Origin of the sequence: Paenibacillus tarimensis (assembly GCF_021532315.1) — a bacterium.
GTDB classification, from domain to species: domain Bacteria; phylum Bacillota; class Bacilli; order Paenibacillales; family Paenibacillaceae; genus Paenibacillus_I; species Paenibacillus_I tarimensis.
The window spans coordinates 1-57,671 of record NZ_JAKGAO010000020.1; the positions used below are offsets into that span (position 1 = coordinate 1).

A 57,671-nucleotide genomic window follows, 5' to 3' on the forward strand; every position below is an offset into this window, starting at 1 on the left:
GACCGAGGTCGATGTCGAATGTGCACAGATGAAAAAGTTATCATGATTATTGCTCAATAAAACGTTGACTAATCGTTCGTTGTTCAGTTTTCAAGGAACAATCTCAATAGCTTGTCCGCCGCCTTGCTCGCGGCTGGAGTAACAATATAACACGGTCTGGCTCTTCAAGCAAAGCTTAATGTTTTCCATTCCGCTTTCCGCGTTCTAAGCTGCAAGCCAGCTCAATCAGCTGCTCACGGGCTCGGTGGCGGATCTATAGAATACATCTTTATGAAGCAGCGGACAAGTCTTAAATTGTTCCTGTCCTGCCATAAGACAGACATTAGCATGCTGCGAGTGACAGATCGCTGGTGTGCACGGCAGGGCGGGAAAACGGCCGGTCAGGATTAGCTACTAGCTCCTGGCCGGCCGCTGCCATATACTTAGAGTTCATGGTGTATCTTTAATAGAAGAACAGTATATTTTTCAAACAATTGCTTAAGGCTGCTTCCCCCAAACAACTTTCCCATTATGATGAAGCGTAGCACGGCTCCAGTCAACAAAAGACGTTTGGCTTCCGTCGAAGGAATAATCATTCGCTTCATTCATATTGCTCCAGTCTTGATTGTGAATCCGGATCTGTAGTTCACCAGAATCAGCTTTCGCTGCAATTTTACCTGCGTCTGCCTTGAAGCTAATCTCAATATATGAATCAGCACCGTTCTTGGCCGAACTCATCTTAACAGATGACAAGGTGATATTGCTGCAGCCGACTGTTGCATAATCGCAGAAGATCTGCTGGCTCTTGTCGTCGCTTGTATAGTAGTACCTAATCTTATATTCGCTCAAATTGATCGCCTGGGTTCCCTTGTTCACAATCTTGAGCAGAGGCCGAATCTGATTGTCGGTTGCATTGGTATCGCCAGCCTTATATTGAACCACTACGCCGGAAGCTCCGGTGGAGCCTGCTTTTGGCGTGGCGCTCACTTTAGCCGAGTCGGGTCCTTGTCCCAGGCTGTTCACAGCACTAATCATATAATAATAGGTCTTATTATTGGTTAACCCGGTGTTTGTGAAGGACGTTCCGGTGACACGTGAAGCAACTCTTACATACGGACCATTATATGCTTCAGACCGTTTAACAATGTAACTGGCTGCTCCGTTTACTGCATTCCAGCTTAACGATACAGAGCCGCTGCCAGCAGCCGCTGTCAAGCCTGTGGGCTTGGCCGGCAGTGATGGCTCCTTCACTCCTCCCCCTGTGCTGCCGCTGCGAATCTGTTCGCGGACGAATTTGCCCGAGGCTGTCAGCTGTGACTCCGTCCAGCCGCCCGTCGTGCTCGCACCCGGCATCAGGGCTGCTGACGATTCGGATTTATCCGTCAGCGACCAGTTGGCCCAGCTTATCTTCTTACTGGCCATGAAGTCTGTCCATTCCTTGGCTTGTGACAGGTAAGGACCGCCATTGCCTGAGGCATCGCTTGTCCCCCACTCGGATACGAACACGGCCACGCCGCTGTTCATCGCATTCGTAATCCGGTCTCTAAGCCACTGCCCGTGTGTTCCGGCATAGAAGTGGACGGCATACATGATATTACCCGCTTTAAGCGGATTTGCTGCCGCATCGTGCACATCCTGGCTCCAGGTTCCTGTACCGACAATAATAATATTGTCCGGGTCAATAGCACGGATCGCTGATGTGATTTCCTCGGCATACGGCTTAATATGCGAGTTCCAGTTCACATTGCCGTTCGGCTCGTTGGCGATTTCGTAGATAACATTCGGATGCTTGCCATACAGCCTTGCCATCTCCTGGAAGAACGCCTTGGACTGTGATTTGTACGTATTCGGATCTCCATCGTACAAGATATGCCAGTCGATAATCACATATATACCGAGGTCAATGGCAGCCTCTACCGCTTCCTTCACCTTGGCCTTCATCGACTCTGGATTGGAAATATATCCATTCTCCGAGGTATACATTGCCGCACGAAATACGGTAATCCCCCAGTCATCTCTCAGCCAGCGGATGCTGTCCTTATTGACATAGTGGCCGAACCACTGCAGCCCATGAGAGCTCATACCCTTCAATTGAACGGGATTTCCAGACTGGTCTGTTAGCTGGCTGCCGACGATCTTCAACTGTCCGTACTGGTCAACGATACGTCCTGCTTCCGCGGCCACGGCCGGAGAAGCTGCCGCTGGCAGCACCAAAGTGAATGCCAAGGCTAACACTAATCCTGCTTTCAACAATTTACGCATGAAATACCTCCTAGAGTGAATCAAGATATAAGACAAGCTGTTACGGCAGATTCACCTCCTGAGAGCCTATTTATCACTTTTTGTCCAATTTTTGATAATCTTAGCTGCATACTAGATTTAATCATAGGCCTTTAGGGATTACAATAGTTCCCAGGCTCTTATTTGCCAGTCCTATCCAGTCCAACATCAGCTTCTTTCGGCCTAATTGCATATACTTGGAAAACAAAAAGGCATTACCCATTCACCTTGGGCAACGCCGTTAACATTCACTATTCACTTCCAGCTGCATAGCGCTCCCGTAGGCTCCTCACCAGTGTCTGCAGCTCGCTCTCGGGAGCAGCTGGCGGAGCAGACACCGTACCACCCAGCGTGATTAACCTTTGCTTCAGCCCATGTACGAAGGCACCAACCGTCATGTCTGAGTCGGCTGCGAGCTCGCTGAGGCTTGCTGTCTTGGCTCGCTCGATCTTAGGGTAGTCCAGCTCAGAGCTGCCGCCGCTGGCAGTTTCATAAAACCTCTGAGCGATTCCCGCGAGCCTTTCCCCGCTGCCTTCAACATTAATGAATGCCTGTACAGCACTTGCACGCAGCTGGCGTCTCTGGGCGATGCCGCAGAATTTGCGGCCGCGTACAGCAACGTCATACTCGCCGGGACAGTATGCGCCGTTAATCTCTCCAGCTTCAGCCGGCAAGCCCCAGACCAAGAGCGTATTCTTCAGCAGCTGGACCATCCGCTGGAAATCTGCCAAATGCTCCATCCTGCCTTCCGGATTCGGAAGCAGCAGCGACACGTTAACAACGCCCTCATCAAGCGGTACGAAAGCGCCCCCGGATATGCGCACCGCAACAGACCAGCCCTGGTCAGCCAGCTCCCGCATTGCGGCTCCGGCCTGCGGCAGACGGAAGTCCCTCTGACCAAGCACAGCACCTTGTCTATGCCGCCATATGTGTACGCCTTGATTTATGCTGCCCTTGCCGATTTCCCGGCACAGCCACTCCTCATAAGCAAACGGGACTATAACATCCCCCTCCATCGGTTCGGATGTATGGTCCCAAATCTCAAATTCATATTCACCTGTTAAAGGGGCGACACTTTCCATCAAGCGGTTATCTTTGACCATTGAATCAGCATTCCTTCCCTGCAGCCCGAACTAAAAAGAAGCAACCCATATGAGAGGGCTGCTTCCATTTTATAATATTATGAATTCGCTTGCACCACTTCATTGACCTCAGCTGTAATCTGTTCTCCGCCAAGCTTCTTCCAATTCGTCACGAATTGATCGAACGCATCGATCGGAAGCTCACCATAGATAATCTTCAGGAATGTCTCCAAACGAAGCTTTTCCAGCGTTGCTGATTTGCTGCTCATGGTTTTGGTAGGCGCGTATATAAATTCATTCATTACAATTAGATCGTTGTCGCGATAATGCTTGATGACCGCCTGCGAGCTGACTGGTCCGAAGATGCGCTCCATATGCCATTTATCAAGATTGCCGCTGCGGTAGTCCTTAATATCCTCATAGAACAGCTTGGCTTCAAGGCCCAGCTTGGATGTGTCCTCTGTCTCCAGTGCTTCAACCACTTCCTCCATTGCCTTCACGTTCTTGTTCGCCGGCAGATTGAATACCGCCGCGTTCTGGAATCCAAGACCGGTCATACCATTCAGATACTTGGCACGCTCGGCTTCTGCAGATTCGCCGAACATCTTCTCTGCCTGGAAGTTAAGCAGCTTGATCAGGGCTTCCGGATGCTCATAGCCTTTGCGGACTGCGAAGACTCCGCCCAGTACGAGGTGATTCTGGGTTTTGGCAGGCTCGCTGTCGATGGACTGCACCGGATACGGTAACCAGTTCACATTAGGATCCTTCTTGACCATCTGCATAACCTGGAATGGTGCCCACTGCGGCGCGAACCACATGCCCGCCTTGCCAGCGTTCAGCTCCTCCATCGCCTTGTTAAAATCCTTGACGCCAAACTCAGGGTCAATAACTCCCTCTTTGTACAGACGCTGCAGCTCCGCGAGACCCTGCTTCACCTCAGGCTGAATCGTGCCGTTCACGATTTGACCATTTTCATCCTTGATCCAGGTTTCCAGATAGCCATGATAGCCGAGCAGGAAGCTGTTAATAGGAAGGTCCTTGTTCATGGAGATGCCATACGTATCCTGCTTGCCGTTGCCATCCGGATCGTCAAAGGTAAAGGCTTCGGCAATAGCGATAACGTCCTGAAGCGATTTGGGCTCCTCAAGTCCCAGCTTATCCAGCCAATCTTTGCGAATCCATATCATATCGGATGAATCAAGCGACCCGGGATAGTCCACCAGCGCATAGATTTTACCGTCCTTCGTAACCGGTTTCAGAGCAGCGCCGTCTTCCGCACTGTAAAATTCCTTCACCAGATCGGACGCATATTTCTCGTACACATCTGTCAGATCCTCCAGCATGCCAGCCTGATGAAGCTGCTCGAACTGCACCGGAGTTACCTTCAGGATATCGGGCAGATCGCCGCTGGCAAGTGTAACGTTCATCTTGTCATTGTAGTTGGCGCTAGGCACGATCCAGTCGTATTTCATCTTGATGCCGAGCTCTTCCTCATACCCTCGTGTCCAGACATTGTTGGTATACGTATCGCCTTCAGCGAGCGTTTCCTTGCCCGTCTCAGACATCGTTGTCCGCACTGTGATGGCCGGCTCATATTTGCCAAGCGGCTCAGCAGCAGCTTCATTCACGCTCGAAGCCGTATTGCCAGATGATGTGTCTGCAGCTGTGCTGCCGTTACCGTTTTGATTACCGGTGTTCGAAGAGCAGGCAGCAAGCGAAACAGACAAGATGACGGTCAGCAGTAATGCAGGAAGACGCTTTCTCTTATTTACCATGCGAATAACCCTCCTTTAATATTTACACTTTCAATTGTAAAGGGCAGTGAACTGGCCTATCGAGTGGAACACGTTTACATCGGGTATCTTCTCTTTACATCTTGGTCTCCGCTGCACCCTTGCGCTGATCACGGTACTCCTGAGGCGTACAGCCAACAGCCTTCTTGAAGAACCGGAAGAAGTAATGCTGGTCGCTGAATCCAAGCTGACCGGAGATATCCTGCATACGCAGTGTTGTACCGAGCAGCAGCTCTTTGCTCTTCTCTACTCTGCGCTCCAGAATATAGTCGGAAATGCCCCTGCCGGTAACCTTCTTGTACCAGCGCGATAAGTACGAGGGGTTAAGCGAAACCTCCTGCGCAATTCTGGTAAGCGACAAGTCGCCATCAAGATGCTGCTTGATATAATGGTGGATGTTCATCAGAATATGAGATTCATCATGCCGGCAGCTGTCCCTTCGCCTTAAGACAATCCACTGGCAGGTTTCCCGGTAGAAGGCGATGATGTCGGACCAGCGGGTATGAATGTTAAAATGCAGCATGGGCGCCAGATCGTGTTCTCTGCCAGCCTCTTCAGACAAGCCTGCTTCCTGGACTGTGCGCAAGCTCATATCCGCTATGCCGTGCAGCAGTCTGAGCCGCAGGAACGGATCATCCGGTCCGCCTTCGCCTGTAATCTCGACCCACTGGCGAAAGGAGCACATCCAATCATCGGAGCCTTCCAGCAGCCGCTGCTTCATATGCTCCAGCAGAAGCTCGGCTGCGGCGAGCTTGTCCTGGCGCAAGCTTAGTCCCGCTGTCTCCCCCGTAATATCCAGGCGCATTAGCTTCTCCATTCCATAACCCGGACTATCAAATACCGCTAGTCCGAGCCGGTTAACCGATTGCTGCAGGCCGCCCCACTGCACAGCTTGATTCGCGGCTATGATAGAGACGGAGAGCCGCAGACAATCCCGGCAGGACTGCTGAATCGATTCCAGTGTGCCCATGACAAAACGGATCGTCCGCTCCCAGCCCTGCTCCAGCCCGTGCTGCTGCAGCTGTCCGGCATGCGGCTGTATGTAACAGACCAGTGAGCGGCTGTCCAGTTCTGCGACTTTGACTGCTGCTTTATCGCCGAGCAGCTCCTCCGCAATGTTGGCTGCCGCATAGCACAGCAGCCGCTGATCGGATTGCGATTCATAGCTGCCCCATTCCTCTATGCGAAGCAGCATAGGCAGGACGGCAAGCTCAGCGCGAAACGGAAGCCGGATGGCATCAAATTCCTCCTGCAGGTTCATCCACGCCTTGGCTCCCCTGCGCTTCAGCAGATCTAGCAGCAGCTGCCTCTGAAGCTGCGGAAGGGCTTTTGGCATTTTCTCCTGAAACCACTCGGCCTGGTACCGGAAATCATTTTCCCTGGCAATCTGCTTAAGTGTTTGCTCCACTGTCTCACGAATCTTCTCCATTCCTTCCGTCTTGAGGAGATAGTCAGCGACACAAGGGTTTCGGATAGCCTGATGGGCATATTCAAATTCATTATGACCGGTCAGCAGAATGACCTTGCAGCGCGGCCAGCGGTCTACAATTTCCTGGATCAGCTGCATACCGTCCATCCCGGGCATACAGATATCACTTAGTACAATATCAACCTTTACTGTATCCAGCCATTCCAGTGCCTGCTTGGCAGAGTATACCTTCAATATTTCCATATCCTCTATATCTGCCTTGGCAAAATAGGTATAGAGACCATCTGCGATGAGCGGTTCATCATCGACAATCAGCATACGTCTCATAGGTCATTCCCCTCTCCGGTCGGAATTGTCACCAGGACACATAGTCCGCCAAGCGGGCTTCGTTCAACCTGCAGGCCGGAGCCCGGCCCGAATTTGAATCTCAGCCTCTGATGTACATTCATCATCCCTGTAATTTCCCCTCTGTCACCATCCGTCGATGCCAGCTGTGCCCGCAGCAGCTTAAGCTTCTCCTCAGTCAGGTCTTCTCCATTATCCTCAATCCGGATAATAAGCCGCTGCTCATCACGTATGACTGTTAGCATCAGCAAACCACCGCCGGCTTTTTGCCCAAGTCCGTGCTCGAATACATTCTCGATCATGGGCTGCAGCAGCACACGCGGAACGCGAATTGACCGGCAATCCACCGGAATTTCTCCAATCTCCGAACGCATTCGTGTCCCGAAGCGAATCTCCTGTATAGCCAGATAGACAAGCGCGTGGTCCAGCTCCTCGCCAAGCGAGGCCTCCTGGGCGGCATCCCGGGTCATATAGCGGAAATATTGACCGAGATAATCGCTGAACTCCTTGATCAGCTCAACGTTCTCAAGCTCTGCCATCTGCTTGATGCTGAACAGGCTGTTGTATAGAAAGTGAGGGGTGATCTGCGACTGCAGATGCTTAAGCTCTGCTTCCCCTGTCCGTATGCGCTGAACGTAATTTTCCTCAATCAGCGTATGAAGGTGCTTCATCATTTCATTAAACCGGTCATACAGATAGCCGAATTCATCCTTTCGGGTATCCGTAATTTGAACGGCTGTATCTCCCTGCTCCGCACGACTGAACCCCCTTACCAGTCTGGCGAGCGGCCGGTGAATCATCCGGTAGGTCCACAGCGAGAATAGGATGACGACCACCAGTGACAGTACCAGCAGCAGAATCAGCCACTGTGAATAAATCTGGATCGGCTTCAGGACAACATCATTAGGGATGCTTGCTGTCAGCCGAAAGTGATTGTCATGGTCATAGATCGAATAATAGTAATAATCGCTGCTCCGCAGGCGTTCGACGCTTCCTTCGGGTGTCCTTCCATCCTGGATCTGTTCAAAATCCTTCAGCGTCTCCCCGCTATCGGACGTAGAGATCATATAATCGCTGCGGCTGCCGAATGCGAGCACAATATCGCTTTCACCCGTGCCTGCAAACTCCTGCAGTCTTACCCTTAATTCTTCGGAGGACAGCCTTATTCCAAGCAGGAAGTTAGGCGGTGTGACTCGGTCCAGATTGAACGGATTGCTGCGAAGCAGATACAGCTCGCCATTGTAACGGGACAGCGCCCCCTGCAGGTTTCCCATACTTCCAAGCAGGCCCTGCCATTCTTTCGCAGGAACATTCGAAACACCGCCAGTTGCGCTAACCTTCTTCCCGATTCCCGGCACATAATAGACCACGTCACTGATATACGGGCTTGTCTCTTTCATCTGCCGCAGCTTGATGTGAATCTGGTTCAGTGTGTAAGCTTTTCATAAGCAGTCATAATAGGCGTTCGGGCACTAAAGGAGGACAACGTTTCATCAAACGAGTACTCCGTCACAAGCGAGGTAATCCGGTTCAGCTCAAATTCGAGGTGGCTGTAGTAAAAGTGAAGCTTCGATTCATTGGCCCGCTCGATCTCAGTCTTCATCTGATTCGAGCTGCTGCTCGTTATAATGAAGCCGGCGGCACACAATGGAAATACAACCAGCACAAAAGCAGCCATCAGCTTGGTGACGATGGATCTCGGCATCCATATCTGTTGAATACGTTCCAGCATACGCAGGTATCTCCTCTCTGGCAGCAAGAAAAGAGCCGCACCCGGCTCCTTCAAGTAGTACTATCCAGTTTAACCCTTAACGCTTCCTACGACCAGCCCATGCACGAAATACCGCTGAAGGAATGGATATACCGCCAGTATGGGCAGGACAGACAAGAAGATTTGTGACGCCTGCGTCGTGCGGTTCGATACCTGTGTGAGCAGCTCCGCCTGTTCCAGCGAGACTGTGGCGGTCTGCAGCGACATCTGCTGAAGCATGGACTGCAGGTACGTTGCCAGCGGATATTCATCCGGGCTCTTCATATAGATCATCCCGTCAAACCATGCATTCCAATGGCCAACGACTGTGAACAGCGTAACGGTCGCGATACTCGGCAGCGATACGGGCAAATACACACTCCACAGCGTACGCAGATGCCCAGCGCCATCCATCCAGGCTGCTTCTTCAAGCTCCCGCGGCAGGCCGCGGAAGAAGTTCAGCATGAGCAGCACGTTGAATACCGGTACCGCTCCTGGCAGGATAAGCGCCCAGATCGAGTCCAGTATCCCGGTTTCCTTCACGACCAGATATCCGGGGATCAGACCGCCGCTGAACAGCATCGTGAAGACGAAGAACCAGGCATACACCGTCCGGGAGCGGAATGTGGACGCCTCCTTCGAGAGCGGGTATGCCACCAGTATCGTAAGGATCAGATTAACCGACAGGCCAAGTACAACCCGCAGCATACTTGTTCCGAAGGAACCTAGGAACTGGTTATTCTCCAGGATGTAGGTATAGGATGACAAGGTGAAATCCACGGGCCAGAAGGTTACGCTGCCTGAGCTGACCGCGCTGCTGGAGCTGAACGATATCGCAAGCAGGTTAACGATTGGAAACAGACAGAGCAGCGCCAGTATGGTCAGTACAGCGTAGTTAATGGTAAGGAAGACGCGGTATGAAGCCGAGATGTGATGCAAGCGAGCCACCCCCTATTAGAAAATCCGGTAATTCGCAACCCGGTATGCGAGAAAATATCCGACGCCGATCAGAATCAGCGATACGATTGATTTAATGAGACCAAGTGCGGTTGACACCGAATACTGAGCATCCTGCAGGCCGATCCGGTAAATCATCGTATCCAGAATATCGCCCGATTCATAGACGAGCGGGTTATACAGGTTAAACACCTGGTCGAAACCGCCGTTCAGCACGTTGCCGAGGCTCAGTGTCAGCATCAGAATCATGATGGGACGTATGCCCGGTAGCGTAATATGCCAGGTCTGCCTCCATCTTGATGCCCCGTCGATTACTGCTGCCTCATACAGCGAACGGTCGATGCTCGTAAGTGCGGCAAGATAGATGATCGTTCCGAATCCGAATTCCTTCCATTGATCTGTGATGACGAGAATATACGGAAACCAGTCGTTGCTGGCCAGGAATTGAATCGGCTGAACACCAATCCATTTCAGGAACAGGTTGACGATCCCTCCGCCCGGCGACAGCACATCGACAATAATGCCCCCGAGGATAACCCAGGAGAAGAAATGCGGCATATAGATGATGGTCTGGACCGTTCGTTTGAACAGCATGCCGCGAACCTCGTTCAGCAGCAGTGCGACGATAACGGGTACCGTCAAGCCAGCGGTTATTTTCATAACGGATATGAAGACGGTGTTCCACACGACCTGATAGAAGCCGGGAAGCTCAAACAGATAGCGGAAATTATCAAGTCCGTTCCACGTCATATTCCTGAACCCCGCAATTGGGGAAAAGTCCTGGAATGCAATGATCAGCCCCGCCATTGGAATATAACTGTAGATGAGTACAATAATGATGCCGGGAATGATCATAAGGTGAAGCGGAATGTTGCGGTAGAACTGCCTAATGGTCCCCTTCATGGCTGACTCCTCCTCTTTCTTCGATTATATAGGGGCCCCTCTTGCCGCTGACAGTGGAGCTTCTTTACTTCCGGTATCTTTTATTTACTTCCCTTATGTACAAGAAAACCCGCCTCCGCCTTCACGGCAGAAACGGGCTAGTGAATGAGTTTATACGCTTAACAGATCATAGCACGACAACAATCTTGCCGCGCACATGGCGCTGCGATAGACGTGTCAGTGCTGCGGGAACCGCATCGAGCTTGATCGTCTCGCTGATCATCGGGTCGATTTGCTTCTCAAGCATGAGCGACGTAAATTCATCGGCCATCCGCGCCAAGTCTTCCTGTGCATGGATGTCTCCAGAGGCATGAGCACCACCTAGCATCAGCTTGTGCAGGGTGATTGATTTCCAGCTTGGCTGAAAATCCGCAACGACCTCGGGCGAACCCGCAATACAAGTGAGCTGCCCGCCAAAGGCCAGTGCAGACAAATCTGCCTGCGCAGTCGCACGATTGACCGTGTTCAGGATGCAGTCGACACCTCGGCCGTTAGTCAGCTCCATGATTCGTTCATGGACATTATCTGTATTGTAGTCGATCACAACGTCAGCACCCAGATTAGTCACATAATCAAAATTATGGCGTGAAGCACTTGCCATGATCTGCCCAGCGCCTAACGTGCGGGCCAGCTGTATCGCATAACCGCCGACACCGCCTGCACCTGCATGAATGAAGATAGTCTGTCCGGCCTCGAACCCCATTTTGCGTACGAGCGCTTGATAAGCTGTAAGTCCGGCACACGGGAAAGCAGCTGCCGCTTCATAAGTTAAGCCTTCCGGTATAGCAGCCGCAGTGTGTGCCGTCGTAACGGCATATTCCGCGAAGGCTCCCGATTTCGCAACATCGCCGTGAAAGACGACACGGTCACCAGCCTTCCAGCGGGTAACGCCTTCACCGACGGCATCGACAGTGCCTGCGGCATCAATACCTGGTATAACCGGATAATTCCAACTCGGATGGCCGCCTGAGGCAACCTTATAGTCGACCGGATTAAGCGATGCGGCCTTGACGCGAACGCGAATGCTGCCTGGTCCAGGCTCTGGGATGGCGACATCTGTCAGACGCATCGTTTCCGGTGTTCCCGGTTTTTCAAGAATAATTGCTTTCATCATGTAATTTATTTCCTCCTTCTGCTTGCTATTCGCATAAATTGGTCTCTCCTTATTGTGCCCTGGGCTTCCCTGCTGTTGTTAAAGCCGGATACCATCCGCAGATATATGCCTGTTGCCTTGTTCATGACGATTATCCATACCATAACATACCAGGCAGCTTATCATTATAATTGGTGGAATGAGTCCAAGTCCAGTCTATTCGGGCGGGACAGGATCCTTCCTGTTCCATGGGGGCATGGTGCATATCTCGTCGTGGTGATCAGGGTATTCAAATTTACCTACGGACAATTCTGGCTGTATCTGTCCGTTAATTTGGTCCTAGACGGCTTATTTATGTACATTGGCTATCCCTACCTGGGCAAAATCGGTTACGTATCTCCTGAGTCGTCTATACCCACAATAGCTATTTACGATAAGCTCGCCACTGTCCAACGCAGCCGTGTACCATTTCGACTTGGGTCCCGTAAGGGGCTTTTCTGCATGAAGGCTTCCCATAGAGGGTTTTGTCGTTTAATGTCGAATTAGATGACTTACAAAACTCTGTTCTATGAGGTGAAGAACTTGTTTCCTGCGCTCTTTCAGCAAATCTCGTTGAACTTCATGACCATGTTTATACTGTTCCAATTGTACTTTCATTATAAAGAGCGCATCACATCCAAGCTCCTCAGACAGATTATCATTGGCATTGGCTTCGGCATTATTCAATATATCTGCCTGAGGTTTCCGTTAACGCTTCCAGACAGCTCAATGCCCATCTTCATTGGCAGTAACATCTTTATCCTGGCGGCTGTCTATGGCGGTCCAGTCGGTATGTTCATCGCGCTAATGATCGGGCAAATCATTATGAAGCCTGGCCGTCCGTCCCAAGATCAGGCTGCTAACGATCCTAACATGATTATGCCTTCAGGCGGGCCAGTAGAGATCAGCAGTTTCCAGTCTATTGGCGGTATGTTAGCAGACCCCGATCTGTTCATCATTTTATTTGGAATTGTGGCTGTGCTGGCTTTTCGGTTTCTGCCATTGAAGAACTGGCAGATATGGCTGTGCCTCAATATTTTATTCCAGATAAAGCTGTACTTGATGTTAGGAGATACGCTAACTACGAGCCTGATTCGTTGTTCAATTGAAATTATTAGCGGCGCCCTAATCTACTATTATGTAGACTATATGCACAGGGCATATCAGTCCAAGAAGCAGCTCGAACAACTGGCTACGAAGGACAGTTTAACGGGCGCCTACAACGCCGGTTATTATGCAATGGCCTCCGAACGGCTCTTCGCAGAAGCGAAGCGCGGCAAGAGTAATTTCGCCCTTCTCATCATGGACGTCGATCATTTCAAGCACATCAATGATACCTACGGGCATCCGGTTGGAGACCAGGTGTTGAAGGAGATGGCCGGACTTCTGAAGAACGCTTTCTCAGGACGTCACGATATCGTTTGCCGCAACGGAGGAGAAGAGTTTTCCGTTCTTATTCCTCATCGGGATGCCACAGAGGTAACAAGAGCTGCTGAACAATTTCAGGAAAACGTCCGCAGTCATGTATTTGCAGCAGATCGTGAGGACCTCTCCCTTCGTCTGACGGTTTCCGTAGGCATCTGCTTCTATTCCAAAGACTGCACAACGCATCAGGACATTTATGAACGGGCGGATCGTGCCCTCTATCAAGCGAAGCATAATGGAAGAAACCAAATATGTTATGCCGATAGTCATCTCGCCATTTCCTCATAAAAAAGCTTCAAGAGACACTTTATCAGGTTTGCCAATCGGTGCAATGGAAAAGAGAGCCTGGAACCTCCATGAAGGACGGCTCCAGGCTCTCGGTCGATCGAGCTACTGCCTGCTTGCGATTTCTTTCACTGCCTTTACTTCATACATATTTACGGAAACGCTGATGATGTGTTCAGGCTTTGGTTTGCCATTGTTCTGGCGGTGGCCTTGAATATGTACATCACTCTTCTCCCAGTTCTTCCAGTCTTCGACCGATCTCCAGCGATTCATAATAACGACTTCCTCCTGATCCTCCTGCTTCTTGCGGTTTACCATGATCGTCTTATCAATAAGGCCTTCCATCGCATCCATTGGACCATCCTGCTTGAAACGTTCAAGGACTAAATCGGTCTTGCCTTTTTGCACTACAATCGTTCTGGTTTGAATTAACATCGAAATTCCTCCTATTAGATGACCAACGGTTATTGGCGGATACGCTTCAGATGCATGTCGATAAAATCCAGTACTTTACAGATATTATCTTCCGTCTCAAACTCTGGTCCGCTGTGACCTGCTCCTTCAAGCAGTTCAAGCTGAACATCGTCTTCCCCAATAGCCTTCTTAAGCTTCTCATACAAAATAACAGACTGCATGGCGGGGATTATCGCGTCCCGGGTACCGTGCTGGATGAAGAACGGCGGGGTATGCCTGGAGATATAGGTTTCCGGATTGGCTGCTCTGACTTTCTCCGGCTCCTCTGTAATCTTATTTCCGATGAGAAGGGACTCCGGTGAATCAGCAGCAAGATGTACCAGCGCCGGTTCGACATCACTCTCAGCGAAGAGTTCATCCATCGTCAGGAAGTCGGTAGGGCCAAACCAGTCCACCACCGCCTGCACATGGCAGGAATGCTCGAAGCTGCCGGCAGCTGCGTCTTCCAGCTCCGTTATATGTGCAGAAGTCCCCGCCAGAGCTGCCAGATGACCGCCCGCAGAGCCGCCCCAAAGGGCGATTTTCTCTCCATCCAGCCGGTAATTCGTCCCACTAGCTTTCACCCAGCGAATAGCGGCTTTGATATCGTGAATCTGTGCCGGGAAAATCGCTTCACCACTCAGACGGTAATTAATCGAGACAACTGCGTATTGTCTGCTAAGACCTTCCAGCATCGGCTTCAACTGGACATCAGCCTTGTCACCGCCCTTGAAAGCCCCGCCGTGAATCGCCATGATAACCGGGAATGGACCGTCACCGCTTTCCGGCAGATAGATATCGAGCTGCTGCGCTGGTAAATGGGTACCGTAAGGGAGATTAAGCCATTTGCGGTTGATGTGATTCGTATTCAACATGGGGATTTTGTTATCCCTGTGACGCCGGTTTAGTTCCTGTTCGGGCATCTCTTCCACTCCCTTATTCGTCCGCTTCAGCTGGCGATTCAGCCGGGTCCCCTTTGCCGGGAGCGAGCATTGTCTCCAGCTTGGTCTGCAGATCTGCCATTAACTCCTGAAAATCCTTCGCTTGCTTGGATGAGGGGTCCGCTTGTGCTTCACACGCCGCACCTGCCAGCAGATAAACAACCTCAGACCACTCCTGCATCAAGCCGTGCAGTTCGCGTCTACCGTGCTTGCCGCCATGCGGCCGGTGATGCTTCCGATGGCGGTCCCAACGCTCATCCGGACGCTCTGCTTCCTGCTCTCTGCGTTCACTGAGATGTGCGATTCCTTCATCGGTAATCCGGTACAGCTTCTTGCCTTCCGCTTCCTCGCTGCTGATCAGGCTCATTTCTTCCAGCAGCTGCAGATTAGGGTACACGGACCCGGCGCTAGGTGTATATAAACCGCCAGTCTTCTCTTCCATAGCCTTAATCAGCTGGTATCCGTGCATGGGCTCTGCAGCCAGCAGCTCCAGCAGCGCAAATTTAAACTCGCCGCGCTCGAAGAACCTGCGCTTGCCTTCTCCCCGGCCACCCCGGCCGCCCTGCCAGCCGCCATGACGATGTCTAGCGAATCGTTCTTGGCCGCCGCTTCCCCTATGGAAACCCCGGGATTCGAACTGTCTGTCGATTCGCATATGTTGATCATAAAATCTCATGTATTTCACTCCTTAATTTAAACTGCAACAGAAAATATATCGTTAACGATATATCGCCATAATATTACGATATATCGTTATTGTCAATCATTGCTATGAAAATAATAAAAGACAGCGTCGAAACGCTGTCTTCGTCTTCATTAAGTTATCGCCTTCATCAACTCAACTTGACTACTGGATACGTTATAAAGGCCCACCTATATTCTATTAATTATTCCGTAACAATGTCTTCCTTTTGCCCCCGATACCGTAACCCGGAAGCAGCGAATAAGATATATACGCTCCCCATAATATAGAACAAGCTGGGAAGAGAAACATGCTGAATCAGCCAACCGCCTGCATTCGGACCGATTAAACTGGCAATGGAAAAGTGTATAGACGCAATAACATTGGCCGTGGGCAGTATTGCTCTCGGAAGAAGATCGGCGGCGTACGCTAGTCCTAGCGAATAGAAAGACCCTATCGATCCGCCCGCCACCAAGAACAAGGCCCCTATTCCCCAGCTGTTCGAACCCGCAAGCGGAACAGCAAGGAAGGCGGCTGCCCCTGCTATACCGCACAGCATAAGTATCGGTTTCCTGCCGATTCTGTCACTCCAAACACCAAGCGGAAGCTGTAGGATTAAACTGCCAAAACCGATCAAAGGCAGCAGGTAAGCGATCTCGTCAGAGGTTATGCCCATTCGCAGACCGTAAATCGGAAAGTTGCCATTCATTGAAGCTTCCATGTATCCATAGAGAAACGCTGGAATTAGAGGGAACCACGCTAAGCGATAAACTCGAAGAAAACGATTCTCTGGTTTAGCTGTATTGCTGCCTCTTGCTCCATCAGCCTCCGGAGGCTGTTCATTGCGTAATCGCAGCACCATGATGAGAACGGCGATAAACAGCACATTCATCGTTATAATAGGTATGATATCTCCGTAGCGGGTTAGCTTGATAGCAAGAGGCCCAATAGAGAAGCCTACCCCGTACGCCATGCCGTATAAGGAGATATATCTACCACGGCGATCCGCTGGAGCATTGGATACAATCCAGAGCTGTGATGCATAATGAAGGGCGCTATCCCCTATCCCTACAATGAGCCTCAGCATAAACCAAACAGCAAGGCTCTGGGTAAATGTGAACGATATAGTTGCCGCAATAACCATAACAATACCTGTAAGTATGACCGGCTGGAATCCGTATTTCCTAACTGGGCGCTCAATAACGAACATAGTACCGAAGACACCAAGGTACAATGCTGCTGAATTAAGGGCATTAACCTGGGCGGATACACCTCTCTGCTCCAGCCAGATAGACAACAGTGGAAGAAGGAGACCTTGGCTGGCCCCGGCGACAATGACTACCAGAATTAGTGTAACAAAAGTAAACATGCCAAAGCCTTGTTGCGCTGGCTTCATGGGTACTTCCCTCTCCTATCTATGTACAGTGCAAAAAATGGCAAACCGGATATTATCATAGCACTCACACTTCACTGTTGGCAATGAAAATTACAAGCTGCCATGCACGTATAAATGGACAACAGAAAACGCTGGTTCGCGGTTGAGGTACAAATTAAAGAGCAGAACCCTCGCCTCTGACGAGCGGTTCTGCTCTCCTGCTAATAATGGGTTATTGGACGGAACTAGACTGTCTAAGTACAAGATGAACCGGAAGATGCTTTAGACCCAGCAGGTTAAAGCTAGGCAGCGGTTCCAGTTCATAGCCTAGGGGGATATTAAACTGGGCAACCCTCTGCGCAATTGTTTTAAGTGCCAATGTCATTTCCATACGGGCAAGCGGAGCTCCTAGACAGAAATGAATGCCATGTCCGAAGGTTAGATGGGCTCCCGGCTGACGGGTAATATCAAAGACGTCGGGATGGCTGTATTTCGCTGGGTCCCGGTTCGCTGCGCCCAGGAAAACGATAACCCGTTCTCCCGATTTCATGCGAAGATCCCCGATCTGCGCTTCTCTAGTTGTCACACGAAACATCATTTGAACAGAGGAGCGGTATCGCATCACTTCCTCGACAGCCTGTGGTACTAAGGACGGGTTGTGGATAAGCAGATCCCACTGCTCCGGAAATTCAGCGAAGGTTCGGACAGCGTTGGTCAACAGATTGGTAGTGGTCTCATTGCCGGCTACCAGCAAGAGAGAGCATAAATTGCTGGCTTCCGTATCCGAGAGCCGCTGTCCATCGACTTCTGCAGCAGCTAGACGAGAAAGCAAATCTTGTTGGGGATGCTTTCTTCTTTCTGTAAGGAGCCTTACAAAATAATTCATCATGTCATTATATGCGGAGGCATGCTGTGGCAGTGTTTCAGTCTTGCCAGTTAACAAGCGCTCCGAGATTTCCACCATGATGTCCGACCAGTACTTAAACTGCCCGCGGTCCTCTTCAGGAATCCCAAGCAGTTCGGCAATAACAGTGATGGGGAATGGAATTGCGAACTCCTTCACAAAATCAACAGGCTGCTGCTCCAGCATACGATCAAGATATCTGTCCACAATAGCCTGTATGCGCGGTTCCAACTCCTGTACAGCCTTTGGAGTAAAAGCATGCGTTGCGAGGGCGCGAAGCTGTGTGTGCCGAGGGGGATCCATCCCTGTAAGCTGATTCTCAAAGGGCAGATCGGAAGATAAACCATTAAACACAGTTGATGAGAAAGTCTGATAATCCGCCATGACCTTCCGTACATCATCTGCCCGAAATACGAGATAAGCTCCCAATTCGGGGCTAAAAACGGGTGTGTTCATCTCAAACATTTGGGCGTACCAGGGATACGGATCAAGTCTCCTATCCAGTTCCACAGACATTGCCAACCGTCCTTTCATAATATACTAGGGAGACGGCAGCGCAGTCTTCATCTTCAGGTGTCTCCCCTCATATCATAAGGAGAGGGACTTCCCGTCCGGTAGGGAAGATATCCTGGCATTACGGGAAAATCGGCCGGGAATCTTAGGAGTATGCAGCTATACCTCCATCTCTTTTACCTTGGCAATGGCTTCGGCCCGGTCTGCAACTTGCAGCTTATTATAGATGTTAGTTAAATAGTTGGAGACCGTCTTGGGACTCAATTCCAGACGTTTAGAAATATCTGAATTGGAACACCCCTCAACAACCAAGCCCAGAACTTCCTTTTCGCGGTAGGTTAAATCGGAGAAAGCATCCAGCCTGCTAACAGGTCTGGTGGCATAGTCAATCATTCTCGCTGCTACATCTCCACTGAAAATCGCTTCCCCTGAGGCAACCGCCCAAATGGCGCGTATGATATCCTCCCGCTCCGAATCTTTCAGGATATATCCCCTTGCACCGGCTTTCATTGCCGTAATAACAGAAGCGTCATCTCTGAACATGGTTAGAATAAGGACATGAATGGCTGGATTGGATGCCTTGATTCTCGTCGTTGCTTCGATACCGTTTAAGCCAGGCATCCGGATGTCCATCAGCACAACGTCGGGCTGCAGCTCCAATGCCAAACGAACAACCTCATCACCGTTGGAGGCCTCTCCAACCAATGTCATTCCTTCAGCGCTATCGAGCACGCTCCTTACCCCTTCTCTAAACATAGGATGATCATCAGCAAGCATAATACGAAGCATGTTATTGTCCCCTCCCTGTATCTGTACCCGTTCGCAGCGGCAGCCTCGCATAGATATGAGAGCCGCCGGACTCTGGCTGCGAGATTCTGCAACTGCCGCCGAGCTCTTCCGCACGTTCGCGGATAGACAGTAAACCAAGACCACTCTTGGCCTCCGTCGAGGGCTGGCTTCCGGTTAGCCCGACGCCGTTATCAGCCACCTCAAGACACAAACAATCTCCTTCTTCTTCCAGTGTAATGTGAATCAAGCAATAATCCGCCTTGGCATGCTTGGCCACATTTAACAGGGCTTCTGTTACAATACGATAGGCGCCTACTTCCACAGCTGCAGGTAATATAGGGAGGTATTCCGGGATCTTCAGCTCGACTTCCAGCGGAGCATCAAGAAGGACATTTCTCACCTGATGAATATGCTGAATTTGTTCAATCCGCTGCTGTATGGCTCCTCGTAATCCCAATTCATCTAGAGCCTGTGGACGCAAATCATAGACGATTCCTCTAATCTCGTCTACTGTATCCCCGATATCCTGTTTGAACCGGTTCATAATTTGAGCCGCTCTATCGGGATCCTTACGGATCCAATCCACAACTAACGAGGACGTCAGCCGCATAGCGGCCAGCCTGGGAGCGATATCATCATGAAGATTCTTGCGGATGGTACGGCGCTCTTCTTCCCTGGCGAATATCAACTTCTCACGCGTTTCCTGCAGATCTTCTGCCAGCAGCTGAATGTCCATTGCCTGCTTTACACTCTGCACAACCGTGCTGGCCTGCCTCGCTAGCGAATGAAGCAGCTTCCAATCTGCTTCACTAAATCCCTCACCGGCCGAACGGCTGCATACATGCAACGATCCTATATGATAACCGGATACAATCAAGGGGATAGACGTCTTGTCTTCCCGTTCCACCCCGGATGACGCAGCAAGCAGCTGTGCTCCATGATGATTCAGCTGGATCGCAGCATAAGGTAAACGAAGCGAGTCTCTGACGGTACGTACCACAATATCAAGAACAGCTTCAGGGGAAGAAGGTTCTCTTAGCCGTGTACTCAGCTGGTCAAGAACAAGGAACGGATCATTATGTACGCCATATATCATTCGATTAACAAGCTTCTGCAGCCGCTCTTTAAGCGGCGCGAACAGGACAGCGACCAGTGCAGCACCGGCGATTGAGAACAGCTTATTAGGACCGGTCTGAAAAATGACGGACAAATACCATACCGTAAATGAATACAGCGCAATAATTGCTGTGCTCAGACAGCCATACAATATGGTACGTTTCATGATCGGATCAATATCCCAAAGACGTTTCCTAAGCAAGGAAATACAGAGGGTTACAGGTATAGGCAGCATAAGAAGCTGTACCGCCATATCAAGCACAAACATTCCAGGAGATTGTGGTGTCTGATAGAATTCAGTATCAAAGAATACGGGGAGCGCAGATACAAGGACCAGACCCACAATGGAGAAGAGGAAACCAAATAATACCCATTTGGTCTGCTGCTTCTCTATTGCATCAGCATGGTTGCGGTAGTGGGAGAGCTGGTACCATGCAATTGAACCATATAAGACAAGCATCCACAATAGAGTTATTCCAATTGGCCATCTTGCCGCACCCCATGGCTCTTCGGGAAAATACCATGACACATTCCGGACCGTGACTATAATGACTGCAAACCAAAAAATTCTCCTGTCAACGACCCTTCCGTTAGGAAACAGCAGCAGAAAGAGAACAAAGGTTATACTGGAGAGATCCCCGAGTATACTTGTCAACAGCGAAAGACTTTCCCACTGAGTCCATATAAAGCTGCTGGTATGGAAGGATATGAGCGCCATACCGGCTATCCACGATAAAGGCTCCGCTGGCCGCTTCCGAATTATCAGTACAGCGACGGATAGATAAACGCTGAATAGGACGAGCAGAACCGTCGTATGGAAGCCTGCAAATGAACTTGCGGAAAGTCCATAGTGGGCGATTATCTCCGCAGGCAAGGGAGTCAGCACGCTTTTACTACAACTGGTTTGCAGGCAGCTGTCCCGCATATATACAAAGTAGGAAGGGATCTTCCCGAGAAAAAGAAACGTATAAACTGCACAGATAATCAGTGCTCCTAGACGGAAGGCAGACCACCACCTCGGGAGATGGCGGCCTTCGGGTATTTGAGTATGAACTTTCCAACCATGTGCTGCATTCATCAGCTGCTCCTATCCGGCTCGTACCTGCTCCAATTGCAAGGAATGCCGAGCATGCTCTCTAAACACGATAACGGGGTACAAAATGCCAAAGATAATGGCCGCCGTTCCCCCCCACAGTCCCCAGCTGCCTGGATACTGCGGGAGTGTGAGCGATGCAGCTCCCATGTACACATAAGTTAGGCCTTGAATAACGCCAAGTGTCCGGGTCCCTGTTCTGGCTGTTGCTGTCAGATATGCAGCGTACACAAGCGTAATGGCAAGTGCAGAGCCTTCTCCCCAGCGAAACTGCTGCTCCGGATCTTGTAATTGCCCTGAAATGCCGCCAATAATTACAGGCAGAAGTGCAAGCAGAACGCCGCCAGTGAGCAGCAGAAGCGTTCGGTTAACAACACGCGGCTCTGTTGAACGCCAGATTTCTCGTCGATTCGGATACGTGGCATACAGAGTAGCCAATACAATGGCAAACATAATAAACACAAAGAACGTCTGCTTGGCCAGCACCGGATCTGTGACAGCAAGTACAGCCAGGAATATCAAATGGCCTACTATATAAAACTGCAGCAGAACAGGCTTGGAAAGTGGGTCTCGCAGCATAGCCAGCAGACTGAAGCTGAACAAAATGCCTATTAATGCCCCGTGTGAAGCGGCATGAAATCTCAGCTCATCCGGAAGAGGTGAAGTAGCTAGGAAAGATTGCACCCAAGGCTCCAAGCCTTCCGATAGACCTTGAAGCATTATCAGACTCGCTGCCGCAAACACCACTACAAATAAACGGAAAATGACACCCCATACCATTTCGCTTTTCTTTCTCATTTTACTCCTCCATATGGTTTTTTTGTAGTCTTTCTTACTTAATGGTAACGAAACACAGCTCCCCTTTCACAGAGACTCCTTCCCGAAAACTGGGGAAATAGAACCAGGAAACATGGCAATAAAAGAAGGACAGGGCTGAGAACCGAAGTTCATTCCCTGTCCTTTAAAACTTCCACCTTGTGTCATCTAGTCACTTTCGTTGAATCAGTCCAAGACTATCCATAACCCGCAGCAGCATAACGGATGCCTCGGCGCGAGTCGACGTTCGGAAGAGACCAAGCTTCCTGTCCTTCGTACCTTGCAGCCATCCCGACTGAATCGATTGCTGTACGGCCGCTTCTGCCCAGTTCGGAATATCCTTTGCGTCTTGGAAGCCTTCAAGTACAGAACCATCCTGCTTGGCGGATACCTGGAAACCCACTTGCCCAGCCAGCCGGTAGAGCATCACAACCATCTCTTGACGTGTAACCTTGTCATGGGGTCTGAACCGCCCGCCAGATCCTTTGATTAGACCGTAAGTCACAGCTTCGTCGACATAGGGGGCGTACCAAGCGTCTGGCGGTACATCACGGAAAGACATGCCCTCCAGGCCAGCGTCTGTTCCTGTCCGCTGCTGTCTCAGGACCACGACAAGCAGTTTAACCATTTCGGCACGGGTCACATGCCGATTAGGCTTGAACAAGGTGGAGGAGAATCCGCTGACAATATGGCGGCTGCTCAAAATATCAACTTCGGCGCGCGCCCAATGCTTCTTCATATCCTGATACTGGCGGTCATAGAGGAGCACTGCGTATTCTCCCCATGACGTTAACCTGGCATGTACAGTATCATTAGGTGAATCGGATAAACCTCCGACATAGGACCAACCAGCCTCTGCCTCTTTCTTATAGATTCCAAACCTTCGAATATCCATGCCCTTCGCCAGATCGGTGATAAACTGTACTGACAACTCAATCGGTTGAGCAGGGATAGACTGATCCGAGCTCACGCGGTAGGTCGGTGACAGCTTAACATACCCGCCGCTTAGATTGCCCGTAGACCTATCAGTCCGTGCATAATCGATCGTTGCCGTCTGTTGTAAGACTCCCGCCTTAACCTTAATCCCCAGACTATTGTCAAATGCTGTGAAACTCCCGCCTCTTACGGGGACAGACCAACGACCGGCTTCACCGCCGGGATTATCTACTCCATCATCTGGTTCTTGCGGTTCAGGACCTGGGCTCCCGCCCTCTCCGCCTGTTGGCGGACCTCCGGGTCCGGAACTGCCGGTTCTTGTCTTAACCGTAATGAAAGACGTGACAGACTCGTTTCCATGCTTATCAATCGCTGTCACGCTAATCGTATAGCTGGAGTCTGGCAATAGATTGCCTACCTCATAAGATGTACTGGAACCATCCAGTTCATGACGGTCGCTGTCATCTTCATGACCTGCCCTTGACCAGTGCACACGTAATTTATCCAGGTCAGGGTCGTAGGGATTCGTCCAGGTTACATTAAGCTTGCCCGCTTGAGTCTCGACTGCTTGTAGACGAGTCACGGCTGAAGGTGCTTTTCTGTCAATGGAGCGGTCTCTGGGGACCCAAGCCCAGCTAACGCCAGTAGCTTCATTGCCATACTGGTCAACCGAGGCGATCACAAATTCATAGCTTTTCCTATCGTCCAAGCCTTCAATTACAGCCCACTGCCGATCCTTCGCTACCCTTACCGGATCACTGAAATTAGCTGCTCCAGCTTCCTTCCATCGCAGGAGTGTACCTGCAAAGTCGTGATCGGCAGGATTATTCCACATGAAGGACGCAGTCTGCTGGGCCAGCCCGCCTTCCAACCCAGAAATATTAGAAGGCGGTTTGCTGTCTATTTCTTCAATCCGAACGGTTACCGGAGCAGCTTCCAGTAAGGGTACTCCTGCATAACTGACAATTGAAGATGTGGTCAATACCGAGTAAGTGTCCCCTGCCGCAAGGGGTGAAGCAGGTTTAAACTCTGCCGTCATGGTCAACATTTCCCCCTCGGCTCCAGCTTCAGCCTCAACCGGTTGAATGATTCCATCTGCGTAAATTCCATCCTTGGAGATGAGGATAGAAGAATCCGTCAATGAGTCAGCCAGTACCGGCTTCGTGAAGTGAACCATTATGCCGGACCCGCCGGGAACAGCCATAATGCTGCTCACCTCTGGAGCTTCCAGTGATGTCATGGGGATGTTGATTTCGAGCTGTGGTGGCGGAACATCCAGGTCATCACTGTAGGCTGTCTTATAACCATGTTTCTCAAATTTTACTTTCCAGCGTCCCGCAGGCACATCCCACGCATACCTGCCCTCCGGATCTGTCAGGAGCGGGTTCTGCTGCTCATACCACTCCGAATCCCACTGTTCCCATGCCTTCTTATCCGGATTCCACTGCAGAGCGGTAGCAAGAACGCCTTCAATCCGGTTTGTCGCCATACCCTCGTAGACATATCCGCTCGGATCAATGATGAAGCCCGGTTTAGCCACTGGGGGTTTCGCCGGCTTGACCTTTGGCGGTTCACACTCCCAAAATTGTTTCAAGTAATGCTCAATTTCATCTAATTCCTTGTTAACAATATTATCCAGTACCTTTCCAGCCCATGTGGACTCCGCCCAGAAGAGCAATCCCGGGGCTCCGGATAATTGAGTTGCACCAACCCAATTAAGACCGTTCTTAATGACCTCCGAGAATGCAATGTCCAGCTGTATTTGCTCTGCCCACCTCGTATAGTAATCGCGTGCTCTTTCATCGCAGATCTTAAGTGCTTTGGCATAGGCACGATTAGCTCTGTTCAATGCCTCCGGATTGGCCACGCTTTCGACAGTATTGTGCAGATCATACAAGGCGGCGCCTTTGCTTCCCAGATCTACAATAATTTCAAAAGCATTCCCGGCTACTCCTCCCGCCTTCCTCCTCGCTTTGGCCCCAGAAGGGGACTGCTCCGGCAGAAATCCTTTCATAATAGCTGTAGCTTTCGAATCACTGATGGATTTAGAGATCGATATGCCATACAGCGGTATCCCTGACTCTGCAGCCTGACTTAAATCCTGAGAGGTCGGTGTATAGCTTGCCACGGGTCTGCTCCTCACCGTTACTTCCAAATCCAGGTCTTCCGTCAGCTTTATTTTGGAAGTAAACGAGTTGCTCTGTCCTGGCTCCTTAATAACCGACAGCACTTCTAAGTCCCGCAGCAGATGCGGCATTGTATCTCGGAGTTCCTGCTCGGTATACTGCTGCGGCAGTTCGGCCGGATCTGATTTCTTCTGATACGTTACTACTATCGGACCGGGATCTGATTTCAAGGTTACAGCCGCCTTAAAAATGCCATCTACAAGCTGCGCTTCTGCCATAGTCTCTCCCGTCCATACTTCCACATTCGAAATACGCGCCGGATCCCGGAATGTCAGTTCATAGAGTATGGGCTTGCCGGGAACAAAAACGAATGGAAACACAGCAACTCCGTTAGCCGTTTTAAAGGTGTGCCCCCTTCCGTCAGGCTGCCGCATCGACACCTCTTCGAGTCCCGGATCGTTCGGATCATACGTAATAATTGCCTCTTCCCCGGCTTGTGTGACCCCCTGAACTTCTACCTGAGTACGTATAGAATGGCGATAACGCGATGGATCTGCCAGTGTCACATTCGCCTGCCAAGTGCCTTCCGGAGAAACAGGCGCAGTACCGATTAGAACACTGCCGTCATAAATGGTTACCGTTGAGTTGCCGGGAGCCACGCCGCTTACACGGAAGTCAGGGGAGACAATTGTCTCTGGTACCCTTAGTGTTGCTTGTGCAACCTGAACAATCGCGATGCCTATTGATTCCTCATGTGTCTTCCCCTCGGCAGTATATCGCACGGAAGCCGGCAGTGTAATACGGCTTTGTATTAATTCGTCACCTACCTGTAGAGTGAAGCGAATACTGCCTTCCGCAGAAGCTTTAATTGAACCCACCGGAATAATGAGCTGCCCGTCAACAGCAGCGGCATCATGCGGCTTGCCGTTAACGATCAGAGTTCCTGACCGATAGCTTACAGATCCGGGAATCTGTATGATAAACTCCGCATCCTCGACTTCTGCCCAGGTATTACGATACATGAGCTGGGCAGTAATTTTTCCGTTCTTGATCGCAATATCATTCGTAGTTGAGAAGCTGTTACCAAGCATGCCGCCAAACCGCCCGGGAGGATGCAGCTCGATGATTCCTAAATCCACAGGCAGGCCGGCTGACGCCTCAAATTCTAGGCTGGCCGTTGACCCGCCGTTAGCTTTAGCTTCAAGTCGGTAACGGCCTGGCTGAGAAAGTATGATTTCATGAATGTTATTGTCCGTCTTCTTAACGGTTGCCTTGTGAAAAATCAAGTCTGTCCCCTCGTACCGGAACATCTGAACATTGACGTAAGCTGGCTTTGATCCGTCCGCTTGCTTGAAATCTGCATAGACCTTTGTTCCAAAGCCCTCCAGCCTAAGCTCAACGCTCGCCTTATTATCTTCGCCTATTACCACTTCCTTGCAGACCTTCGGCAGCTGTGCCCGATACCCGTCAGCACATATGTTGAAAGTGTCACCCGCAACAGCAGCTACTCTCATGGGTGGTCCATAGCTGACTATTTGATGAGAGGTCTGAAGTGAGAACCCCCACCCAACCCGTCTATCGACTTCCAGTGGTCCTTGCCATGCCCCGTCTGCTTGCTTGGTATATAAACCTACGTCTATAAGGGCATGATCGTATAGCTGCAAGTCGGTATCGGCGCTTGGCGAATCTTTTATAAGGACACGAAGGACTTTCGATAGTTTGCCATTCGTTCGATGGCTGGAGGCCCGTATCTTATAGGTGCCCTGCGGAACAGAGAGCGAGTACTTTCCATTCGAATCCGAAACCGTCTGAAACACCTTGTTTGTTCCCTCATAAGCAGCGGTTATGGCTGCGCCCTCCACCGCTTTCCCATCGACACCTCGCACAATTCCCTGAATGACAAAATGCTTCTTCTTGTTTATGATGGCCGGCTCGTTCTGCTCGAGCGCATCTGCCGTGACCGGGATTTCCAGCTTCGTGAATACTGGATCACTCGGTGTCAGAACTAACCGGTACTGCTCTCCGTAATACGTGTCGAACCGGATGGCATAACGTCCGTGGGATTTCCCTTTCGCTTGGACAATTCCATTCCCATCCAGCAATTCATAAGAAGCTTCGGTACTCTTGCCATCCTCACCATGAATAGCCCCGGACAGCTGTACCCGATACCTTGGTTTTAAGGTGATTTCTTTCGTTTCGGCATACCGGACCGCAGGCACAACTTGCTCGTACGGCACAACGTTAGGGTTGGATGATCGAATAACAACCTGGTATGGAACACGCTCGTAAGGGACGTCAAACGTATAAGTCTGCTTGCCAATCACTACACCCTGTCGGCTGGAATAGTTAGTCTTCCATTCAGTATTAACCAGCGTAACGCCAGCCTGCTCGAAGACTTTCTCCCATTCGTCCCCTTCGGGATATGCCAGATGAACCTGGATACGACCTGCGACTGGTACATCGATCGGGAATGATGACTTCGCTTGCTGTCCATCTGCAACTGGCGTGACAGCATCTAAGCCGATTATCCCATCTTCGACTGTAAAGGAACCTCTATAATTGCCGCTGGATGTTTCCGTCATGTCTACTTGTTTCTGCATTGTTTCGACAGCACCGTCTTTACGTTTTTGAACGGTAACTAAGCCTTGCAGGTTTAAACCGGGTTTACCGGAGGCAATAAGGGTGGCTTCAGTACCAATAACCGGGATTCGTTTATTGCCCTGCAAGACTGATGCCTGGTAATTCATATGCATCTCTGTAACCGCCTGATCCAGGCGTACGAGGTTAAAGAATAGCGTATTGCGTCCTAAGACTAGCTGGATTCGCTGCTCTTCGGTCTGTTTATATCCGACAGGTGGAACGACAGATACTGTTATGCCTTCACCTGGCGGGAATGTGCCGGGCAGTAGAGCTTGACCATACTCATCCTCCTTCACTTCAGCTATAACAGACTGATCGGAAGTACGCTTGAATATGACCACGGCAGGCTCTTCAGACGGGGTATCATAATTGACCGTAACGTGAAGCGATACAGGGAATTTCGGCACTAGTGTAACTGCCGTTGTCCTCCCGTTGTTCACGGTAATCTCCTGCTGTTCTGCCAGTTTTAACGATAATTTACTGTTAATAAGCTCGACTTTATAGTTGGCTCCTGAAGATATAGGAATTGAATATGAGGATGTATCTACATCGACAGGATATTGAGCGGCCTGATGGTCAAGTTTAGTAACCAGTATAGAAGAGTCGTTCAGCGCCTCCATATAAGGTGTTTCAATGGTTACGGACAATACACCGGACACCTTGACAGGGAGTTTATCTAAGGTGACGCTTACGGTGTCGCCAACCTGCTTTACCGTTATCGATGTAAGCTCGGCTGCATTGTGCGGGATCGTATACACGCCCGAATAGAGACCGGGATTTTCTTCCCCGTCCTGAAGGGTTAGATCATGGCTGCTCAGTTCCCCGTCAATTTGCTTATAAGAGATCACAGCTATAATCTGCTGTCCTTCTTCTCCATCGGCCTGAATGGTGATTTCACTTCCCGGCTTAAGCTCCCCATCAACCCAGGAGGCTGACGGTACGCTCCATAAGGCTGTAAGCGTTGGAGGCTCCGGACCCGATTGCCCGCATTCGGACAAGCAAGCTGTGTACAGCATGTGCCCTCTGGTGTAGATCACCCTGTTTCCCATGTCGTCTACTAAGCCATTTAGGGCAGGCAGCGCCGGGTTGCCAATGACCGTAACGCCCCCTTCCCGCCTGTTAAACCCTTCATGGAAGCGGTCCATCCCTGCAAAATCAGGTTTGGAATCAATTAACTGTGCCAGAATAAAGCGCGCATCTCCGCTCATTGATAGCCTGCCGTATGCTTTATCTGATACTTCTGTTTCACTGCGACCTTCATTTAGATCAGTAAACTCTCCTGTCGTTCGATCGTATAGATAAGGCGTGCCGGGCCAACTAGGTCCCGCTGATTGGACGAGTGCAATATAACGCCCGTCATCACTAATGGACAGATGGCTGTGATAGTCATTGATTCTGAACCGCCCTGTAACCGTTTCGGAAGCGATGTCATAAAGGTATATCGCGTGTTCACCGGGCGATGACATGAGGCCCTGTATATTGGGAGAGTCGGATAGAAAAGCAACAACAGTCCCTCTGCCGTTGATAACCGGTCCGTGGCTTCTGCCCTCTTCCATACTGCCAACCGAGAGGGATACCAGCCGGCGTGAATCTTTAGTTAAATCGTATAGAAATACACGGTTGTTTGAGGTGAAGGCGACCTTGGATCCATCCGAGTTGACCGATGGTTCGCTTGTTTGTTCAGATGGCGAAGAGAGGATTTTTAACGATTTGCCTGCAGTATTGTACGCATATAAAACCGACCCTGTGGTTCCGGTGAAAGGTAATATATTCGTTGCCTCCGAAGTAAATACAACTACATTACCTGTCCGGTCAACATCAATATCACGAATTTCTTTGTTGACGGGGGTATTATCGGCTGTTACAGCAACAACCTTCTTCTCAGCTGTCTTGGTGTTCATGCTGTAGAGCCGCCAGCCCGCTGTATCTCCAGAACCCTCCCGATCTGTATAAAATATTGTGGAGCCGTCCCCGCTTAAGGCAAATGATGAAGGCTTCATCTGCTGTCCGTCAACCGACAGATCGGTAAGCTTGACTTCTGACTGGGGGGAGGGAGCGACCGTTACACCAACGGATGACGATTCGTTACCCGCCGCATCTACAGCAGCCACATAATACTCCCTGGGGCTGCCTTCTATCAGATTTTCGATTGTATAACTGGTCTCGGTTGTTTCGGTTAATGGCTCATAATCAGCAGAATAAAGGACATACTTTGCGATATCGAGGGTGGGGTCTTCTGTGTCGGTAAGAGGCGGCTCCCAGCGAAGCTGCGCCCGGTTATACGCCAATAATTCCCACGTTAAGTTCTGAACTTCTCCGGGCGCCGACCAATCTACATTTATTTGTACAGGAGCTGACCTGCCGCTTGTATCGCTGCCCTGTGCTGCTTCAGCAGTAAATGTGTAGTCCCCTTCCTGTTCCAGCGTGAAGGTGAGACTAAAACGGCTTTGCCCAGTGCCGTCATCCGCTGCTTGAATTGGCGGTCCAGCGGAAACCTCAGGTTTGCCGTTCAGAACATACCATATGGTTACTTCTGTTCCAGCCGGAGCTGTTCCGCTCAAGGTAATGGATGAATCCGTACTTGTGGCAGGAAGCTCATCCAGGACAGGAACTGCCGATTCCTTATCAATCTTCCCTGGTTCAGCAATGACTTCCGATACTACTTCAACCGGGACACCGGACGTCTCTGGCGCAGAAATGGTTTCTGCCTCCGTGGCGGTGATCGCGTTGACTCCTGAGGGAATCAAAGAGGTGAGCAATATCGTGATTAGCAGCAATATGGGGATAATCGGCCGCTTCGACTTAGTAAAATAGTTCAACTTTATAGTCTCCTTTCCTTTGCCTACAACAAGTCATAACAACAGGTTAATGCACCCCGGCTTCGCAGAAATTACGTACTGAATCATTCTTCATTACGGAACCCTCCTTTTATAAGTGTTGTAACTCATACCAGTATAGAGGGAAGTCAATAGCGTCTTATAGGGAGCCGATTCCCGGCCGGCCGGGAAATTAATTAGGAAAATTAAGGATAAAGTCGCTTAGCAATGCGTTAATAGTCGGATTTTCTGGCAAATGCAAAAAAAGGGGTGTCCCATAAGTCATCAAAGATGACATGGGGTACCCCTGTTATTAATTCAAGTTAAACATAAGCAACTACGCATTTTGAATATTCTTAAGAGCCGATGTTGCTCCCCGAGCAAAGGCGGATGCTACCGCTTCTCCAGAAACATTCGACCTGCTCTGTTTTGGTTTACCGTTCTAAATTTAAAAGGAAAAAGAGTGTTCGGTCAAATTAAAAATACCCGGGGTTTCCGACGCTTCCTGCTTAACGGCTTACAAAAAGTAAGTAAAGTTGTCGGGTGGCTTTCGCTTGCCCACAATTTGCTCAAGAAATTTTCTAAAGCGTTCAGTTTATTTGTAGCCATGAAAATACAGCCAATAACAACAATTTATATATCAGTCTAGATGATTTGGTTGCCGAAGCAAGACTCGTCTCTAGTTGCCTCCCTCCCTCTTATTCGCTATATCGCGGAGTAACTTCTCAATCCCCTCCATTCGCTTAATCATGGAGTACTGATTTCCAATAATGCCGGCTAAACCGATTATGATGACAATTACTATAAGAAGCTCCATTGTATGCCCTCCAAATTATTAACTATGGTAATAATCTTAGGTTCGATAGATCATTGTTCTGTGACCATGCTTTGCGTTATTATATCATGCGCTAACTCGACAAGCTCCTCTTTAGATACCCAAGCTGCCTGGGGCTTCATTCCGGTTAAATGATATTCCAAGAACTTGTCATCAGCAGGAAGTACGAATAATAGTTGATTGTTTTCCCAACTATACATCGCCTCGATCCCTTGGATTGGGATGATTTCATTATTAACTAACGCTTCGGAAGTCGAGATCATCCCGCCCGATCTCCTTATCTCAACCTGCAGGGCCCCGGAAGCAGCACCTTTACCATACTCAAGCAGAACTATCCTGATTTCATTTGTTATACCGTCATCTACTTTTTTATAAATGGTTGGCTGCCCTTTAATCTTGGCCTCTTCGTACATTTCTTGTATTTCTTCTAATACTGGATCGTTCACGGCATACTCTAATGAGGCCTTCTTGAATTGCAGCGAGTCGGGTGTATGAGCCGGTAGGATAAAACCCTTGGGCAATACTGTCACCAACTGTTCCTGATTATCATATATCGCTTCCCTTTGCAGCAAAGAATACCGCCCGTCTATTTCATAGCTTTCAACAGCAAGATATACGGCCACTTGCCCCGGCTCAAGCCCCTGTTGAATACGTCTCTTCTCTGTTCGGAATTGACGGTCAATGGTTTCTGCGTCTCTACTCTTTACCACTTGCTCTTCAGATAATGACGTAATGGTGAATACTTTAGCGCCCTGATTATGTAGAACCCATTCACTGGAGAATGCAAGGACTGTGGTGCCCATCAAGAAAGATAAAATAATGCAAGCAGCCGGGAGTGTAATTCTTTTAATTCTATTGGTCTTGTTTAGTTTCTTACGTATGTTTATCTCTGTAATTCTAGTGTCGCTTGGCGGTATCACTTCGTTCTTCAGTGCTTGCTGCAATTTATCGAAAGAGTGTAATTGATTCAGGTTCATAGCCATTTTCTCCTTCTTCACCAAAGGATTTCTTCAGTTGACCCTTAGCTCGTTCAAATCTCTTCCTGACTGTAGCTGGCTTAATGCCCGTGATCTGTCCGATCTCACCAAATGATTTATCCTCTACCAAACGCAGCAATAGAATAGAGCGATCAAGTGGAGATAGCAGAGACAGAAGATCCCTCAGCAGCATATTCGATTCCACTTCCTCCTGATCAACGCAACTTCTTTTGATATCAAAAAACAGAGGAATCAAACGTAATAGTTTCTTCTTCTTGAGTACATTCACACAATGATTGTGAGCCACTTTATACAGCCAGGATGATACAGAGTCTAAAGTACTGGCTGCTCCCGGGTTCCGGCATACTTTATAAAATACTTCTTGAACAGCGTCTTCCGCATCGTGCTTGTTTCTTAGCATCTGGTAGCAATATTTGAATATAGGCTGGTGATGCCTCTGAATAATGGAGCTTAAAAAATTCGACTCCTGGTCTTCATGCATTTTCATCCCCCTTCCTAACCATATAAGACAGTCCAGGATCAATGTTTGTGACAGATAAATTAGAAAAACTCGGGGCTACTTAAAGTTGACCGATATGACGCTGATTATCACTCCCGGGATCCATATAACGTTCACTTGCCGAATATCCTTGTCCTTTCGTATAGTTAGATCACAAGAAAATTATAATTATTCTAATTTATGAAAGGCGGGATCGCCTCTATGCCGGAAAAGGATTATCACCACATTAGCCACCGTAAGGAGCAGACCCGGACCAAGAAAACGCTTTGGATAACTTTAATTTTAACGCTCATCTTCACCATTGTAGAAATTATAGGCGGCCTTCTATCGAATTCACTCGCCCTGCTGTCTGATTCCGCCCATATGATCTCAGATGTTCTTGCCCTCGGGCTCAGCATGACCGCAATCTATATGGCGACCCGCAAGCCGAACGGCAAATATACCTTCGGTTACGTGCGATTCGAGACCATTGCTTCCTTCCTGAACGGACTGGCACTCGTCATCATTGCCGGCGGCATCTTCATTCAGGGGATCTACCGCCTTATACGTCCTGAGCCAATCGACATTGGACTGATGCTGGGCATCGCCACTATCGGACTCTTGGTCAATGTGGTGCTCACAATCGTGCTCAGCCGGAGTATGAAGGAGGAAAACAATCTTAACGTTCAGAGTGCATTGTGGCATTTCATCGGAGACCTGTTAAGCTCTGTCGGCGTAATTGTTTCAGCCGTTATCATCTATTTTACTGGTGTGCTGCTCTTCGATCCGCTCATCAGTATGGTGATCGGAGGTATCATCGCTGCTGGCGGCTTCCGGATTGTGCAGGAATCCTACCGCATTCTGATGGATACGGTACCCGATCATCTCAAACTTGAAGAGATACGCCAGGCTATAGCAGAAGTCGAAGGCGTTCGCAATGTTCATGACATGCATGTTTGGACAATCGCAACCGACCAGTATTCTCTGACGGCGCATGTGTTCGTCCAGCAGGACATTCAGCCTATGTGCGTGACGCTTGCCATCTGTGAATTGCTCAAGGACCAATATGGGATTGCTCACTCTACGATCCAGATCGAGCACCCGCTGCTCCACGATCACGGCACTTTTGGCAAGGAACAGCTGAAGGTTGTCTCTTAAGGAAAACGATTTAAAAATAAGGCTATGTTAAGCTCTAATGTTGATAGCTAACCAGAAGAAAACCGCCTTGATGAAAAGGCGGTTGATTAAGCTATCGTCTCCGTTAGCTCAGCAATTTTATCTACTCATTTGCTTTTGCAGGATGCTTAATACTTAATAATTCTGCACCATCATCTAATGATGTATACACGTAAGTGGCTAAATATTCGTTATCTTCTTCTATAAGATTCCAGGCATTCATTTCATCAATTGTTAATTCGAATTCACGTTGTTCTCTAGAGTAAGGGTCAACTGCCTTCACCCAGAATTGCTCCCCTGTCATCCCCTTTTCGACAACTTTAATATACGATACTCTTGATGATTTCGACTCGGAACACCCAGAGAGTATTAAGATAACGCTAATTACAATAACTCCCGTTTTGATTATATTCACTATCCACCCACCACCCTGGTTTATGGTAAATCACTTTCACCGTTCTACCGACAACTTCTAATTATATACGTCATGGGCAATGGAGATGTTCTGGAATTCTCATTAATTTGCCCGTTAGCTTAACAAGAATAAGCAGAGAGCTAATTTTGGTATTCGTTTCGGTTACAGAAAACAGGCACGATTTTACCAACATATTCTTTTCTTCAAGCGGCTGTGGTAACTATTTACGGTTTGGATATGGTACACGCCTTTTACCCGTTGTTTTCCGTCGGACTTGAATCGGTAATGAGCCAAGCCCTTTGAATTCGCATAGGTGCTCTCCACGAATCAGTGCATAGCACGTTTGAGTCCGATATATGACCACCAATGGCTTCATTCAATTTTGTAGTCTGAGTACGTCCACGCCCAAGCACGCCTGAGTAAGTCACTTTCTGACGGTCACGGGCAACGAGTACACATACTTGGTCATTGCTATTCCACAATATTTGACTTTTCCGCCTCGTTTACGCGGCTTGCGTTCGGTGATGTAAACGGACCCAAAAATGAGGTCTCCTCGTTCTGGTTATCGTTGACATTATCGGAACCCCCTACCTATAATAAAAAAGCGGCAATCTGTGAGCCATTTCATGGGTATCGCTATTAACCCCTTAAGCCAACCCTGCAAAGGAGTGATGACTACAGCGCTGTACCCGTGCCACATATTATCTAACAAAGGAGATTGATCTAGTGAGAAAAACCAGCTATCTGGCATCTATGTTCGCTATGGCTTTCATGCTGGCCGTGTCTGGTCTGCCGCTTCTCTCCCCTGGAACCGCTTATGCTGGTGACGCTTCTGGCACAACGGCAAGCATCTCGGATATTCTGAAATATCAGCATGCCGATGGCGGATGGCGAAAGGATTACAGCAAGACAAGCGGTGAATGGGCAAAGTCTACGATTGACAACAAGGCAACGTATTCTGAAATTAGAAGACTCGCCGCAGAATACAGCAAGACGAAGGAAACCAGATACTCAGCCGCCGCTATTAAAGGGATTAACTTCCTCTTGAATATGCAGTACAGCAACGGAGGCTGGCCGCAGATCTACAAGAGCTCCGGCTACCACAAACATATTACGTATAATGATAATGCGATGGTTAATGTCATGATCCTGCTGGATGAAGTCGCGAACCGCCAAGGGAACTTCTCGTTTGTGGACAGCACGCTCGCCGGCAGAAGCAGAACAGCGGTGGCTAAAGGAGTGGACAACTTCCTTAGAACACAAGTTGTTGTGAACGGGAAATTGACCGTATGGGGGCAGCAGCATGATTCAGTAACGCTCAAGCCTGCAGGCGCCCGTATCTATGAAGTACCATCTCTCTGTGCTAATGAAAGTGTTGGCATTGTTAAGTTCTTGAAGACGAGGCCTGCCACATCTCAGATTACAGCTTCTATTAAAGCTGCTGAGGAATGGTTTAAGGCGGTTAAGCTTACCGGCATCCGAATTGTAAAAACAAGCACAGACGTTACCGTCGTTAACGATCCCAGCGTTACGACCCCTATCTGGGCTCGCTTCTATGAACTGGGCACGAATAAGCCGATCTTTGTCGGCCGGGATGGTATCGTGAAATACAAGCTGAGCGATATTGATCAGGAACGCAGAACAGGCTACGCCTGGTATGGCAACTGGCCGTCTTCGTTGGTGAAATAAGATAAAATAAGAACCCGGTCGGAGCTTGAAGACATTCAACCGCTCCGCCGGGTTCTGTTATTCAGCTTGATTTTGTCAAATCTACCGCAAGCTCCTCCTCCGCATCTTTCCCAACGCCTGATTTCCGCCTGTCGTAGGCGAAAGCCACCATGCATGCGCCCAAGATCGCGCAAATCATGTACATGAATGAGTAAGAGGACAGATCAGCCACCGGCCCCATTATGATCCCGCCAAGAGAAACGCCCAAATCGGCCATTGCGATGAACAAGCCGAGCAGCACATTGCGGTTCAGCTTCGGCAGCACAAAGGTCAGATACGTCGTCAGCGACGGATAGATAAGCGCTTGCGCCGTACCCATCAGGACAGCCCCGGCATAGAAGAAGACCGGTCCGCCATTCGTGGAGAAGCTGACACACTGCGCGGCTATGGCCAGAATCAGCATCATCCCCATGATATAGGAGGAATGCCATCTGCCGTCTGAAGGTATCTTCTTCCGGACCGTAAACCTGGCCAGGACTACGACAGCAGCCTGGATCATTAGGTATATGCCTGCATTGCCGCCTGATACCTGCCCGGCGTACAGCGGGATAAACGTTGTCACCGCGCCGAATATAAGCGAAGCGGCCAGCATCAGGACACTACATCTGAACAGATGCGGGTTCGTTACCAGCTGACCGAAGGACTTAAACATGCCGTTTCCCTGTCCAGCAGCAGGCGCAGCTGGCTGTAGTTCTTCTTTATCCATCTTGGCAGTGTAGCCTACCAGACCCGTCAATATGGCTATGGCAATCATGGACACGGTAAAATAGCTCATATCCCCAGCCTGCCACATGCCAAGCGCCAGCAGCGGACCAATAATCCCCGGCATATAGGAGCATAACGAATACAGGGATATCCCCTGCGAACGGTCCTTCTCCGGCAGCGCGTCAATGATGCCAATCTGCAGGGCCATGGAGAAGAAGGCTGTTGATACACCCTGCAGGCTGCGGGCTGCCAGATAGCCGCCTAAGCCGGTTAATGTATACAGGATCAAGGCAAAACCATTCAGAATCAGAATAACCCGCAGCACCTTGATCGGCCCGTGCTTATGAATCATGTGGCCAGCCCACGGCCGGAAGAACATCGTTGTAAACAGGTACGCGCCCATAATGATGCCGATTGTCGTGTTGCTGGCTCCCAGATCCTCTCCCCGCAGGGGAATCATAACATTCAATATAGCATTGGCACTAAAGTACAGAAGCGTTAACAGATAGAGACGCAGGAAAGGCCAAGACATCGCACCACTCACATCGGTTCTACTCCTTCTAAACCTATTCTGTAATCTATTTCACCCTCATAACTGGATCTTCTATGTCATAATCATCTGCAGTAGTTTCCGTGTGTAAGCCGACTGAACGTCTTTTAGCTGTTCAATCCTTATCTTCTCTTCAATCTGTCCCTTGCGAAAAATAATAAGGCTGTCGCAAATATACGCAGCTGCCTGGATGTCATGCGTTATGAAGATATAGCTCATCTGATAGATTTCTCTTAGCTCCTTGAGCAGCTCAAGGACCTGCATCTGGACAGAACCATCCAATGAGCTGATGGCCTCATCCAGTACAATACACTTCGGCTCCGTCGAGATGGCTCTGGCAATACATACCCGCTGGGCCTCCCCGCCGGACAGCTCATGCGGATATTTGGCCCGGTAAGAGGGATTCAAGCCTACCTGATGCAGCAAAACATCGACCTTGCATGCGTCATACTGCTGATCCTTCCGCTGCAGCTTCAGAGGCTCCATAATCGCTTCCTCCACCGTGAAGAACGGGTTAATGGAGGAGGTGTAATCCTGGAAGACTGCGCTGAGGCTGCCCTGCCGCACCTTACGGTCCTCTACTGGCTGATCCTCGAAGCGAATGGAGCCGCTGTCAGGCCTCTCGATACCCAGAATGAGACGGCCTAATGTGGATTTTCCGCTGCCGCTCTCCCCGATGATGCCCAAACATTCGCCACGACCGCATTCAAAGCTGACATCCCACAGCACCTGCTGGTTTTCCCTGGAGAAAAGCCCGCCCTTGCGATAGGATTTGTGAACATGGCTAGCGGTCAGCAAGGGCCATTCCTCCCATAACGTTCTCAAAATGTTGACTAAGCGCAAGCTTAGACGAGACTAAATACCGCGTATATTCATGCTGTGCTTCCGTAAAGATCGCCTGGGTGGTTCCTCGCTCCACAATCTCGCCATCCTTCATGACCAGAACATCGTCGGCGATTTTCCGGACAACACCCAGATCATGGGATATGAAGATCATCGAGCAGCCCATCACTTCACGCAGGCGAATAAACTGCTCAACCACTTCAAATTGTGAGATGGTATCGAGTGCAGTCGTGGGCTCATCCGCGATTATGATATCCGGCTCCAGTGCAATCGCGAGGGCGATCATCACACGCTGCAGCATGCCGCCAGACAGCTCGTGCGGATATTTATTCAGCAGCTCAACCGGATTGCTCAGCTTGACGCTCTCCATCGCCTTAGCCATATGATCTGTGAATGCCTGCTTGCTCCAGTTGAAATGCTGATCCAGCGTCTCCTTGAGGTGTACACCGAGCTTGCTGGACGGATCGAATGCACGCATACCGTTTTGCAGGATCATGCACAGATTCTTTCCCCTCTTCCTGCGCATTTCTTTCTCAGAGAGAAGACTTAAGTTTTCTCCTTGGAAGAGAATATCGCCGGATTGGCGAATCGAGCCCTTATTGAGCCGCATGATCGACCTGCAGGTTACGGACTTGCCGCTGCCGCTTTCTCCTACAATGGCCAGACAGCTGCCCTGCTTGAGCTTGAACGAGCTGTCCGGTACGATCGTACGGCCGGTTGAACCATCCCAGATTTTCAGATTCTTGACATCCAGTATGTTCATACGTAATTATGCCACCTCTTTTCCTAGCAGCTGCTTCGCAGGCGCAGCAGATGTTTGCTCTGCAGCCTTGCTTGTTGACGTCCTTAACTTGGGATCAAGGGCAGCTTGTAGGGCATCCGACAAGAAGTTTATCGCGGATACAACGATAATAATGGTTAATCCGGGAGCCAGCATCAGCTCCGGCCGGGAGAACATGACTGCTCTGGCTTCGTTCAGCATCATGCCCCATTCCGCAGTAGGCGCCTGAACGCCAAGGCCGAGGAAGGAGAAGCCGGATATCTGCAGGATCATCGAGCCGAACGAGCTGCTTGAAACAACAGCTACGTCAGACGCTGTTACGGGGATGATATGCCTGCGGATGATATGGAAACTGCCGGCACCTGCAGCCTTGGCGAATCGTACATATTCCGATTCGGCATACTGCAGCACAGACGTCCGGATGACCCGGGCGAACCAGGCCCATTTTGTCAGGATGAAGGCGGCCAGAATGTTCTCAAGACCCACACCCATGATGCCGACAATCGCCAGTGTCATCACGTAGCCCGGGAAAGACAGCATCACATCACAGACGCGCATCAGGACGGCATCCACTTTTCCCCTGAAGAAGCCCGCAAGGAAGCCGACAACCGTTCCGAGCATCACAGAGCCTGCCAATGCAGCTAGCACCCACAGCACACTTGGACGTATGCCATATATTAATCGGGACAGGATACACCTGCCCAGATGGTCATTCCCGAGCAGATATTCCCATGAGGAGGCTGCATACCGCAGCTTCATATTGACTTCATTCGGATCATGCGGCGCAAACAGCGGAGCGAATATCCCTGCAGTCAGCACGATGGCAAGAATGGATAACGAAATGGCGGCCAGCTTATCTTTCCATATATTTCTCAGCATGCTCATTTAGAGATCCTTCCTTAATTTCGGATTTATCACCGCGTTGATAATGTCGGACAGGGTGTTGAACAGCACAAAGGCGACCGCTAATACGAGTACGTAAGCCTGAATCATCGGAAAGTCTCGGCTTAGGATCGACTTGATGCTCAGGCTGCCCAGCCCCGGCCAGGCAAAGACATTTTCAACAACGACCGTACTGCCCAGTATGATAGGGACCGCCATACAGAATACCGAAACTGCGACCTGCAGCGAGTTCTTCAGAATTTTTCCCGTAATCTTCTTCTCAGGCAGTCCGCATGCTCTGCCATACAGGACATAATCTTCATTCAGGTTGCTGATTATCGCACTGCGGACGAAACGGAAGTAAATGCCCGCATAGCTGATCGCGATTACTATAACCGGAAGGACATAGCTGGCTAGCGAGTTCATCCCGCTTGTCGGCAGTAAGTCCAGCTTCACGGAGAAGTACCAGATCATCAAGGCCGCAAGCCAGTAGGACGGCATGGAGGTCAAGAAGAAGGAGAAGCCTCTGACCGATTTATCGACCAGTTTCCCCTCCTGCAGCGCACAGATTACACCCAAAGCAATCGATAGCAGGATAATGACCGCAACAGAGACCAGTGTCAGCTTTAATGTATTAAGGAAAGCCGGTCCGAGGATCGACCACACCGGCTGTCCGGTTACATAGGAATCTCCAAAATCCAGCTGCAGGCAGGAAGCCGCCCACTCGATATACTGAACAATGAAAGGCTGATCCAGCCCCAGCTCTTCTCTCGTCTGGCTAAGCAGCTCTTCCGTAATAACAGGGACTTCCTGCGCCTGCAGCACAAGCTCTGCCGGATCATGCGGAGACAGGTTAATAAGAATGAAGGTCAGGAATGAAATGACCACCAGTAAAGGGATTGATATCAGCAGCCTGCGTAAGATATAGCGCCCCATAGCAATCTCCTTTACTTATTCAAAATGCATGCGTTCAAATGGCAGCTCAAATTGTGTTTGCTTGAACGAGATGCCCTGCAGCTGTTTAGGCGCAACCATCGTGACACTGCCATTCGTCAAGGGGATAAAGACAGCTTCATCATGAACAATCGTCAAGATATCGGCGTACAACGACTTGCGGGTTTCCTCATCGGTCGAAACCATAACATCCTCGATTTTCTTGTACAGCTCATCGGCCTTCGCAATTCCGCTTGTCGTATGCAGATAAGAAGACGGTGAGGTGAAAGCAGAGATGGTACTCTGCGGATCGTACGCCAGCCCCCAAGTCTGATTAAATAATAAATCGTAATCCCCCGTTGATCTCCTGTTCGCAATCGAAGTGGACTCCTCGCCGGTCAGCTCCAGCTCCATGCCGATCTCCTTCAGGGAATGCTGAATAAATTCCGCCTGCACTTTCTGCGAAGATGAATTGACATCATAATACAGGTTCATGGCTAAAGGCTTGCCGCCTTTCGTTCTGACTGCACTGCCATTCTCCAGGGACCAGCCTGCCTCTTCCAGCAGCTTGACTGCCTGCTCCACGTCATAGCCGCGTTCCTTGAGGTCAACATTGGCGTAATTGACATTGGAAGAGAACAGCGTATTCGCCGGAGCCTCCGTACCCTCAAATATTTGCTCGCTGATCGTCTCCCGGTCAATCGCGTACCAGATCGCTTCGCGGACAGCTGTTTCCTGTACAGGGTTGCCCGCTCTGCTGCTGTTGGCCACAATCATCTTCGTATTCATCGGTTCACTTCTTACGAGCTGGTAGTCACCGGATTCAACCAGCGTATTCATCGCTTCGACGTCCAGGCTGTCAGCCCCCCGGTCATCCGTGAATACCATATTCACTTCACCTTTTTGCAGGGCCAGGAATGTCGTCTCTCCCTGCGGAAGAACCTTGGATATAATCCTCTTCACCTTTGGCGCGCCGCCCCAGTAGCTTTCATTGGCCTCAAAGGTCGCATACTGATCAACCTTGTGTTCCACCAGCTTATAAGGGCCGGTACCGCTGTAGCCATTCACGCCATCCTTGGTTTCTCCGTTCTTGAAATCGTTTGGAGAGATGAAGACATAGGGTCTGGTCATCGATAATTCTACCAATGCAGGATAATAGGTATCGGACAGAACGAGCTCGACGGTATATTCATCCTTCACATTGACGCTTACGATTTTCGTTGACAGCTTAATCCAAGAATGCTTCTCCTTATTGTTCTGGACAGCATCCATGTTCTTCTTCACGGCTTCGGCATTAAACGGTAAGCCGTCATGGAAGGTGACACCTTCACGCAGGTGGAAGGTATACACCTTCCCGTCCTCGGAGATATCCCACGATTCAGCCAGCAGCGGCTTGATTCCGTCAGCGGTATTCTCTACCAGTGACTCGTACACCATTCCTTGGGCCGGCATGGAGCCGGAATATAGATGCGGATTCATATCGAGAATATCCTTGGATGATGCATAGATGATCTCCTGCTTCGTTTCCTTGGATCCTGAGTTTGCTCCCGTATCTGTTGTCGTTCCTGTTTCGGTGCTGCCGCTGCTGCAGCCTGCCACCAGTACTGCGGATAGTGTGCAGATGGATAAGAAATTAGTCATTTTGCTCGATTTCACTTGGCTTCCCCCTGTAGTAAACGCTAATTCAACGCTTCTGATTCTGTAAATTTTACAATTCCACTGCATATCATCTTCAAATCTTCCTCAAAGCTGCGGATGACGAAGGCATCGGATAGTAATTCACCCTGATGGGCTTCAGAGGCATGCCTCAGCTTGCTTTCATAAGTTGCGATGAAGGTATCAATGGTTGGACAAGCAGTTCCCAGATACTTGGCGATGCCCTGAATGATCTTGATCCGGTAATAATCCTCCTTCGGCATTCTTGGGATATCCAGATATCCTTCCCTGTTCACAAACAGCTGTCTTAGCGGCACGGCTGAGAAGTCGAAGTACCTGCCACGCTCATCCGGTTCGGAGAACGGGTCAATTAGCAGGGACGTATAACGTATGTACAGTAAGTATTCCTGATGGATTGGCTCCAAACGGGGAAAATTCTCAATGTCATGCCGCGATAAACTCTCCAGTCTCACCGGATAATTGTCATCCGTCATGAATTTCAGCAGGTTAACGCCCGTCATATTCAGCCTCTCGGTAACCGCCGTGATCTCCTTCCACTGGGCCAGCATACTGCGGATCAGCTGCTGTGTGATCGGCCCCTCCGGGAACATCTTATACACGTACTTGGGCACGTCTACCTCTCCGAATATGACAGCCAGCGAGAAGTCATTCATGAACAGCGGCGGATGTACGTACAGCGATATATTCCGGCTCTCCGCCTCTAGCGGCGAATTCATGACTTCCAAAGTCATTCCCAGCCGCTCATACAGCTCACACAGCCTGCCAATATTCTGGGAAGGACGGTGTGTTGAGCCGATGAAGACCTTCCTCTTCACTGCTGTCGTCAGCACCTGGTTGGACGGCCGGTCATGCTTCCAGCGCGTGTCTCCCAGATAGGTAGAGAAGCTAATAATCTCCGCGTTGCTGTTAAGATCACTCATATAATGGCTCACCAGGCTGTTGGAACCGAACGTTGGTGAAATGAGAACGATGCATTTGACCTGCTTCTTCACCTGATTATTGATCTGCTGCAGGACACTGATATACGCATCCGTTGTTACGGAGAATATCAGGGTGTCCCATTCCCCAGCAATTGTTCCGTACCCGTGGAACACTTCATCCAGCAAGCATTCACCTTCGAGCTGTCTGTGCTGTTCGTTCTGAATATCTGCCCGGATGAGCTGACTGCTCTCCTTAACAGCCTGGAAGAAGGGTTCCGAACGAACCGATTCCCGCCCGGCCATTCCAACTGCACATCCCAGCTTATTCTTAAGGGACACAGCAAGCTGAATGGAAGCAGGACCCGTCCCCAGTACCAAGACACGTTTGAAATCACTCATACAGACCTCCCTTTCCTGAAAAAGATGATCTACGCTTTCGTATACAAGGCAATATCGAAGATTTGATCCGGGCGAAGAATCTGGTTAACCAGCTTCCACTTGCCTCCATCTACTTCTCGCATCGGATAATTGAACAATGACTTTAGTTGGTCTCCGTAACGCATGGCTACTACCACCCGTTCGTTGGTTAAGCTGTGTAATTGATCGAGCAGCTCATACTTAATTGAAACGGTTGAACTGAAAATGATATGGGTCACGTCTTGAATACATTCGAGCTGCTCGATATACATTCTCTCCAGCCGGATATTTAATTCGCTTCCTAACCGGTCCACTACCTGCCGTCCGAGATCTATAGCCTCCTCGTCTATATCGATTCCGATCACCTCGGCTCCTGTCCGCTTTGCAATTAATAATGGTGTCATAGGAAAAGAGCCCGATCCTACCAGTAAAACATTGGAATCAGGCGTCACCTGGAAGCTTCCGAATTCATGCTCGATACAGGCCTCAATGTTCTGAAAATAATCGCCCAGCTCGACCTGGCCGCCCAGCAGCTTCAAGGCCCGGTATTTTTCCATAATGGCTACACAGCGGGCTGACTGCTGTCTCAATTCCTCTACAAGAGAATCAAACGCCTCCGAACCCTGCTGCTCAAGCTGCCCCCAAATGTCCCTGTTACTCTCGCTAGTTATGTAGGATGAATATTGATCGATCAGCTGCTCCAGCTCCAGGCTGTGCTGCGTTGTGTGGTCATATCTCGCTGCCAGATCCTTAAACTTATCCAGAAAATCAGTTAAATGCAGCTGTACGCTTGCGGTTGCTTGCACTTGCGATCACCCCGATCCGATTGGTTGGTTGGACTAGTTATGCAGGAAAGCCTTGCCCTGCGCTACAATGGCAACTGACCCTTGAATAGTAATGTTTACGATATGACCTTGCGGATAATCAGCCGTCACTTGAATCGTGCCGCCTGGCTGTTTGATATGAGCCGCAATAGTCCCGCCGCTCTTCCAGGCCAAGTAGGCGCCGATCGAAGCTGTACCTGATCCGCATCCCCTCTCCCATACCATGCTGTCGAGAGACGGAACGTAGATAAGCGGGGCCATTTCCTCCGAAGCCGGGTTGTACAGCAGAATGCCTATCAAGCTCGCTCCTAATGTAACCCCGAGCAGCCTTGCGAGTGATTGCGCACGCCTTCTCTCTGACTCGGTAAACTGCTCAGCCTCCATCACTATATGTATAAAATCCCGGTACCTAACAATGACAATCTCAAGTTCGCTGCCCTCGTAATGAATAGACCGCAGTTCAATCTGCCTCGGAACCGGCATCGAGACCTGACAGTCGTATAGCTCGGCATTCTTCTTCACCAGACACTTGACCAGATAATCGGTCCCCGACGTCTCCAATACCACTTCCGTCCATTCCAGCGGCTCCAATACATGTTCGGATGCGATTAGGGCGGCAAGTGCCATACAAGCGTTCCCGCAAAACTCTCCTCCAGCCATCTGCAGGTGTGCTGCAGCCTCCTTATTCACCGGCTTCCCAATGAATCCAACCTGCTCCGCATACACACTGTCATAGGACATGATTCGGGTAGCAATCCGCGTGTAATCCTCAGCCGGATGATCGGTCCGGACAAGGATGGTCATATTTTGGGTCGGACTGCATTTAATAAAATCGATTACTTGTGCCATCTCAACATCCCTCTAGATCAATTTGTTTTTAAAGTCGATTGTCTAGTTGAGTTTAAGTTGTAATGTTTACGATTACGATTTCAACAAGATTATATCCGCTGCTCCCGGAAGCGTCAATACAAATCACTCTTTTTTTGTAAAAATTACTCCAATTTGTTTAGAATTCAGTTTTGTATAGCTAAGGGAGTTTCAGTGATTAAAAAACAAAAAACCCAGCCGCTTGAGGCCGGGTTTTTCAGCTGTGCTCAATGGGAACTACAAACTATCCTAGACCAATAGCTACTATCCCTTCAGAGCGCCCTGCGTGATCCCCGCAACAAACTGCCGCATGAAGATCGAGACCATGACGAGCAGCGGAATCGTCGCCAAGAAGGTTCCGGTCATAATAACCGCGTTGTCCTTGTAATACACCTTGTTCAGGTTGCGGATCGCAATCTGGATGGTCTGTACCGAAGGGTCCTTCAGCACGATTGACGGCCACAGAAAGTCATTCCACACATTCATGAAGGTCAGAATAGCCAGAGTCGCCATGGCTGGTTTCACAATCGGAACCACGATCTTATAATAGGTCTGGAAATTGGTGCAGCCGTCCATTCTCGCCGATTCGATCAGCTCGCGGTGAACCGCGCTGTCCATATACTGCTTCAGCCAGAATACACCGAATACACTGACGAGGCCGGGAAGCAGCACGGCCCGGAGGTCATTGATCAAGCCGAATTTTGTCATAATAATGTACAGCGGCACAATGCCAAGCTGCCCCGGAATCATCATCGTCATGAGCAGGAAGATGAACAGGAACGATCTGCCCTTAAAGCTCAGTCTGGAGAATGCGAATGCTGCCAGGGAGCAGAAGAACAAGGCGCTGAGTGTCAGCGTTGTAGCCAGAAGTGCTGTATTGCCAAGGGCCCGGAAGAACTGAATGTTGTATTCATTAAACATCTTGTCGATGTTGCTCATGAACTGATTGCCCGGGGTGAAGGCTGGCGGAAACTTGTTGGTGTCGGCAGTCGTCCGGGAAGCGATCACGAACATCCAGTAGAACGGGAAGATCGAGAATACCAGCATCAGGGTTAGGAAGCTGTATGATATGATTTTGCCGATCGGTTTATTCATCCTGTATCCCCTCCTAGTCCGCCGAATTGATTTTGCGCGTCAGGTAGAAATTAAAGACCGAGAACGCCACGATAATCAGGAACATCAACCAGGCAATTGCGGAAGCATAACCGAATTGGTTGTTAGTAAATGCGGTCGTATACAGATACAGCACCATGGTGAGTACCTGTCCCTTCGAACCACCCTGGTCTCCGGCGAATATCATTGGTTCAACGAACAGCTGCATGCCGCCAACCGTGGATACGATGACCGTAAACAGGATAATCGGACGCATCATTGGGATTGTAATATTGAAAAACTGCTGGACTCTGGAAGCGCCATCAATTCTGGCCGCCTCATAAATATCACTCGGGATGCTCTGCAGAGCCGCCAAATAAATAATCGCGTTGTAGCCGAGCCATCTCCAAGTGACCATTAGCGCGACAGCGAACTGAGCGCCCCAGTAGGAAGCCAGCCAGTTAAATTTGTCGAATCCAAGCTGGCTGAGCAGCCAGTTAAGAATACCGTAATGAGTGCCGAAGATGCTACCAAAAATAACGGCCACCGCTACCAGTGAAGTAACGTTTGGAATAAGCGCAGCCGTCCGGAAAAGAGCCTTTCCCTTCAGCATGCTTTGATTAAGCACGGTAGCCAGAACAAGAGCAAAGAACAACTGCGGGATTGTGCTGATTATCCACAAGGTGAATGTATTGCCGACTGCCTTCCAGAATCTTGGGTCGTCTGTCAGCAGCCAGATGAAATTTTGAAAGCCGATAAACTCTTTGTTCCCCAGGATGTTCCAGGAGTAGAAGGAAATCTGGGCAGACCAGAGGATCGGAAACAGTGTAAATATGCCAAACAGAATAAAGAAAGGGGCTATATACAAATAACCTGACACATGGTCCTTAAAGGACTGTGAGTTGCGAAGCTTGCGGGTTTTCTTCGTGCCTGCGTCCATTCTCGGTTCCATCTTGGTGCCTCCTCCGCGAATCATATACGCCGGCCGACAACGAGTCGGCCGGCGTAATGCTTCCCTGTTATCTTCTCAGTTCACGTTCAATTTGGGTAATGGCATCCTTCCACATGGCTTCCGGATCCGCATTATTGTTCTGTACTTCGCCAAGCGCGTTCGTGATCGGCGTATTCGCAATCACATAGCTCGGTCCGTAGTAGACCGGAACCACCTTTTGTGCAGCTTCGGCATAGATCTTGCCAACCGGCGCGTCACTGAAGAATGGATCGCTGAACGTCTGAATTTCTTCACTGTCATAGATAGAAGGTGTTGAAGGGAAGTTGCCGTTCGTCTTAAAGTTCTCAAGCTGCATCTCTGGAGACAGCAGCCAGGAAATCAGCTTGTAAGCTTCTTCTGCATTCTTGCCCTGCTTCGGCAGTGTCAGGAAGGAGCCGCCCCAGTTGCCGGAGCCTTCAGGCATTTGAATAACATTCCACTTGCCCGCAGAATCCGGAGCATTGCCTTTCATGAAGCCCATCATCCAGGCTGGCGAGAGCATTACAGCGAAGTCGCCATTGTTCATGCCTGCACCCCACTCTGGTGTCCATTGTGCAATATTCGCGGAGAGTCCTTCTTGTGCTACACGTACGGCAAAGTCATAGGCTTTCTTCATTTCGGGATTTGTGCCTGCAATCAGTTCACCCTTGCTGTCGAAGTAGTGCTCATTCTTCTGGCCCTTCACGACATCGAATACGGACAGGATGCTGTCAACCATTGGCTTGCCAGTAGCTTCTTTAACCGTCTTGCCTACCGTTATGAAATCTTCCCAGGTCTTGATTTTCTCCTGCAGTGCTGCAGGATCAGTTGGAAGACCAGCCTGCTCGAAAATATCGGTCCGGTACATCATGGCCATCGGGCCTACGTCAGTCGGAAGACCGAAGATGAAGCTGCCGTCCTGGCTGGATGCCTGAACAACCTTCCAGTCAAGATAATTGCCCATAATGTCATTCGCGCCAAAGTTCGCCAGGTTGTGGAAGTTGTTCTCTTCTGCCTTAAAGCGGTCCAGGTAACCAATCTCAACCATCGAGATATCAGGCGCGCCGCTGCCGGCTGCCAGCGCTGTAACAAGACCGTTGTGATGATCGGCATATTCCTGCGCTTGAATATTTACTTTTACATGAGGATTTTCCTTCATATACTGATCGACTAAAGGTTCGAGTCCGGTACCGGTGAACAGCCACATATTAAGCGTTACCTGCTTCTGTCCGCCGCTGTCTGTTGTTTCGCCTCCCGCATTCTCAGCAGGAGCACTGCCGCCGCATGCCGCCAAGGAAAAAACAAGCACAAAACTCATGAGCATTATTCCGAGTTTCTTCATTGTGTTTCATCCCCCTATGGTGTAAGTGGACTTCTGTTTCGTCCTGATTAAAGTGTACTGCAGCGGCAGCATCAAAGGTATGTGAGCGCTTTCATAAATACTGATGTTTTTTAAGATGTTCTTCTGAGATTCCTATAGGGGCATGAAAAAACCGGAGTTTTCCTCCGGTTACCACAGATCTAACAGATGGTTGTTGTCCGGTTAAGTATTGGCGTGCTTCTCCCGGTATTCATACGGATTCATTCCTTCAAGCGACTTGAAGACACGGCTGAAATGTACCTGGTCACTGTATCCGACTTCGCTGCTGATTTGATAAATCTTCAAGTTCGTCTCCTTCAGCAGCCGTCTGGCATGCTTCATCCGGGTACGGGTTACATATTGGCTGAAGGTCTGTCCGGTCTCCGCTTTAAACAACGAGGACAAGTAATTCGGATGGACAAACAGCTTCTCGGACAATGCGGTAAGTGTCAATTCGGTTGCATACTCCTTGTCAATCGTCTCTTGGGCCATCCGAATGATCCGGTGAAGCTTCGCTTCCGGTTCGTTCTCCCCGGTCTCTTGCTCAAGCACTCCGATCTGCTTTAGCGCCTTCTGGTAAAGTGTGCTTACCGCGGAGAGCTTCCGGGCCGTGCCACCGAGCCTGATCATCAGCTTCAGCCGGAGCAGGCCGGAGATCGTCTCCTGAACAGTCTTCAGAATTGCTTCCCAATCCGCTTCCCGCTTATCATCCAGGAACAGAATACAGGTGAGATGGGTTTCTTCTATTACCGTAACGGAAGTACCGTAATCGGCGAGCAGATCACTCAGTATATTCTTGATGGAGAACCTGATATTCCTCGTACGGAAACCAGAGTCGGTTGATGTCAGGCACATCACGCCGAGTTCCTTGAAATCAGGAAACAGGGATTCATCATAATAAGGCAGCGGCATCTCATACAGCAGATCCGTTACTTTCTTCTCGAATAATTCCCGGCTGCGCAGCTGGGAAATCTCAGCCTTTTGGCGCCTATCCGACAATCCCTCTTCCACCTGTGCGATTATATCCTTAACAACGTCAACCGATACCGGCTTCAACAGATAGTCCTTCACTCCATACGACAAAGCACGCCGTGCGTATTCGAACTCTGCATGCCCCGTTAACATGACAATTGCCGTCTCAGGGTAGTTCTTCCGGATATGACCGGCCAGCTCAAGTCCGTCTACGGCTGGCATCTGAATGTCGGTTATCACCAGATCAAACGGCTGTCTGCCCAGCAAATCGATCGCATCCTCTCCATCCTCAGCCTCGTGAAGCAGGTAATGGCCGGCAATTCCTGAGATCATACGCGCCATCGAGCTGCGGACAACCGGCTCGTCGTCAACCAGCAGTATATTCATGGCTGCTTACCTCCTGGGCTTAACCGTACGGTCTATGAGAATCATCGCTTCCTGCCAAGCCTGCTCGGGCTCGGCTTCCCCACGCTCCACCTTAAAGATGGCATTCTCCATTATAGTCGTAATTTCATGCTGCTTGGGTCCTTCGTATACCATGGGTACCATAGCTGCCGCCTCTGCAAAAATTTTACCGAGAGGAGCATTATTAAAATAAGGATCACGCTTGTTCTGTATACTCTCTGTCTTATAAATACCCGGTGTAGAGGGAAAGTTATTGTTTCGGTTGAACATCCTCAGCTGCTGGTCAGGGGCGGTTAGCCAAGTAATCAGCTCATAGGCTTCCTTCGGATGCTGGCCTTGTTTCGGCAGGGTCAGAAATGACCCGCCCCAGTTACCAGCACCTTCGGGAACTAACGCAACATCCCACTTACCAGCAGCGCCCGGAGCAGTCTGTTTAATATTATCCAGCAGCCATGCTGCCGCAAATATGACAGCAAAGTCTCCGTTCTCGATACCTTCCCCCCAGCGTATGCTCCATGTGGGGGCATCTGCGGACAGGTCTAGCTCATCCGCTTTCATTGCCAAATCCCAAGCAGCCCGTACAGCCTCATTACGCTTGACGATTAAAGCGCCGGTTCTCCGGTCATAATACTGCTCCTGCTCCTGAGCAAGCCGGAAACGATACAGCATGTTAATGGTGTCAACCATAGCTGTGCCTGTTCGATCCCTCATCTGCTGGGCAGCCTTCAGGAAATCGTCCCAGGAGCCCAGCATTTCACTTACTTCCCAGCGGTCCGTCGGCAGACCGGCAGCCTTGAACAGATCAGGCCGGTAAGCCATCACCATCGGGCCAATATCCGTAGGCAGACCGTAAACCATGGCTCCGCTGCTGCCTACTGCCTGATTCCATTTCCAGTCCAGGTAGAGCGATTGCCGCTCTGCCGCACCATAATCAGCCAGATTGTAGAACTGTCCAGGGAATGCCTTGAAGGTTTCCAAGAAGCTGATTTCGACCAGGCTTATATCGGGCGCTCCATATCCGGCTGCAAAGGCGTTAAGCAGGTTCTCATGAACATGCTCGTATTGCGCCGTGACGACATTGACTTCCACCTCATCATGCTCCCGGTCATACTGGCTGATTAATTCCTCCAGGCCGGTGCCCGGCCAAAGCCACAGGGTAAGCTGAGCGGGCTCTTGGACCTTCGGACCGTTCCGAACCTCTACCTCAGGCGGTGTCGGGCTGCAGGCAGATGACATTAACGCTAAGATAACCATTATAGGGATTAACAGGTACTGTCTGCTAAGCATGATGAGGTTCTCCCTCCGTTATCTCGTTATTCTGTTATTCCGCTATCCGTGAAGTGAAGCGGAATATCAATGGTTACCTTTAAGCCTCCAAGATCACTTCGTGAGAGGTTAACACCATACTCACTTCCGTAAATAAGACCAATCCTCTGATTCAGGTTCGTCAGTCCGATGCCGGTATTCAGCGTCTCGGAGACATTCGCAGCCGCCTTACCGGCAAGCACCTCGCTCATGCTGTTCTCGGTCATGCCAATTCCATTATCCTCCACAACAATATGCAGCTTATCCTGCTGCTTTCCCAGTGAGATGCGTATATGCCAGCGCCGTCCCTTGACCCGTTCAAGACCATGGGTAAGCGCATTTTCAACAAGCGGCTGCAGCAGCATTTTCATCATTTTGCTTGGACGGACTGCATCATCTACTTTGATTTCTGTATGAAGTTTGTCTCCGAATCTTGCCTTTGAAAGATCGAGATAACGTTCAAGCTGCTTAAGATCCTGTTCAACCGTTACCAGCTCCGAACCGGGTTGTATACTGTACCGGAGCAGGTCGCTTAAGGTCAGAACCATATGCGCTGTCTTCTCCTGTCCTTCGTTAATCAATGTCCAGTATATGGTGTTCAGTGAGTTATACAAAAAATGCGGCCGGAACTGGGCTTTCATCGCGATCAGCTGGGCCTGTTTCTCACTGATTTGCTTCTCTGACAGATCCCTCACCGTATCGCTTAAGTCGCGGAGCATTTTGTTATAGCTCTCGTACAGGACATGCACCTCCTTGTTACTAAACCTTGTCTTGGCCGGTGTCAGCAGTCCTTTATCCAGCCGCTGCAGCTTGTGTGCGAGAAGGCGGATAGGACTTGAGAACGTCCATGAGAAGAAGGTAATGAAGAGGATCGCGATGAGTACACCCGTTATACCGATAATGATTGTGGAGCGTCCTACCTTCATTAAATCCGCAAACAGATCGCCCGCTTCAACGAATGCAGCCACTGTCCATCCGCTGTATTCTGATCTGGACGAAGATACATAGGATAGGCTGTCATCCTCCTTCCATGTAAACATCTCATCGGGATGCCGCACCAGCGTCTTAAGCAATTCTCCATCGGCCGGAATTCCAGCATGTATGCCTTCCCGGCTGGAATATACCACCGTTCCTTCAGAATCAATAATCAGTATACTCCCTGTCTTCCCAAGATTGATCTGGCCAATAATCCGTTCCAGGCCCTCAACAGGGAAGGCGGCGTACAGGTTGCCCAGCTTTTCTAATGTCTCGCGGTTGTTTACCTGTCTGGCTCCCATTACAGCAGATGTAAGCCCGTTCCTCCATACCAGGCTGGATACCCATACCATCTTTCCTTCACCAGCAGCTATCCGCTCATACCAGGGAAGGTTATCCGCTAAATCTTGTTCGTCTCTCCAGGGCAGAGACTGGGTGGTGGTTGAGCTGTAATGATTACCGGACAGGTCATTCAGCAGAATGACAACGTCATTTTCGAGGTAACGTCCCAGTCTGGAAAAGTACCGCTCGACCTCATAGCCGCTCATTAGCGTTGGCCGGTTCTCCCCTACTCTTGTCAGATGCTCTTGTATGTCCTCCGAGAACATCAGAAGCTGCAGCAGCTTGTCGTATTCCAGCAGTTTTACATCAAGCTTGCCCCTCAGCTGTGCGACGGATTCGTGCAGATACTGCGAGGTTTTATTCAATATAATTTGGGCTGAATAGCGGTAGCCTACATAACTTGTTGCCGCCAGAATGAAGAGCAGAATGATAGAGAACAGGACAATTAATTGGATTAACAGCGGCACTTTACGGCTCATGATGTCTCCTCTCCGCACACACGTAACTCGCTAATATTTATGCCCCAAAAGGTAAGCGTTTGCACAGACTGAAGCGATGGATACTCCACTCCATCGCTTCGGCTCGCTGCATCGTTTCACTTAGGCGTACGAACCAATTCCGTTTCAAACGGTTTGATTGTAGCATCCGGGCTTAAAATCTTGTCAGGCTGAAACACTGCCAATGGCTGATTGTGTTTCACTTTGTTCACCCAGTCGTGATTGGCCAGAGCTCCCTTGCCGATCGTGATCAAATCTGCTTCGCCTTTGGCGAGTATCGTTGAAGCGGAGTCCGGATTATCCAACTTGCCATTGGCCATAACGGGAACACCGCCATATCTCTTCGCCAAGGCTGCAAGTGAAGACTGCCCCTTCTCGAAAGCAGGGTCCGTCGCATGTGTGCCTTCTCCTTCGGGGAATGCCGGCTGCCATGCCTCATATTCGGTAACATGAATATAGTCCGGCTTGGCTGTGCCAATCTGACCAAAGATTATAGCAGCTTCCTTTTCTCTGCCAGCCCACTTATGTGTATAATCATTGACTTTACCCTGTGAGATCCGGATGCCAACTGTAAACTTATCCCCCACAGCTTCCTTAACCGCATTGATCACCTCTACTAACAGCCTGACCCGGTTCTCTGTAGAACCCCCATACTCATCCAGACGGCGGTTAGTATAATCGGTCAGGAACTGATCGAGGACATATCCGTTGGCACCATGTATTTCTACCCCGTCAAATCCTGCACTCATTGCACGCTTGGCTGCTTGAGCAAAACCTGTAATCATTTGTTGGATATCTTCCTTAGTGGCTTCTCGCGGCTCCCGAAACGGCCCCTTGCCGCCGTAAAATTCCATTTGTTCTCCTTTAGGCAGTACAGCCGAAGGAGCAATGGTCGTATCCGCAAACCGGTTTCCCTGCGATAGAGCGCCTGCATGCATAAGCTGGGCTATAATTTTGCCGCCTTCCTGGTGAACGGCTTCTACTACCCTTCTCCAGGACTGCACATGCTCATTCGTCACCAGACCGGGCTGGTTGAGATAACCTTGACTGAATTTATCGTCAGGGTATATTCCTTCAGTAATAATAAAACCGAATCCTCCATGGGCGAATGACGCATAGTAAGAAATCATAGCCTCTGTAGCCAGACCTTCCGGAGTTGCGCTTGTCCTGGTCATCGGCGCTACCCCTACCCGGTTGTCCAGTGTCAGGCCCCCAATTGTCATACTGGTAAACAGGTTGTCTGTCATCATTGTCCCTCCATGCTTAGTTTCGCTTAGTTTGTTCCAGATGAAGGAATAGCATTCGATAAAGCTGTCTTGTTTTCTCCCCTCCCTGATTGGGGAATTACATATTAAGATACATAGGGAGGGAACGCCATGAAGGTTAGATCGGCAGAGCTGCCGGGCATTGGTAAAAAAATCAGCTTCATCACGGCTGAGAACAGCATGATTGTAATTATTATCCACCATACGGGCCGAAGAGATCTCTATTTCTTCGAGGATAGTGATAACGATGAGGCGGACTTCAGTATTAACCTCTCCTCCGAGGAAACACGGGAGCTTGGTGCACAGCTTCTGGGCGCGCTATATCAGCCTGTCGATCTAGACCGGCTGGAATTCTTCCGGAAGCAAATTCGCATAGAGTGGCTGGAGGTTCATCCCGAATCTTCACTTGCCGGCAAAAGCATTGCAGAATCGCGGATTCGTTCCCGCACAGGAGCCACCATCATCGGCATCGTGAAGGAGGACGAAGTACAAGCCGTACCCGACATCGACATTCTTCTGCAACCGGGCGATACGCTGATGGTTTTAGGTAAGCGGGATCAGGTCCGGGAGCTGGAGGAATTATGCTGTAAGGAATCCTCATAATGGACAGCCATTTGCCATTACCGCTAATTGCCGGATTGCTGTTGTTATTTCTGTTCTCGGGTGCGGCTCTGGGCAACCGGCTGCGTATACCCGGCGTCATTGTTTTCATTCTGACCGGACTGGGCCTTTCCTTCTTCCTGACTGATGATCATCTGATTCATACAGCGGCTGAGCTTGGCATCATCCTGCTCTTCTTCTTGCTAGGACTCGAGTTTCCGGCGAAACGGCTGTTAAGCATCGCCTCGAGGGTATGGCGCGGCGGCATGCTAGATCTGCTGCTGAGCCTCGGCGTTACAGCTTGCATCTGTATCCTGTTCGGTCTAGATATTGCAACATCACTGCTGATCGCAGGTCTTGTATACGCAACCAGCTCTTCCATCACCGCCAAGCTGCTGGAAAGCACCAAACGGCTGGCGAATACCGAATCCGAGTTTATTCTCGCTCTTCTGATCTTTGAGGACCTGGTTGCGCCTATATTAGTCGTTATCCTGGTAACGCTTACCTCTGGCGAAGAGATGACCTTATTGCTGTTCCTTGGTGTAATGGGGAAAGTGGCGGCTCTAACTGCCGGTGCTGTACTGGCGGGCAAATATATTTTTTCCAAACTTAAACGCTTTATTGACAGGAAGCATGAAAGTGATCTGTTTGTCTTATTTACAGGCGGAATCGCGTTTGCTTATGGCGGGCTAGCTCTTTACCTCGGACTATCAGAGGTGCTCGGTGCCTTCCTCGCTGGTTTGATGCTGGCAGAGGCTAGACAGACCGAGAAGATTGAAATTTCCATACTCCCGCTGCGTAACCTGCTGCTGCCGTTCTTCTTCGTCTACTTCGGAACAACGATCATCTTCGATGAAGGGGTTCCCATGCCGCTGCTGCTCGGTGTCATCCTGTTGTGGTCAATCGGCAGTAAAATTGCAACCGGTTATCTGGGCGGCCGCTGGTACGGACTTAACCCGAAACCGGCCCTTCGCGCCGGTCTCTCCCTCGTCGCAAGAGGAGAATTTTCCGTCATCATTGCCGCATTGGCTGCGGATGCTGTCAAGCCGTTTGCAGGCATCTACATTTTAGGTATCACTGCAGTCGGGATCATTCTGTTTCAAAACGCATCCCGTCTTGCAGCTAAATTGTATGGCGGCAAATCCAAGGCCAAGCGAGGAAAGATTGCAGTACCAAAAGAATAGCATGTGATGACATTAAACGATTTTATAATATAAAAAAGTAGTAAAAGCAGTCCTGTAGAAAAAGAACTGCTTTTACTACTTATCTAGTTCTCAATAATTTAACATCGTTAAATATTAGCCACGCTAAACAAAAGTCGTGTTGGCAATCGTAAATGTGACCGCAGCAATCTCAGCACTCTCTCCGGTATGGCGTCTCACTCTCTCTTGTGCTTCGAGCAGGTCAAAGTATTTGAAATACACTTCCGCATCTTCTAGCTGACTGACCTTATGCGGTGCCTCCTCTATGTAGAAGCAGCCGTCATTAAAACGCAGCACATGTCCTTTCCTAATCCGAGCCATATGCTCCCTCCCGTAATTATAATGTGTTCCTTCACTTCTTAGGGTGATCAGACTTATTATGCAGAAGAGAGCGTAATTCCTTCATGTCCTCGTCGGAAAGCGGCTGTTCTTCCATAAAATGCACAAGCATCGATTTCAAGGTACCGCCATAAATACGCTGAAGAAAAGACTGCGCTTCGGCAAGCTGGCATTCACTCTGAGAGTATAAGGGGTAGAAGGTATAGACTTTCTGGTTTTGGTTAACACCGACTACCTCTTTCTTGACCAGGCGGTCCAGCAGAGTACGTATCGTCTTCGGCTTCCAGTCTGTTCTAGCCTGCAGGTATGTAATGACTTCGTTAGCTGTTTGCGGGGAATGATGCCAGAGAGCATTCATAACTTCCCATTCAGCTTCCGAGATGCTTGGAACTTTGTTGGACATCTCTAAACCAACCTTCCCCTGACAGATTACGTGTGTAGTTCTAATGCTAACTTTTCACCCTATTGCTGTCAACCTTGCATTCCCCTGCAGACTTATTGGCCAACCATTATTTCATCACTTCGACTGTTATTCTGGCTGCCTCGGCAACAAGTGCGTTATTATAGTCCGCGTCCTCTGTGTCATACCTGGTCATGATAGCCAGAATAACAGGATCTTCCCCAGGCGGCATTAGTACGGCAATATCATTGCGCGTACCATAGCTTGCCAACCCCGTCTTATCGCCGACCACCCAATCTTCGGGTACTCCTGCGCGAAT

46 protein-coding genes and 2 pseudogenes (1 of these 48 running past the window's edge) are annotated in these 57,671 nt (G+C 49.8%); 6 read left to right on the top strand and 42 right to left on the bottom strand.

The window, feature by feature from the left end:
- Nucleotides 1–477: 477 nt before the first annotated feature.
- The 9 genes from L1N82_RS17780 to L1N82_RS17820 all read right to left on the bottom strand — a co-directional run bounded on the left by L1N82_RS17780 (nucleotide 478) and on the right by L1N82_RS17820 (nucleotide 11,671).
- Nucleotides 478–2,241 carry a cellulase family glycosylhydrolase gene (locus L1N82_RS17780; RefSeq protein WP_235288809.1) on the bottom strand — a complete coding sequence of 588 codons (1,764 nt, stop codon included), beginning with the start codon at nucleotides 2,239–2,241 and terminating at the stop codon, nucleotides 478–480.
- 269 nt (nucleotides 2,242–2,510) lie between these two features.
- Nucleotides 2,511–3,362 carry a lipoate--protein ligase family protein gene (locus L1N82_RS17785; protein ID WP_235288810.1) on the bottom strand — a complete coding sequence of 284 codons (852 nt, stop codon included), beginning with the start codon at nucleotides 3,360–3,362 and terminating at the stop codon, nucleotides 2,511–2,513.
- A gap of 77 nt (nucleotides 3,363–3,439) precedes the next feature.
- On the bottom strand, nucleotides 3,440–5,116 hold the full coding sequence (locus L1N82_RS17790; protein WP_235288811.1) for an extracellular solute-binding protein: 1,677 nt from the start codon (nucleotides 5,114–5,116) through the stop codon (nucleotides 3,440–3,442).
- Nucleotides 5,117–5,210: 94 nt separating this feature from the next.
- On the bottom strand, nucleotides 5,211–6,890 hold the full coding sequence (locus L1N82_RS17795) for a response regulator (RefSeq protein ID WP_235288812.1): 1,680 nt from the start codon (nucleotides 6,888–6,890) through the stop codon (nucleotides 5,211–5,213).
- Nucleotides 6,887–8,308: a sensor histidine kinase gene (locus L1N82_RS17800; protein WP_235288813.1), complete on the bottom strand. Its 1,422-nt coding sequence runs from the start codon at nucleotides 8,306–8,308 to the stop codon at nucleotides 6,887–6,889. Before L1N82_RS17800 ends, L1N82_RS17795 begins: the two co-directional genes overlap by 4 nt.
- A 26-nt stretch (nucleotides 8,309–8,334) precedes the next feature.
- Nucleotides 8,335–8,640, bottom strand: a complete 306-nt coding sequence (locus tag L1N82_RS17805; RefSeq protein WP_235288814.1) for a hypothetical protein — start codon at nucleotides 8,638–8,640, stop codon at nucleotides 8,335–8,337.
- Between the two features lie 69 nt (nucleotides 8,641–8,709).
- On the bottom strand, nucleotides 8,710–9,597 hold the full coding sequence (locus L1N82_RS17810) for a carbohydrate ABC transporter permease (protein ID WP_235288815.1): 888 nt from the start codon (nucleotides 9,595–9,597) through the stop codon (nucleotides 8,710–8,712).
- 15 nt (nucleotides 9,598–9,612) lie between these two features.
- A complete protein-coding gene (locus L1N82_RS17815) occupies nucleotides 9,613–10,518 on the bottom strand; it encodes an ABC transporter permease (protein WP_235288816.1) in 906 nt (301 codons plus the stop codon).
- A gap of 166 nt (nucleotides 10,519–10,684) precedes the next feature.
- A complete protein-coding gene (locus L1N82_RS17820; RefSeq protein WP_235288817.1) occupies nucleotides 10,685–11,671 on the bottom strand; it encodes a zinc-binding dehydrogenase in 987 nt (328 codons plus the stop codon).
- Between the two features lie 525 nt (nucleotides 11,672–12,196).
- On the opposite strand from L1N82_RS17820, the gene L1N82_RS17825 reads away from it, so the two are divergent.
- Nucleotides 12,197–13,402 (top strand): GGDEF domain-containing protein, encoded by a 1,206-nt coding sequence (locus tag L1N82_RS17825; protein ID WP_235288818.1) that lies wholly within the window; start codon nucleotides 12,197–12,199, stop codon nucleotides 13,400–13,402.
- A gap of 102 nt (nucleotides 13,403–13,504) precedes the next feature.
- Here L1N82_RS17825 and L1N82_RS17830 read toward each other — a convergent pair whose 3' ends face one another.
- The 9 genes from L1N82_RS17830 to L1N82_RS17870 all read right to left on the bottom strand — a co-directional run bounded on the left by L1N82_RS17830 (nucleotide 13,505) and on the right by L1N82_RS17870 (nucleotide 30,602).
- On the bottom strand, nucleotides 13,505–13,834 hold the full coding sequence (locus L1N82_RS17830) for an antibiotic biosynthesis monooxygenase (protein ID WP_235288819.1): 330 nt from the start codon (nucleotides 13,832–13,834) through the stop codon (nucleotides 13,505–13,507).
- Between the two features lie 29 nt (nucleotides 13,835–13,863).
- Complete coding sequence (locus L1N82_RS17835; protein ID WP_235288820.1) at nucleotides 13,864–14,775, bottom strand: alpha/beta hydrolase; 912 nt, start codon at nucleotides 14,773–14,775, stop codon at nucleotides 13,864–13,866.
- Nucleotides 14,776–14,788: 13 nt separating this feature from the next.
- A complete protein-coding gene (locus L1N82_RS17840) occupies nucleotides 14,789–15,469 on the bottom strand; it encodes a PadR family transcriptional regulator (protein ID WP_235288821.1) in 681 nt (226 codons plus the stop codon).
- Nucleotides 15,470–15,680: 211 nt separating this feature from the next.
- Complete coding sequence (locus tag L1N82_RS17845) at nucleotides 15,681–16,871, bottom strand: MFS transporter (protein WP_235288822.1); 1,191 nt, start codon at nucleotides 16,869–16,871, stop codon at nucleotides 15,681–15,683.
- A 211-nt stretch (nucleotides 16,872–17,082) separates the two neighbouring features.
- On the bottom strand, nucleotides 17,083–18,288 hold the full coding sequence (locus L1N82_RS17850; protein WP_235288823.1) for a cytochrome P450: 1,206 nt from the start codon (nucleotides 18,286–18,288) through the stop codon (nucleotides 17,083–17,085).
- Nucleotides 18,289–18,426: 138 nt separating this feature from the next.
- Complete coding sequence (locus L1N82_RS17855; protein ID WP_235288824.1) at nucleotides 18,427–19,056, bottom strand: response regulator transcription factor; 630 nt, start codon at nucleotides 19,054–19,056, stop codon at nucleotides 18,427–18,429.
- A 1-nt stretch (nucleotide 19,057) separates the two neighbouring features.
- Nucleotides 19,058–20,890 (bottom strand): GAF domain-containing sensor histidine kinase, encoded by a 1,833-nt coding sequence (locus L1N82_RS17860; RefSeq protein ID WP_235288825.1) that lies wholly within the window; start codon nucleotides 20,888–20,890, stop codon nucleotides 19,058–19,060.
- A 369-nt stretch (nucleotides 20,891–21,259) separates the two neighbouring features.
- A complete protein-coding gene (locus tag L1N82_RS17865; protein WP_235288826.1) occupies nucleotides 21,260–22,063 on the bottom strand; it encodes a hypothetical protein in 804 nt (267 codons plus the stop codon).
- Between the two features lie 190 nt (nucleotides 22,064–22,253).
- A complete protein-coding gene (locus L1N82_RS17870; RefSeq protein WP_235288827.1) occupies nucleotides 22,254–30,602 on the bottom strand; it encodes an S-layer homology domain-containing protein in 8,349 nt (2,782 codons plus the stop codon).
- 460 nt (nucleotides 30,603–31,062) lie between these two features.
- Between L1N82_RS17870 and L1N82_RS23670 the strand changes: the two are divergent.
- Nucleotides 31,063–31,248, top strand: a pseudogene (locus tag L1N82_RS23670) (hypothetical protein); the annotation flags it as partial.
- 30 nt (nucleotides 31,249–31,278) lie between these two features.
- Here the strand turns inward: L1N82_RS23670 and L1N82_RS17880 are convergent.
- Genes L1N82_RS17880 through L1N82_RS17890 form a run of 3 tightly spaced genes read right to left on the bottom strand, consistent with a single transcriptional unit; the run spans nucleotide 31,279 to nucleotide 32,913 of the window.
- Nucleotides 31,279–31,416, bottom strand: a complete 138-nt coding sequence (locus tag L1N82_RS17880) for a hypothetical protein (RefSeq protein ID WP_235288828.1) — start codon at nucleotides 31,414–31,416, stop codon at nucleotides 31,279–31,281.
- Between the two features lie 50 nt (nucleotides 31,417–31,466).
- Nucleotides 31,467–32,411, bottom strand: a complete 945-nt coding sequence (locus L1N82_RS17885) for a hypothetical protein (protein ID WP_235288829.1) — start codon at nucleotides 32,409–32,411, stop codon at nucleotides 31,467–31,469.
- A complete protein-coding gene (locus L1N82_RS17890; protein WP_235288830.1) occupies nucleotides 32,380–32,913 on the bottom strand; it encodes an RNA polymerase sigma factor in 534 nt (177 codons plus the stop codon). Before L1N82_RS17890 ends, L1N82_RS17885 begins: the two co-directional genes overlap by 32 nt.
- A 219-nt stretch (nucleotides 32,914–33,132) precedes the next feature.
- Between L1N82_RS17890 and L1N82_RS17895 the strand changes: the two genes are divergently transcribed.
- A complete protein-coding gene (locus tag L1N82_RS17895; protein WP_235288831.1) occupies nucleotides 33,133–34,068 on the top strand; it encodes a cation diffusion facilitator family transporter in 936 nt (311 codons plus the stop codon).
- Nucleotides 34,069–34,189: 121 nt separating this feature from the next.
- Here L1N82_RS17895 and L1N82_RS17900 read toward each other — a convergent pair whose 3' ends face one another.
- A complete protein-coding gene (locus tag L1N82_RS17900; protein WP_235288832.1) occupies nucleotides 34,190–34,369 on the bottom strand; it encodes a hypothetical protein in 180 nt (59 codons plus the stop codon).
- Between the two features lie 333 nt (nucleotides 34,370–34,702).
- Nucleotides 34,703–35,039: pseudogene (locus tag L1N82_RS17905) on the bottom strand (IS1595 family transposase); the annotation flags it as partial.
- 188 nt (nucleotides 35,040–35,227) lie between these two features.
- On the opposite strand from L1N82_RS17905, the gene pelA reads away from it, so the two are divergent.
- Nucleotides 35,228–36,190 carry a pectate lyase gene (gene pelA / locus L1N82_RS17910; protein ID WP_235288833.1) on the top strand — a complete coding sequence of 321 codons (963 nt, stop codon included), beginning with the start codon at nucleotides 35,228–35,230 and terminating at the stop codon, nucleotides 36,188–36,190.
- 61 nt (nucleotides 36,191–36,251) lie between these two features.
- Here the strand turns inward: pelA and cntE are convergent, their stop codons facing one another.
- The 16 genes from cntE to L1N82_RS17990 form a co-directional block, all read right to left on the bottom strand.
- A complete protein-coding gene (gene cntE / locus L1N82_RS17915; protein ID WP_235288834.1) occupies nucleotides 36,252–37,478 on the bottom strand; it encodes a staphylopine family metallophore export MFS transporter CntE in 1,227 nt (408 codons plus the stop codon).
- A 60-nt stretch (nucleotides 37,479–37,538) separates the two neighbouring features.
- Nucleotides 37,539–38,282 carry an ABC transporter ATP-binding protein gene (locus L1N82_RS17920; RefSeq protein WP_235288835.1) on the bottom strand — a complete coding sequence of 248 codons (744 nt, stop codon included), beginning with the start codon at nucleotides 38,280–38,282 and terminating at the stop codon, nucleotides 37,539–37,541.
- Entirely contained in the window at nucleotides 38,269–39,090 is an 822-nt protein-coding gene (cntD, locus tag L1N82_RS17925; protein ID WP_235288836.1) for a staphylopine uptake ABC transporter ATP-binding protein CntD, read from the bottom strand. Before cntD ends, L1N82_RS17920 begins: the two co-directional genes overlap by 14 nt.
- Before the next feature lie 6 nt (nucleotides 39,091–39,096).
- Entirely contained in the window at nucleotides 39,097–39,993 is an 897-nt protein-coding gene (gene cntC / locus L1N82_RS17930; protein ID WP_235288837.1) for a staphylopine uptake ABC transporter permease subunit CntC, read from the bottom strand.
- The gene (gene opp1B, locus L1N82_RS17935; protein WP_235288838.1) at nucleotides 39,994–40,926 is read right to left on the bottom strand and encodes a nickel/cobalt ABC transporter permease; all 933 of its coding nucleotides are present in this window, start codon (nucleotides 40,924–40,926) and stop codon (nucleotides 39,994–39,996) included.
- Nucleotides 40,927–40,941: 15 nt separating this feature from the next.
- Nucleotides 40,942–42,564 carry a staphylopine-dependent metal ABC transporter substrate-binding lipoprotein gene (cntA, locus tag L1N82_RS17940; protein WP_235288916.1) on the bottom strand — a complete coding sequence of 541 codons (1,623 nt, stop codon included), beginning with the start codon at nucleotides 42,562–42,564 and terminating at the stop codon, nucleotides 40,942–40,944.
- 38 nt (nucleotides 42,565–42,602) lie between these two features.
- Nucleotides 42,603–43,919 (bottom strand): opine metallophore biosynthesis dehydrogenase, encoded by a 1,317-nt coding sequence (locus tag L1N82_RS17945; RefSeq protein ID WP_235288839.1) that lies wholly within the window; start codon nucleotides 43,917–43,919, stop codon nucleotides 42,603–42,605.
- Nucleotides 43,920–43,948: 29 nt separating this feature from the next.
- Entirely contained in the window at nucleotides 43,949–44,743 is a 795-nt protein-coding gene (locus L1N82_RS17950; protein ID WP_235288840.1) for a methyltransferase domain-containing protein, read from the bottom strand.
- A 33-nt stretch (nucleotides 44,744–44,776) separates the two neighbouring features.
- Nucleotides 44,777–45,610: a diaminopimelate epimerase gene (locus tag L1N82_RS17955; RefSeq protein WP_235288841.1), complete on the bottom strand. Its 834-nt coding sequence runs from the start codon at nucleotides 45,608–45,610 to the stop codon at nucleotides 44,777–44,779.
- A gap of 282 nt (nucleotides 45,611–45,892) precedes the next feature.
- Nucleotides 45,893–46,723 carry a carbohydrate ABC transporter permease gene (locus tag L1N82_RS17960; protein WP_235288842.1) on the bottom strand — a complete coding sequence of 277 codons (831 nt, stop codon included), beginning with the start codon at nucleotides 46,721–46,723 and terminating at the stop codon, nucleotides 45,893–45,895.
- A 13-nt stretch (nucleotides 46,724–46,736) separates the two neighbouring features.
- On the bottom strand, nucleotides 46,737–47,672 hold the full coding sequence (locus L1N82_RS17965; protein WP_235288843.1) for a carbohydrate ABC transporter permease: 936 nt from the start codon (nucleotides 47,670–47,672) through the stop codon (nucleotides 46,737–46,739).
- Between the two features lie 67 nt (nucleotides 47,673–47,739).
- The gene (locus tag L1N82_RS17970) at nucleotides 47,740–49,032 is read right to left on the bottom strand and encodes an ABC transporter substrate-binding protein (protein WP_235288844.1); all 1,293 of its coding nucleotides are present in this window, start codon (nucleotides 49,030–49,032) and stop codon (nucleotides 47,740–47,742) included.
- Between the two features lie 201 nt (nucleotides 49,033–49,233).
- Entirely contained in the window at nucleotides 49,234–50,409 is a 1,176-nt protein-coding gene (locus L1N82_RS17975) for a response regulator (RefSeq protein ID WP_235288845.1), read from the bottom strand.
- A gap of 6 nt (nucleotides 50,410–50,415) precedes the next feature.
- The gene (locus tag L1N82_RS17980) at nucleotides 50,416–51,714 is read right to left on the bottom strand and encodes an extracellular solute-binding protein (RefSeq protein WP_235288846.1); all 1,299 of its coding nucleotides are present in this window, start codon (nucleotides 51,712–51,714) and stop codon (nucleotides 50,416–50,418) included.
- 26 nt (nucleotides 51,715–51,740) lie between these two features.
- Entirely contained in the window at nucleotides 51,741–53,528 is a 1,788-nt protein-coding gene (locus L1N82_RS17985) for a cache domain-containing sensor histidine kinase (protein WP_235288847.1), read from the bottom strand.
- A gap of 116 nt (nucleotides 53,529–53,644) precedes the next feature.
- Nucleotides 53,645–54,796 (bottom strand): NADH:flavin oxidoreductase, encoded by a 1,152-nt coding sequence (locus L1N82_RS17990; protein ID WP_235288848.1) that lies wholly within the window; start codon nucleotides 54,794–54,796, stop codon nucleotides 53,645–53,647.
- Between the two features lie 126 nt (nucleotides 54,797–54,922).
- Between L1N82_RS17990 and L1N82_RS17995 the strand changes: the two genes are divergently transcribed.
- Nucleotides 54,923–55,414, top strand: coding sequence for a cation:proton antiporter regulatory subunit (locus L1N82_RS17995; protein WP_235288849.1), 492 nt, complete (start codon nucleotides 54,923–54,925; stop codon nucleotides 55,412–55,414).
- Entirely contained in the window at nucleotides 55,414–56,595 is a 1,182-nt protein-coding gene (locus tag L1N82_RS18000; protein WP_235288850.1) for a cation:proton antiporter, read from the top strand. Before L1N82_RS17995 ends, L1N82_RS18000 begins: the two co-directional genes overlap by 1 nt.
- A 123-nt stretch (nucleotides 56,596–56,718) precedes the next feature.
- On the opposite strand, the gene L1N82_RS18005 is transcribed toward L1N82_RS18000, so the two are convergent.
- From L1N82_RS18005 to bla, 3 genes are all read right to left on the bottom strand, one after another.
- Complete coding sequence (locus L1N82_RS18005) at nucleotides 56,719–56,934, bottom strand: hypothetical protein (RefSeq protein ID WP_235288851.1); 216 nt, start codon at nucleotides 56,932–56,934, stop codon at nucleotides 56,719–56,721.
- A gap of 31 nt (nucleotides 56,935–56,965) precedes the next feature.
- Nucleotides 56,966–57,355, bottom strand: a complete 390-nt coding sequence (gene blaI, locus L1N82_RS18010) for a penicillinase repressor BlaI (protein WP_235288852.1) — start codon at nucleotides 57,353–57,355, stop codon at nucleotides 56,966–56,968.
- A gap of 106 nt (nucleotides 57,356–57,461) precedes the next feature.
- On the bottom strand, nucleotides 57,462–57,671 hold the end of the coding sequence (gene bla, locus L1N82_RS18015; RefSeq protein WP_235288853.1) for a class A beta-lactamase. Its footprint extends 726 nt past the window's final position; the window shows 210 of its 936 coding nt (coding positions 727–936); its start codon lies beyond the right edge, outside the window; its stop codon occupies nucleotides 57,462–57,464.

Bases quoted from the DNA above. Each gene is read 5' to 3' on its own strand.
- L1N82_RS17780 (WP_235288809.1), bottom strand. From the start codon at position 2,241: ATGCGTAAATTGTTGAAAGCAGGATTAGTGTTAGCCTTGGCATTCACT.
- L1N82_RS17785 (WP_235288810.1), bottom strand. From the start codon at position 3,362: ATGGTCAAAGATAACCGCTTGATGGAAAGTGTCGCCCCTTTAACAGGT.
- L1N82_RS17790 (WP_235288811.1), bottom strand. From the start codon at position 5,116: ATGGTAAATAAGAGAAAGCGTCTTCCTGCATTACTGCTGACCGTCATC.
- L1N82_RS17795 (WP_235288812.1), bottom strand. From the start codon at position 6,890: ATGAGACGTATGCTGATTGTCGATGATGAACCGCTCATCGCAGATGGT.
- L1N82_RS17800 (WP_235288813.1), bottom strand. From the start codon at position 8,308: ATGAAAGAGACAAGCCCGTATATCAGTGACGTGGTCTATTATGTGCCG.
- L1N82_RS17805 (WP_235288814.1), bottom strand. From the start codon at position 8,640: ATGCTGGAACGTATTCAACAGATATGGATGCCGAGATCCATCGTCACC.
- L1N82_RS17815 (WP_235288816.1), bottom strand. From the start codon at position 10,518: ATGAAGGGGACCATTAGGCAGTTCTACCGCAACATTCCGCTTCACCTT.
- L1N82_RS17820 (WP_235288817.1), bottom strand. From the start codon at position 11,671: ATGATGAAAGCAATTATTCTTGAAAAACCGGGAACACCGGAAACGATG.
- L1N82_RS17825 (WP_235288818.1), top strand. From the start codon at position 12,197: ATGACTTACAAAACTCTGTTCTATGAGGTGAAGAACTTGTTTCCTGCG.
- L1N82_RS17830 (WP_235288819.1), bottom strand. From the start codon at position 13,834: ATGTTAATTCAAACCAGAACGATTGTAGTGCAAAAAGGCAAGACCGAT.
- L1N82_RS17835 (WP_235288820.1), bottom strand. From the start codon at position 14,775: ATGCCCGAACAGGAACTAAACCGGCGTCACAGGGATAACAAAATCCCC.
- L1N82_RS17840 (WP_235288821.1), bottom strand. From the start codon at position 15,469: ATGAGATTTTATGATCAACATATGCGAATCGACAGACAGTTCGAATCC.
- L1N82_RS17845 (WP_235288822.1), bottom strand. From the start codon at position 16,871: ATGAAGCCAGCGCAACAAGGCTTTGGCATGTTTACTTTTGTTACACTA.
- L1N82_RS17850 (WP_235288823.1), bottom strand. From the start codon at position 18,288: ATGAAAGGACGGTTGGCAATGTCTGTGGAACTGGATAGGAGACTTGAT.
- L1N82_RS17855 (WP_235288824.1), bottom strand. From the start codon at position 19,056: ATGCTTCGTATTATGCTTGCTGATGATCATCCTATGTTTAGAGAAGGG.
- L1N82_RS17860 (WP_235288825.1), bottom strand. From the start codon at position 20,890: ATGGCGCTCATATCCTTCCATACCAGCAGCTTTATATGGACTCAGTGG.
- L1N82_RS17865 (WP_235288826.1), bottom strand. From the start codon at position 22,063: ATGAGAAAGAAAAGCGAAATGGTATGGGGTGTCATTTTCCGTTTATTT.
- L1N82_RS17880 (WP_235288828.1), bottom strand. From the start codon at position 31,416: ATGGAGCTTCTTATAGTAATTGTCATCATAATCGGTTTAGCCGGCATT.
- L1N82_RS17885 (WP_235288829.1), bottom strand. From the start codon at position 32,411: ATGAACCTGAATCAATTACACTCTTTCGATAAATTGCAGCAAGCACTG.
- L1N82_RS17890 (WP_235288830.1), bottom strand. From the start codon at position 32,913: ATGCATGAAGACCAGGAGTCGAATTTTTTAAGCTCCATTATTCAGAGG.
- L1N82_RS17895 (WP_235288831.1), top strand. From the start codon at position 33,133: ATGCCGGAAAAGGATTATCACCACATTAGCCACCGTAAGGAGCAGACC.
- cntD (WP_235288836.1), bottom strand. From the start codon at position 39,090: ATGAACATACTGGATGTCAAGAATCTGAAAATCTGGGATGGTTCAACC.
- cntC (WP_235288837.1), bottom strand. From the start codon at position 39,993: ATGAGCATGCTGAGAAATATATGGAAAGATAAGCTGGCCGCCATTTCG.
- opp1B (WP_235288838.1), bottom strand. From the start codon at position 40,926: ATGGGGCGCTATATCTTACGCAGGCTGCTGATATCAATCCCTTTACTG.
- cntA (WP_235288916.1), bottom strand. From the start codon at position 42,564: ATGACTAATTTCTTATCCATCTGCACACTATCCGCAGTACTGGTGGCA.
- L1N82_RS17945 (WP_235288839.1), bottom strand. From the start codon at position 43,919: ATGAGTGATTTCAAACGTGTCTTGGTACTGGGGACGGGTCCTGCTTCC.
- L1N82_RS17955 (WP_235288841.1), bottom strand. From the start codon at position 45,610: ATGGCACAAGTAATCGATTTTATTAAATGCAGTCCGACCCAAAATATG.
- L1N82_RS17960 (WP_235288842.1), bottom strand. From the start codon at position 46,723: ATGAATAAACCGATCGGCAAAATCATATCATACAGCTTCCTAACCCTG.
- L1N82_RS17965 (WP_235288843.1), bottom strand. From the start codon at position 47,672: ATGGAACCGAGAATGGACGCAGGCACGAAGAAAACCCGCAAGCTTCGC.
- L1N82_RS17970 (WP_235288844.1), bottom strand. From the start codon at position 49,032: ATGAAGAAACTCGGAATAATGCTCATGAGTTTTGTGCTTGTTTTTTCC.
- L1N82_RS17975 (WP_235288845.1), bottom strand. From the start codon at position 50,409: ATGAATATACTGCTGGTTGACGACGAGCCGGTTGTCCGCAGCTCGATG.
- L1N82_RS17980 (WP_235288846.1), bottom strand. From the start codon at position 51,714: ATGCTTAGCAGACAGTACCTGTTAATCCCTATAATGGTTATCTTAGCG.
- L1N82_RS17985 (WP_235288847.1), bottom strand. From the start codon at position 53,528: ATGAGCCGTAAAGTGCCGCTGTTAATCCAATTAATTGTCCTGTTCTCT.
- L1N82_RS17990 (WP_235288848.1), bottom strand. From the start codon at position 54,796: ATGATGACAGACAACCTGTTTACCAGTATGACAATTGGGGGCCTGACA.
- L1N82_RS17995 (WP_235288849.1), top strand. From the start codon at position 54,923: ATGAAGGTTAGATCGGCAGAGCTGCCGGGCATTGGTAAAAAAATCAGC.
- L1N82_RS18000 (WP_235288850.1), top strand. From the start codon at position 55,414: ATGGACAGCCATTTGCCATTACCGCTAATTGCCGGATTGCTGTTGTTA.
- L1N82_RS18005 (WP_235288851.1), bottom strand. From the start codon at position 56,934: ATGGCTCGGATTAGGAAAGGACATGTGCTGCGTTTTAATGACGGCTGC.
- blaI (WP_235288852.1), bottom strand. From the start codon at position 57,355: ATGTCCAACAAAGTTCCAAGCATCTCGGAAGCTGAATGGGAAGTTATG.